Origin of the sequence: Pseudomonas sp. MWU12-2029, from assembly GCF_023242425.1 — a bacterium.
Taxonomy (GTDB): domain Bacteria; phylum Pseudomonadota; class Gammaproteobacteria; order Pseudomonadales; family Pseudomonadaceae; genus Aquipseudomonas; species Aquipseudomonas kribbensis.
Genome location: NZ_JALJDY010000013.1, coordinates 1 through 57,671 on the forward strand (window position 1 = coordinate 1; position 57,671 = coordinate 57,671).

The window sequence follows — 57,671 nt, forward strand, 5'->3', positions numbered from 1 at the left end:
TACGCGGGTTGGTAGACCGGCTGCAATAGGAACCCGGCGCTCACGAATGAGCCCCACGCATGACCACCATAAAACAGAGCCCCCAAAAGGACCTGCATACGGTGTTGCCATACAGCTATTACAGACGGGCTACCAAACCCGATCACTGTTTTTCAGTGACAGGGAAACGATATAGCCCACCCCATAGCCGCGTAAGCCGGCGGATTCTGGCGTACGCGTAGGCAACGACGCAAGGTGTTGTAGCCCTTATGGCGTAACGGTTCGTGTATTTTAAACGCCCGTGCGCCGTCGTGTTTACACACAGCGAAAGCCGTGAATCCTTAGTGATTTAGATGGGGTTGCCAGCATGTGAGTGGCTGGAAGTCGAGGCGCGTGAAACCATGCAGAGTGAGCGCTTATAGGAAAATCGAGATGGGGGGAGGAGATCCGTCGCGGACAATTTCAGAACGCCAGACAGCACAAAGGGGAGCCGAAGCTCCCCTTTAATTTTGTCGTCGCGTGCTCTTTTTTATTATTGAGGGTCGGTCTGTTGTTGTTTTTGGCAACCGTGGCCCTTTACCGCTGTTTTTGGCGACCCCCATCCGGGGTCAAGAGCAAACGTATTTTTTTGAGCGCTGATCTGCTTTCTCGCTAGGCGATCCAACCGATTCGGGAGCTACCTGAAGGTAGTTTTATTGTTCTCTGCCCGGTTGCGGGTCATTCCGAGGAATACCCTGAAAAGCACACCTTCTCCAAAAAAATCTGTTAGCTGCGTCTCTGCCGTGTTGTTTTTGTTATGTCAGAGTCGGTACGTCTTATTTTTATTGGTTTGCTGCTTTTTATTCTTGTTATGCCATAGAGATAGCAGAAGCCGTGCCAACTTTTAAAACCTCTTGTAAATCAATGGTTTGAGATTTTTTAAGGATTTTTCCTTCAGACAAAACCAGACAATTTGTTTCCGTGTTACTCGTCTATGCCCACGTTTCGGACACAGCGGTAACACCTTCGCCCTCACTGTGCGCTACGGGCCTTGGCCACGCGCGATCCAGTTGGGCGACCCAGCACGGCACTGATCTGCTGGCCGGCGGCAATCAAGGCGTCGAGGTCGATACCGGTCTCGATGCCCAGGCCGTTGAGGAGGTACACCACGTCTTCGGTGGCGACGTTACCGCTGGCGCCCTTGGCGTACGGGCAACCGCCGAGGCCGGCGATCGAGCTGTCGAACACCGCGATGCCTTCCAGCAGACTGGCGTAGATGTTGGCCATGGCCTGGCCGTAGGTGTCGTGGAAGTGGCCGGCGAGTTTTTCTCGCGGCACCTGTTTCGAGACCACTTCGAACAGCCGGCGGGTCGCGCCAGCGGTGCCGGTGCCGATGGTGTCGCCCAGCGACACTTCATAGCAGCCCATCGCGTACAGCTCGCGGGCGACCATGGCCACTTGCTCCGGGGCGACCTCGCCTTCATAAGGGCAACCCAACACGCAGGACACGTAACCGCGCACGGTAACGCCGTGCTGTTTCGCGGATTCCATGATCGGCGCGAACCGCGCCAGGCTTTCGCTGATCGAGCAATTGATGTTGCGTTGCGAAAACGCTTCGGATGCAGCCGCAAACACCGCGACTTCCTTGACCCCGGCGGCCAGCGCGTCTTCAAAGCCGCGCAGGTTCGGCGCCAGCGCGCCGTAGGTCACGCCGGGTTTGCGCTGGATCTGCGCAAACACGTCGGCGGAGCCGGCCATCTGCGGCACCCACTTGGGCGAAACGAAACTGCCGACTTCTATATAGCCGAGGCCGGCGGCGCTCAGCGCGTCGACCAGTTGCACCTTGTCGGCAACGCTGATGGGCTGGGCTTCGTTCTGCAGGCCGTCACGGGGGCCGACTTCGATCAGGCGTACTTGGGAGGGGAGGGACATGGCGTTGACCTGTTGTAATTGTCGGGAGGCTACTGCGCGACTTGCTGACTCTTGAGCGTCTGCTCCAGCGCCTGCACGCAGCGTTCTTCGGCGGTGTCGAGTTCGAGCTTCATCTGTTCGATGTCCAGCAGTTGCTGTTCAAGCTGTTCGCGACGCTCGCTGATTTTCGCCAGCATGCTGTTGAGTTGTTTGGTGTTACCGCTGGAAGGGTCATAAAGCTCGATCAGCTCGCGGCACTCGGCCAGCGAAAAACCGATGCGCTTGCCCCGCAGGATCAGCTTCAGGCTGACCTTGTCGCGCGGCGAATAGATGCGTTCCTGGCCTCGGCGCTCGGGGCTGAGCAGGCCTTGTTCTTCATAGAAGCGGATCGCCCGGGTGGTGATGTCCAGCTCGCGGGCGAGGTCGGAAATGCTGTAGGTCTGGCTGCTCATGAAAGCGCTCGAAATAAGGTCTTGGCGCTAAGCTAATGGCAGGTTGACGTTTACGTCAAGTGGCGGGCGCCTGCAGCTTGTCGAGCTTCTTCTCGTGCGCCGTCACTTGCTGGCACAGCTCGATCATCTGCTCGCGCATCCAGCGGTTGGCCGGGTCCTGATCGGTGCTTTCGTGCCAGTACAAATGGGTTTCCACCGGCGGCACATCGTTGACCGGCAGATTGAAGGCGTGCAGGTCATGGCGCCGGGCGAAACGCTCCGGCACGGTCATCACCATGTCGGTCTGCTGCAACACCTGGGACGCCATCAGATAGTGCTGCGAGCGCAGGGCGATCTTGCGCTGAATGCCCATTTTGCCCAGCGCCAGATCGACATGGCCCAAGCCACTGCGGCGGCTGGAAATATGAATGTGGGTCAGCGACAGGTAATCGTCGAGGGTGAATTTTTCCTTGGTCGCCAGCGGATGGCCCTTGCGCATCGCGCAGACGTAACGGTCTTCCATCAGCTTGACGTGGCGCACCTGCGGGTCGGTGTTGAGCGGTGCATCCACCGCAAAGTCGAGGCGCCCGGCGGCCAGTTCCTTGGTGGTTTCCCGGCGTTTGGACAGGAAGCTTTCGATGATCACCGTCGGCGCCAGGCGACGCAGACGCTGGAACAGTGGCGGCAGAATCACTGCTTCGGTCAGGTCGGTCATGCTGATGCGGTAGGTCTTGACCGCTTGCGAAGGGTTGAAAATGCGACTTTCCTGAACCGAAACCCGCAGCAGCGACAGCGCGTTGCGCACCGGGCCGATGATGTTCTGCGCCATGGGCGTCGGCACCATGCCCTGGGCCGTGCGTACGAAGAGCGGGTCGTTGAAGGTCTCGCGCAACCGCGCCAATGCGTTGGACACCGCCGGCTGGGTAATGCCGACAATCTGCCCGGCACGGGTCAGGTTGGCTTCGGTGTAGATCGCGTCGAAGACGATGAAAAGGTTGAGGTCGACCTTGCTCAGATTCATTACGCGGCTCTCTTTTTATAGGTGGATGGCGCGGGTCAGGGCGGCCAGGAAAATCAACCAATCATATATCGGTGATGAATGTTTATACACGCCGAGAATAGGCTAGGTAAATTATCAGCGCTGTTCTAGCATCGATTGCATGACCTAAACAACCTCTGCCACAGAAGGTAATCGCTCATGGATTTCGCTTATTCGCCCAAGGTTCAGGAACTGCGTGAGCGCGTGACCGCGTTCATGGACACTTACGTTTACCCGGCCGAAGCTGTGTTCGAACGGCAGGTTGCCGAGGGCGACCGCTGGCAGCCGACCGCAATCATGGAAGAGCTCAAGGCCAAGGCCAAGGCCGAAGGGCTGTGGAATTTGTTTCTGCCTGAGTCGGAACTGGGCGCCGGCCTGACCAACCTCGAATACGCGCCACTGGCGGAAATCATGGGCCGTTCGCTGCTCGGTCCCGAACCGTTCAACTGTTCGGCACCGGACACCGGCAACATGGAAGTGCTGGTGCGTTACGCCAACGAAGAACAGAAACAACGCTGGCTCGAACCGCTGCTGCGCGGCGAGATCCGCTCCGCGTTCGCCATGACCGAGCCGGACGTCGCGTCCTCCGACGCCACCAATATGGCCGCCCGTGCCGTGCGCGATGGTGACGAGTGGGTGATCAACGGCAAGAAATGGTGGACCTCCGGCGCCTGTGATCCGCGCTGCAAGATCCTGATCTTCATGGGCCTGAGCAACCCCGACGCCCCGCGCCACGCCCAGCACTCGATGATTTTGGTGCCGGTCGACACCCCCGGCGTGAAGATCGTCCGTCCGCTGCCGGTGTTCGGTTACGACGACGCACCCCACGGTCACGCCGAAGTGCTGTTCGACAACGTGCGGGTGCCGTACGAAAACGTCCTGCTCGGTGAAGGACGCGGCTTCGAAATCGCTCAAGGTCGCCTTGGCCCAGGCCGGATTCACCACTGCATGCGTTCGATCGGCATGGCCGAACGTGCGCTGGAACTGATGTGCAAACGTTCGGTGAGCCGCACCGCGTTCGGCAAACCGCTGGCGCGTCTGGGCGGTAACGTCGACAAGATCGCCGACTCGCGGATGGAAATCGACATGGCTCGCCTGCTGACGCTGAAAGCGGCGTACATGATGGACACCGTGGGCAACAAGGTCGCCAAGAGCGAAATCGCGCAGATCAAGGTCGTCGCACCGAACGTCGCGTTGCGGGTGATCGACCGGGCGATCCAGATCCATGGCGGGGCAGGGGTATCGAACGATTTTCCGCTGGCCTACATGTACGCCATGCAACGCACCCTGCGCCTGGCCGACGGCCCGGACGAAGTGCACCGTGCGGCGATCGGCAAGTTCGAGATCGGCAAGTATGTGCCGAAGGAAATGCTGCGTAGCGAGCGCTGAAGGCAGGGCGCGCCAGTAATCATTGATTGCTGGCGCATTACCGTCGAATGGGCGATTAAGTCAGTTCTGAATACCGGCCACTACCGAAAAATAGCCTTGAATACGGCTGCCGGCGACGATGATTCTGCTTTGGCTTTGAATTGTTGCGGAGTAGGGGGTTCCTGGAATATCACGGATTTCACCCCATCCTTCGTTAGCGAAAGAGGGATCCCAAGTGCCGTCTGGATTTAATCTGCCGCAGAACATTTTCTGATAGAGGCTGGCGTTCCAGCCTGCCGCAACAATTTTCCCGTCGGCCTGGATGACCAGCGCTCTCCATACTCCGCCCTGTGGCTCCCCCAAATTGGCCAATACTTCACGACCACCATTGAAGGTGGTGTCAACCCGGCCGTTGGCAGTGAATCTCATCAATAGCGCCGCTGAGTCTCCGGTGCCAGCGCAGAGCAGTTTTCCATCCGCCTGTTGGCTCAAATGCGCCAAACTATGGTTGTGCCCGTATAAAATACGGCCGTTGTCGCCGAAGGTTTTATCGAGCGTTCCATTTGGATCAAATTGCATCAACGCTATTTGATTGCCGTCGCCGCCGCTGTAGTTACCGCCTACCACAATCTTGCCATCAGGCTGAACGATAACGTTGACCATTGAGCTTTGCTGATCTCCAAAGGTGACTTCGGTCTGGCCGTCAACCCCAAATTCAGAATCATTCTCGCCGTTGCTCAGCAAGCGAGTCAGCACCCCTTTGATAGTGGTACCTGAATCTTGGATCCGTGCGCTCAGAACAAGCAGTTTTCCATCCGCCTGCAGGCAACCGTCCGACGGAAATCTGTTTGATGAAGTGGCAGGAGCAGAAAGCAACTTAGTGCCGAAAATCAGGTCAGGGCTTCCATCTGCGTTGCGACGGGTAATTGCCGGCACTCCTCCATCGCCTGAAGTCAGATCGCCAATCAGCCAGATTTTTTCATCTCGCTGAATCAATCGGCTGGCCATGGAGGTCCCGTCATTTCCGAACTGCGCTGTGACGACACCGTCGTTGCCGAAATCCGGGTCCTTCCTCCCCTCGCTTAGCAATCGGTGAATTTCAAAGGCATTCTGGTTCGAGATCTGAACTGCTAGGGTCAGTTTATCGTCTGCAGCCGCCACGATAGATTTCACTATTCCATCTGCGGGGCCGACGATGGAGCCGAAGAGGCCGAAGCTTTCGTCCAGATCTCCAGGTTTGCGGGGGGCAGTTGAAGTATTCATGCGAGTGTTCCTCTGAGTGCTGCCCCAAGGGAATGGGGTAGGAGCATTTCGCTGCATTTCTTGAAAGAAATCACCTGTCAGAAGTGACAGTGAGACTGGCTTTAAAGGTCAAGTAAGTGACTTTTAGAGACATGTGTTCGCAGTTGATTGATTACTTCAATAAACCCAAACCTCAACCCGCCGATTCTTGATCCTGCCTTCATCCCCGCTGTTGGTCGCCACCGGCATCAGCGCACCAAACCCGCGCACCTCGCGCAGCACCACGCCGTTCTTCACCAGCTCCCGCCGTACCGCCATCGCCCGCAGCTTCGACAGCAGATCCGCCCGCGCCGGATCATCCTTGGCATCGCCGAATCCCACCAGTGTTACCGCGCGGTCGGTCTTGTCGTGGTGCTTTATATAGTCGAACACCCGGGCCAGATCCTGGCGGGCCTTGTTGTCGAGGCTGGCGCTGCCTTCTTCGAAGCGGAAATTCACGGTCAGACGCTGGGCGTGCCGGCTGAGGGATTGATAACCCTCGGGCATCAGCGCATTCGGCGTGACCGAGATGGCGTGCACGGTCTGGGCGATAAAGCCGTTGGCCGCGACAATCGCCTGGCCCTGGCGGCTTTGCGCAAAATCCACCAGGGCGGCGGCCCACGGATTTTGATTGTCAGGCGGCAGATAGAAGAACAGCCGGCGGGACAGCGGATAGTCTTCGGTGGCGATCAGGCTGGCCAGTGGCAGCATGGCCTGGGACTGCCCGTCGACGATGGCCACGGCCTTGGCCTGGCGCACATAGGGCAGGCCGATAAAACCGATGCCCTGCGGATCGGCGCTCACGGCATCGGACAATTGCTCGCTCGACTCGAAACGTTTCGCCGAACTGTTCAGAGTTTTCCCACGACGGCTGAGGACAAGTTCCTTGAACGTGTCGTAGGTGCCGGACTGATCATCCCGCGCATACAGATGAATTGTCCCACTCTTGCCGCCGAGTTCTTCCCACGTCTTGGCCTCGCCGCTGAAGATCCGCGCCAGTTGCTCGGTGTTCAGTTGATTCAGCGGATTGTCGGGGTGAAGGATGATCGCCAGGCCATCAATGGCGATGACCTGCTCGGCGCCGGGGCTTTTCAGATCGCCAAGCGAAACAAGGCTGGCGAGTTCGCTGTCCTTGATCGGGCGCGAAGACGCAGCGAGATCGGCGCTGTTGTTTTTGAGCGCGGAGAAACCGGTGCTGGAACCATGGGCGGCGATTTCCACCACGACCCGTTTACCTTGAGCCGTGAGACCGACGACCCGTTGTTCGTTAGCGGTGTCCGGCGTTTCGCTGTGGACTTTCAAAAGTCCCTGCTCTTCGAGCAGGCCTTCAACCAGCGCCGGGCCTAGGGCTGCGCCAATGGTGTTGGAACCCTGGATGCGCAGGACCGGGCCGTTCTCGGAAATGGGCAATGCAGCGGCCGAAACCTGCAGCCAGGCACTCAGGAGAAAGACAAACAGAACGCGCAGGGTCATGCCGGCACCGAATGCAGCCAAGGGGATTGCCGGGGAGATTAAGTCAGGGAAGTTTCTGAAAGATGACAGTGTTCAGGCTGTGGGAGCGAACTCCCACAGCGATGTGCGGCGATTTTGCTATCAGCTCAATTCCAGCCAGATCGGCGCATGATCCGAAGGCTTTTCCATTCCGCGCAGTTCATAGTCGACACCGGCGGCTTTCACCCGTGGCAGCAAGCCATGGGAAGCCAGGATCACGTCGATCCGCAGACCACGTTTCGGCTCGTCTTCAAAGCCACGGCTGCGGTAGTCGAACCAGCTGAAGACGTCGGCCACGTCCGGGTTCAGGTGACGGAAGCTGTCGGTCAGGCCCCAGTTTTTCAGGCGGGCCATCCACTCGCGCTCTTCCGGCAGGAAGCTGCATTTGCCGGTTTTCAGCCAACGCTTCATGTTCTCCGGGCCGATGCCGATGTCGCAGTCTTCCGGAGAAATGTTCACGTCGCCCATCACCACCAGCGGCTGTTCATTGTTGAACTGGCTTTCCAGCAGCGTTTGCAGATCGCTGTAGAAGCGCTGTTTGGCCGGGAACTTGGTCGGATGGTCGCGGCTTTCGCCCTGTGGGAAATAGCCGTTCATGATCGTCACCGGCACGCCGTTGGCGTCGGCGAAAGTGCCCCAGATAAAGCGTCGCTGAGCGTCTTCTTCATCGGTGGCGAAGCCTTTGTGCACGGCAATTGGTTCTTTGCGCGAGAGCAGGGCGACGCCGTAATGGCCTTTCTGGCCGTGGAAATACACGTGATAACCCAGGGCCCGCACTTCTTCCAGCGGGAACTGGTCGTCGTGGACCTTGGTTTCCTGCAGGCCGATGACGTCCGGCTGATGCTTTTCGATCAGCGCCGCCAGCTGATGCGGGCGGGCCCGCAGTCCGTTGATGTTGAAGGAAACGATCTTCATGGTCGGCAGTCCTGGCAAAAGGGCGATGCTAGCTGACATGTAGGATCTGGGCCAGCGTGGCGGTAGTCCATATGCGCTGCTAATGTCTTTCGGGTGTGGGAACGATCCCTTCAGCCCAAGGCTCGTATAACAAGAACGGGGCCTGTTGAGTCCCGTCCAGGGAGAATCACCGTCATGCCTGAAACCTCGACCGCCATTGCCGACATCCACATGCTCGACCGCGGCTATTCCCGTGAAGCGCGATCCCTGCTGTATCAGGCTTATCGTCACGAGCCGACCTTCGCTTACCTTTTCGAGGCCGAGCGTCCGGGTTACGAGCAACGGGTGCGTGCCACGGTGCGGGAACTGGTCAAACAGCATTTCCTGCAGGATTTGCCGGCCATCGGCCTGCTGGTCAATGATCGGTTGATCGGTATTGCCCTGATCGCGCCGCCGCAACGCCGTCTGGGCGTTACCGAGAGCTGGGCCTGGCGTTTGCGCATGGTGTTGAGTACCGGTTTCCGCTGCACCCGGCGTTATCTGGAATATCACGCCGCCGTTGAAGCCTGTGTGCCGACCGATTCGGTGCACATGCTGCCGCTGCTGGGCGTGCATCCACAATTTCAGGGCAAACACTTCGGCGAACAGTTGTTGCAAGCGGTGCACAACTGGTGCGCGGTGGACGAAAGCTCCCAGGGCGTGATCCTCGACACCGGCAACCCGCGTTACCTGGAATTTTACAAACGTCAGGGGTATGAGGAGATCGGCGAAGTCGCCGTCGGCCCGGTACGTGAGCATGTGTTTTTCCACGCCAATCCGCAGGTGTTACAAACTGCAACGGCATAACCATCGAACTTTTTCAGAAAAGTCTGGTTCTATCACGCTCCCAAGCACGTGATAGCATCCGCCCCTATGAAGTTTCCAGGAAGATTTACCAGTGGCGTGCTCATGCTGTTAACCAGCTGCGCGGCGCTGGCGCAAAGTGAATTGGATGTGCGGGTCAAACCGTCCAACGATGAACTCAAGGCCAATATAGAAGGCTATATCGGCAGCCTCGGCGATCGTGACGAAGAAGCCTTGCAGCGCTTCAGTCGCGGTGCCGAAGAGCAGGCGCGCAAGGCCGCCCAGGCCTTGGGTTACTACCAGCCGCAGATCGACAGCGAAGTGAAGGGCGGTGAAAAGCCGCGCCTGGTGCTGAAGATCGATCCCGGTGAGCCGATTCGCCTGCGCAATGTCACCGTGCGGGTCGACGGACCCGCTGCCGCCCTCAAATCCTTTCGTGTACCGAAAAGCGACGTGCTCAAGCCCGGCGCGGTGCTTAACCATGGCCGCTACGAAGACGCCAAGCGCCTGATCCAGAATCAGGCCTCACGCTTCGGTTTCTTCAGTGGTCATTTCACCAGCCAGAAACTGATGGTCGATCCCCGCGCCGGGGTGGCCGATGTCGAATTGATTTATGAGAGCGGTCCACGTTATGCGCTGGGCAAAGTCAGTTTCGAAGGCGACACCCCGTTCGACGAAGACCTGCTCCAGCGAATGGTGCCGTTCAAACCGGGCGAGCCTTACGACTCCGAGCTGATCGCCGAACTCAATCGCGATCTGCAATCGAGCGGCTACTTCGAAGGCGTGCGGGTCGACGCCGCGCCGACCGCCGCAAAAAACGACGTGATCCCGGTGGACGTCAAACTCGACACCCGCAAGCCGCGCACCATGGGCCTCGGTCTCGGTTACTCCACCGACGTCGGCCCGCGGATCAAGGCCAACTGGACCCGTCACTGGGTCAATCCGCAGGGCGACAGCTACGGCTGGGAGGCCGAACTCTCGGCGCCACGGCAGAACGTCGGCCTGTTCTACGACATTCCGCTGGATCCGCCGCTGACCGACAAACTGCGCTGGGCCGGCGGTTATCAGTACGAAGACATCGACGGTTCCGACACCCTGAGCAAGCTGCTGACCTTCGGCCCGGAATGGCACAGCAAGTTGCCCAGCGGCTGGCAGCGGGTGATCTCGCTGAAATGGCAGCGTGAGGAATACCAGCTCGGTGACGATTCGGGCCTGAGTACCTTGCTGATGCCCGGCATCAGTTACTCGTACCTGAAAAGTGACAATCGCATCGACCCGCACAACGGTTATCGCCTGACCTTCGAAAGCAAGGTGGCGAAAGAAGGCCTCGGCTCGGACAACAACTTGCTGTACGGCACGGCGCTGATCAAAGGCCTGACCACGGTGTTCGACAACCACCGATTCCTCGGACGTGTCCAGGTCGGTGGGAGTGCCACTAACGGTTACAGTTCGGTGCCGCCATCGCTGCGGTTCTTCGCCGGTGGCGACCAGAGTGTGCGCGGTTACGACTATCAGAGTCTGTCCCCGGAAAACTCCAAAGGCGACCGCATCGGCGGGCGCTACATGGTGGCCGGCAGCGTCGAGTACCAATACTCGATCGCCGAAAAATGGCGGGTCGCGACCTTCGTCGACCAGGGCAACTCCTTCAACAAACTCGAACTGCCGAACCTCAAGACCGGGGTCGGTATCGGTGTGCGCTGGGTCTCGCCGGTGGGGCCGATCCGCCTCGACCTGGCCCATGCGCTGGACGACGATGGCGGCATCCGGCTGCACTTTTCCATGGGGCCTGAGCTGTGAAGCGTGGTTTGAAAATTTCGGCGCTGGCGTTGTTGTCGCTGGTGCTGTTGATTGTATTGAGCATTGCCGCTGTGCTCGGCACCCAGGCTGGCAGCCGTTGGGTGCTGGGGCTGGTTCCGGGTTTGAGTGTCGATAATTTCCAGGGTCGCCTCGGTGGACAGTGGAGCGCCGATCATTTGCTCTGGCAGCAGGACGGCAGTCGCGTCGAACTCAATAAACCGATCTTCGAATGGTCGCCGCTGTGCCTGACACGCATGACGCTGTGTATCGAGCAGCTCAAGGCCGATCAGGTCATTCTGCAATTCCCGCCCGGCGAAGAAACCACCGACAGCGGCCCGATCAAACTGCCGGACCTGCAATTGCCGGTGGCCATCGAACTGGGTGACGTGCAAGTCGGCAGCCTGTTGTTCAACGGCAGCGAGCAGCTTAAAGGCCTGCAACTGGCGGCACACTGGACCGCCAAGGGCATGCAGATCGACAGCGTGAAACTGCAGCGCGACGACCTGAGCCTGAACCTTTCCGGCCTGTTGCAACCGACCGGCAACTGGCCGTTGAGCATTGCCGGTGATCTGACCTTACCGTCTCCAGGCACCGGCCCATGGGCGCTGGCACTCAAAGTCGACGGCGATCTGCTCAAGACTCTCAATCTGCACGCCGACAGCCGTGGCTACCTCGACGGCCAGTTGAGCGGCGAACTGCAACCGCTGGCGGAAAACCTGCCGGCCAAGGTGCGCATCACTTCGGAGGCGTTCAAGCCGAGCGCCGATCTGCCGGACACCCTGCTACTCAATCAACTGGTATTGACCGGCGAAGGTGACCTGAAAAACGGCTACCAATTGCTCGGCAATGCGACGTTGCCAGCCGATAAAGGCCCGGTGGCGCTGCTGCTCAAGGGCAAGGTTGACGCCAAGGGCGCACAGATTGCCGGCCTCGACCTGACCGCCAACGACAAACAAAGCCTCAAGCTCACCGGCAATGTCGACTGGAGCAAAGGCCTCAGCGCCCAGGCCAACATCAACTGGCAGGATTTCCCGTGGCATCGGCTCTATTCCGAGATCGACGAGCCGCAAGTCGCCTTGCGCACGTTCACCGGAGAAGTCTCCTACACCGACGGCCAATACCTCGGCAATTTCGCCGCCGCACTGGATGGCCCGGCGGGGGCGTTCAGCCTGAGCAGCCCGTTCAGTGGCAACCTCAAGCAGATCTTCCTGCCGCAATTCAAACTCGAAGCGGGGCAGGGCAAGGCCGAAGGGCATGTGAACGTGCAGTTCGCCGACGGCATTGCCTGGGACACGGCGCTGGAATTGTCCGCGCTCAACCCGGCGTACTGGATGGCGGAGCTGCCGGGCACACTGGCCGGGCCGCTGAAAAGCACGGGCGAAATGAAAAACGAGCGCCTGAGCCTCAACGCCGACCTCGATCTAAAAGGCAAACTGCGCGGGCAACCGGCGGTGCTGCAAGCCAAGGCTGACGGCGCCGGCGAACAGTGGAATCTGAATGCCCTGCAAATCCGCCTCGGCGACAACAGCATCAACGGCAAGGGCAGCCTGCAACAGAAGCTCGCCGGGCAGATCGATATCAAGCTTCCGCGTCTGGCCCAGCTCTGGCCGCAGTTGCGCGGACAGGTCAACGGTCGGGTCGATGTCGCCGGTACGCTGAAAGCCCCGCAAGGCAAGCTCGACCTTCAGGGCTCGCAACTGGTGTTCCAGGACAATCGCCTGCAGAGCCTCAACCTCGATGCCACCCTCGACAGCGCCCAGCGGGCGAAAATCGATCTGAAGGGCAGCGGCATCCAGGCGGGCGACACGAACCTGGGTGTGCTGACCGTCAGCGCGCAGGGCGACATCAAAAGCCAGAAACTCAACCTCGACCTGCTCGGTCCGAAGCTGAAACTCGCGCTGGGCCTGGACGGCAATCTGGACAAAGGCAACTGGCGCGGGCGTCTGGCCAGCGGTGACATTCAGGCCGGCGGTCAGGACTGGAAGCTGCAAAACCCGGCGAAACTCGAGCGTCTGGCTGACGGCAAGATCAACTTCGGCGCCCATTGCTGGATGTCCGGCAATGCCAGCCTGTGCGGCGAAGACCAGCGGTTGATGCCGGAGCCGAAGCTGCGCTACCACCTCAAGCGATTCCCGATCGAAAGCCTGGCGCAATGGCTGCCCAAGGATTTCGCCTGGCAGGGCAAGCTCAATGCCGACCTGCAACTGGACCTGCCGGCCAGCGGCCCGAACGGTCAGATCAGCGTCAATGCCAGCGGCGGCACCTTGCGCATGAAGGAAAAGGACCAGTGGCTGGACTTCCCGTACCAGACCCTCAAGCTGACCAGCAAACTCACGCCGAAACGCATCGACACTGACCTCAATTTCGTCGGTGGCAAACTTGGTGAGCTGATGGTGCAGGCACAGCTCAATCCGCTGCCGAAGAACAAGCCGCTGAATGGCTCGTTCCGTCTCAGCGGGCTGGATCTGTCGGTGGCGCGGCCGTTCGTGCCGATGGTCGAGAAACTCACCGGACGCCTGAACGGCAGCGGCACGATTTCCGGTGGGCTGCTCGCGCCGCTGGTCAACGGCACCGTGCAACTCAGTGACGGTGAAGTGTCCGGCCCGGAACTGCCGTTGCAGTTGCAGGATCTGCGACTGCAAGCGGTGATCGCCGGCGAATCGGTGCGCCTGGACGGCGGCTGGAAAAGCGGCAAGACCGGGCAGGGCAGCATCAGCGGCAACGTTGCCTGGGGTCAGGCGCTGATGGTGGATCTGGCGCTAAAGGGCACGCAACTGCCGGTCACCGTCGAACCCTACGCCAAGCTTGAAGTGGCGCCGGACCTGAAGATTTCCATGGCCGGCGACGAGCTGGCGATTGCCGGCAAAGTGCTGGTGCCCCGAGGCGAAATCACCGTGCGCGAACTGCCGCCATCGACGGTGAAAGTCTCCGATGACACGATCATCGTCGGTGCGCAGACCGAAGATGGCAAACCACCGATGGCCATGAAGATGGACATCGACGTGGTGGTCGGCGAGGACAAACTGAGCTTCGCCGGGTTCGGCCTGACTGCCAACCTGCAAGGTCACGTGCACATCGGCGACAACATGGACACCCGTGGCGAACTCTGGCTCAACGATGGTCGCTACCGTGCCTACGGCCAGCGCCTGACGGTGCGCCGTGCGCGTCTGTTGTTTGCCGGGCCGATCGATCAGCCGTATCTGGATATCGAAGCGATTCGCCAGACCGACGACGTGATCGCCGGCATCCGCCTGAGCGGCAGCGCCGAGCAACCGACCACGCAGATCTTCTCCGAGCCGGCGATGAGCCAGGAGCAGGCCTTGTCCTATCTGGTGCTGGGGCGTCCGCTGAGCAGCAACGGCGAAGACAACAACATGCTCGCGCAAGCGGCGCTGGGTCTGGGGCTGATGGGCAGCTCCGGGGTGACCAGCAACCTGGCCAAGGATCTGGGCATCCAGGATTTCCAGCTCGACACCCAGGGCAGCGGCAATACCACCAGCGTGGTGGCCAGCGGCAATATCTCGGAGAAGCTCAGCCTGCGTTACGGCGTCGGCGTGTTCGAGCCGGCCAACACCATTGCCTTGCGCTACAAGTTGAGCAAAAAGGTCTACCTCGAAGCCGCCAGCGGCGTGGCCAGTTCGCTGGACATCTTCTACAAGCGGGACTTCTAGGCCTCGCTCTCACAGAGCCGGATCGTGTTCCCACGATCCGGCTTTTTTTTGATGTATTAGACTGACCTCAGCTTCAAGGCTGCAGATTGCGACTGCCCGAAACGTCCCGGGGGCGCCCATGGTTCGTTTGAGTATGGTTTTGCTCGGCAAGGATTTTGTCCGCCGGCGCTGGTCAGCACTGGCGTTGACCGGTGTTGTCTGGGGCGCGGCCGGGGTGGCGATCTTCATCGATGCGCTGGACGGTGTCCTGTATTTCCCGCTGCATGTGTTCGGCTATCTGTTGTTGCTCGAAGCCTTGATCATCTTGCTGGTGCCGGCCCCGCAAACCGGCACGGCGGCGGCTTTGCGCAAGGCGCGGGGGCTGGCTTTTCTGCTGTTGGGGCTGCTGATTGTCGACCGGCAACATGCTGCCGGCCTGATTCTCGCGGTGCTGTTCGGTGCGGCTTTTCTGCTCGACGGCGGTTTTCGACTGGCGGCTGCAGTAGTCGTGCGCTTCGTCGGTTGGCAAATGTCACTGCTGGCGGGGTTGTTCGAGATCGGTTTTGCGCTGTTCATCCTCGAACCGTACCCGACGCTTTACAAGGGGACGGTGCCGTTCTGCATCGGCATGAGTATCTTTCTCTCGGGCTGCGCCCTGTTGCAGCAGGCCTTGCGGTTCAGGAACGGGCATTCGCCGGTGGCACCTTCCCCGGTGTACGCACCGGCAAACGGTGGCGCGTTGGTGATCCATGTCTGGACACCCAGTGGTACGGTTGATGACACCCTGGTGCGCAATCGGTTGCTCAACCGATATATCGCGGCGGTCGATATCAACGGCGTTATCTCCGCCGGCCACGCGGCACTGGAATGTGGGCGGGACCTCTACATCAGTCATTATCCGCTGGACGATATCGATCGTTCGGCAGGGGATTTTGTGCGGTTGCTGCGGGCCACGCCGAACAACGATGTTCCCGGCAGGTTTCTGCAGGACTATGCGAGCGAAGTTGACGACTGGTGCCCGTCGTCGGTTCAGGTCAGTTTCGTGCATTACGACGCCGCACGGCTGCAGGCGTTCTGGGCGGACTATCGGCAGAACACCACCTACAACCTCACCAGCCGCAATTGCTCGAGTGCCGTTGCGCACAGCCTGGAAGCGGCACTGGAAGGTGCCATGAATCGCGGCCATTCGAGCATGCTGGATTTTGCCCGGGTCATCACCAGCCCCGAATTCTGGGTCGCGGCCCAGGTGCGCAAACGCGCCGAGGCCATGGCCTGGACGCCGGGGTTGCTGCTTGATTACGTGTGGGCGCTGCATGCTGCCATCGAGCCGACGCCGCCGGGCTGGCACAGCATTTATGCGGTAGCCAAACGCGCCTGTGGTTATGCGGCAACGGCTTTGCGTGGGCGGGAAGTCCATCCCCTTCAGCCGCCCTCGATGAATCATCCCTCCGACAAATCCTGAGCGGCTTCATGCCGAGTCGCTGCCCGGCAGAAAAACCCAGTCCGCTGGTCAACTAATTACAAAGCAACCTAACTATTACGTTGACATTCGCTGCCTAGGCAGTAACATCTCGACATACATTCACTGCCTAGGCAGTTATTAGGTGCGCACATGAAGCATTTCACCCCGGACGAATTCAAGCATTGCCATCTCGGCCTGTTGCTCGGCCGTGCAGCCTTGCTCAAGGACAGGATCATCGACACCCACATGGAACCCCACGGCATCACCGCCGCGCAGTTCAAGGTGTTGATCATCATGGCCCAGTACGGCGTCGACACCCCGGCCGAGTTGTGCCGGCACCTGTCGCTGGACAGCGGTTCGATGACCCGCATGCTCGACCGTCTGGAGCAGAAAGACTTCCTGGTGCGCCAGCGCAGCGAAGGCGATCGCCGTCAGGTGCAGTTGAAGCTCACCGGGCAAGGTCAGGCGCTGGCCGATCGTCTGCCGCACATCGGTGCCGACGCTATGAACGAGTTGGCCGGCGGCATTACTCCGGACGAGTTGAAAACCCTGGAATACATCCTCAAGAAAATTTTGCTGGCGGCCGGTGACCCCATCACCATCCAGCGGTTAGGTGAACACAATGAGCGGTAAAACCTTGCGCAGCAGCCTGACACTGGTGCTGTCGGCGATGATTCTCACCGGTTGCGCCAACTACAGTGGCCTCGATACCCATGGCAAAAACCTTGATGCGAAAGACCTCAAGGTCGGCCAGTCCCTCAATGGCGTGACGCTGTCGCCGGCCGCGTGGCCAAAGAGCGACTGGTGGACCAGCCTCGGCGATCCGCAGCTCGACGGCCTGATCCGCGAAGCCCTGCACGACAGCCCGGACATGCAGATCGCCGACGCCCGCGCCCATCAGGCCAGCGCCGCTGCGTATGCCGCCGATGCCGAACGTTATCCGACCCTCGACGCCAGCGCCGGCATTACCCGTTCGCGCCTGGCCAAGGATCAGGACCCGCGAGGGCAGGGCGATGCCTACGCCACCGTGCGCAACATCAGCGCCGGCTTCAATTACAACTTCGACCTCTGGGGCGGCCAGCGTGACGCCTGGGAAGCCGCACTCGGCCAAGCCCGCGCGGCTGAAGTCGACCGTCAGGCGGCGCAGCTGACACTCGCCGCCGACGTGGCCCGGGCTTACAGCGATCTGGGTCAGGCGCATATCGTTTATGACCTGGCCAACGAAGATTTGAAGCGCACCAAGCAGATGCTCGACTTGAGCCAGCGTCGTTTGAGCTCGGGAATCGACAGCCAGTACCAGTTCCAGCAGACCCAAAGCCTGGAAGCCAGCTCCGAAGCCAGCCTGATCGACGCCGAAAAGCGCCTGAACAGCGCGAAAATCGCTCTGGCGGTATTGCTTGGCAAAGGCCCGGATCGCGGCAACGAAATCGCCCGGCCGAAAGTCCTGCAGGCCAGTGCCGTCGCTGTGCCCTCGGTACTGCCGGCGGAATTGCTGGGTCGTCGCCCGGATCTGGTCGCCGCGCGCTGGCGCGTCGAGGCGGCGAGCAAGGACATCGACTCGGCCAAGACCCGGTTCTATCCGAACTTGAACCTGTCGGCCTCCGCCGGTGCCGAATCGTTATTGGGTGATGCGATGTTCGGGTCCGCCAGCCGCTTCTTCAACATCGCCCCGACCCTTTCGCTGCCGATCTTCGATGGCGGACGCTTGCGCGCCAACCTCGACGCTCGCGATGCCGATTACGACCTGGCCGTGGCGCAGTACAACAAAAGCCTGGTGAAAGCCCTGGGTGATGTCGGCGACACCATCAACCAGTTGCGTGACATCGGCCGGCAGATCGGCGCCCAGCAGCACGCGACCGAGATTGCCCAGGATTCTTACAACACCGTGGTCCAGCGTTACGGTTCCGGAATCGGCAACTACCTGGACGTGCTCAGCATCGAGCAGCAATTGCTGCAGGCCCAGCGTCAGCTGGCAACCCTGAATGCCGAGCAGATCGACCTGTCGATTCAACTGATGCAAGCGCTGGGTGGCGGCTTCCAGGGGCAGACCCTGACTGCCAGCAACGCCAGCCCAGCCACCACGCACAACTAATTCAAGGTATTTGTCATGGCCACTGCCGAAAACACTCAAGCTCAAGACAACACCCCCGACACCGGCAATCCGCGCAAACGCAAAGTGATGCTGCTGGTGCTGGCCGTCGTGGTTGCCCTCGCCGGTGCCGGCGTCTGGGCGTATCACGAATTCATCGGTCGCTGGAACGAAAGCACCGACGATGCCTACGTCAACGGCAACGTCGTGGAAATCACCCCGCTGGTCACCGGCACCGTGGTCAGCATCGGCGCCGACGATGGCGATCTGGTTCACGAAGGTCAGGTACTGGTCAACTTCGACCCGAACGACGCCGAAGTCGGCCTGCAAAGTGCCCAGGCCAAACTGGCGCGCACCGTGCGCCAGGTTCGCGGTTTGTACAGCAACGTCGATGGCATGAAGGCCCAGGTCAACGCGCAACAGGCGAACGTGCAGAAAGCCCAGGACAACTACAACCGCCGGAAAAACCTCGCCGCCGGCGGCGCGATTTCCCAGGAAGAACTGTCCCACGCTCGCGATGACCTGACCTCGGCGCAAAACGCCCTGGCCAACGCCCAGCAACAACTGAAAACCACCAGCGCGCTGGTCGATGACACCGTGGTTTCGTCGCACCCGGACGTGATGTCGGCCGCTGCGGATCTGCGTCAGGCTTACCTGACCAACGCTCGCAGCACGCTGATCGCGCCGGTTACCGGTTACGTCGCCAAGCGCACCGTGCAACTCGGCCAGCGCGTGCAGCCGGGCACCGCGCTGATGGCGGTGATTCCGCTGGATCAGCTGTGGATCGACGCCAACTTCAAGGAAACCCAGCTGCGCGACATGCGCATCGGCCAGCCGGTGGACATCGAATCCGATATCTACGGCAGCGACGTGAAATTCAGCGGCACCGTCGACAGCCTCGGTGCGGGCACCGGCAGTGCGTTCGCCCTGTTGCCGGCGCAGAACGCCACCGGTAACTGGATCAAGATCGTGCAGCGTGTACCGGTGCGGATTCACATCAACGCCGAAGAACTGGCCAAGCATCCGCTGCGCGTCGGTCTGTCGACCAATGTCGAGGTCAATCTGCACGACCAGAGCGGTCCGGTGCTGGCGCAGCAACCGCCGCAACAGGCCTCGTTCAGCACCAGCGTCTACGACCGCCAGTTGGGCGAAGCCGACGCGATGATCGCGCAACTGATCCACGACAACAGCGCTGCAGTCAGCAAGACCGCGCAACGCTGATCCCTTCCCCTGTGGGAGCGAGCTTGCTCGCGAAAGCGGTGTGTCATTCAGCATTAATTTATCTGACAGACCGCCATCGCGAGCAAGCTCGCTCCCACAAGGGCGGCTGCGTCTGCAAGTACGCAGTGCCAACCCGGTTTCATAGGATTCGCGATGAGCAATAACGCCTCTTTTTCGCCGCCCAGCCTGTTGCTCAGCACCATCGGCCTGTCGCTGGCGACCTTCATGCAAGTGCTCGACACCACCATCGCCAACGTGGCGCTGCCGACTATCTCCGGCAACCTCGGTGTGAGTTCGGAGCAGGGCACCTGGGTCATCACCTCATTCGCCGTGAGCAACGCCATCGCGCTGCCGCTCACCGGCTGGTTGAGCCGGCGTTTCGGCGAGGTGAAGCTGTTTCTCTGGGCCACCATGCTGTTCGTGCTGGCCTCGTTCCTCTGCGGTATTTCTACCTCGATGCCCGAGCTGATCGGCTTCCGGGTCCTGCAAGGGCTGGTGGCCGGGCCGCTGTACCCGATGACCCAGACGCTGTTGATCGCGGTGTATCCACCCGCCAGGCGAGGGATGGCCCTGGCATTACTGGCGATGGTCACGGTGGTGGCGCCGATTGCCGGCCCGATTCTCGGCGGCTGGATCACCGACAGTTACAGCTGGCCGTGGATCTTTTTCATCAACGTGCCGATCGGTGTGTTCGCGGTGATGGTGGTGCGTTCGCAACTGGCGAAACGTCCGGTGGTCACCAGCCGTCAGCCGATGGACTACGTCGGGTTGATCACGCTGATCATCGGCGTGGGCGCGTTGCAGGTCATCCTCGACAAGGGCAATGACCTGGACTGGTTCGAATCGAACTTCATCATCATCGGCGCGGCGATTTCGGTGATTGCCCTGGCGGTGTTCGTGATCTGGGAAATGACCGACCAGCATCCGGTGGTCAATCTGCGCCTGTTCGCCCACCGCAACTTCCGCATCGGCACGCTGGTGCTGGTGTTGGGTTACGCCGGGTTCTTCGGCATCAACCTGATCCTGCCGCAATGGCTGCAGACCCAGATGGGCTACACCGCGACCTGGGCCGGGCTGGCGGTGGCGCCGATCGGCATTCTGCCGGTGGTGCTGTCACCGTTTGTCGGCAAGTACGCGCACAAGTTCGACCTGCGCCTGCTGGCCGGACTGGCGTTCCTGGCGATCGGCCTGAGCTGCTTCATGCGCGCCGAGTTCACCAACGAAGTGGACTTCCAGCACATCGCGCTGGTGCAACTGTTCATGGGCATCGGTGTGGCGCTGTTCTTCATGCCGACCCTGAGCATCCTGATGTCGGACCTGCCACCGAGCCAGATCGCCGACGGCGCCGGTCTGGCGACGTTCCTTCGGACCTTGGGCGGTAGCTTTGCGGCGTCGCTGACCACCTGGATCTGGATTCGCCGGGCGGACCAGCATCATGCCTACATGAGTGAAAGCATCAGCACCTATGAGCCGGCGACCCGGGAAGCGCTGAACAACCTGGGCGGGGCGGGTAATCCGGCGTATGCGCAGCTTGATCATGTGCTGACCAGTCAGGCGTATATGCTTTCGACCGTGGATTACTTCACGCTGTTGGGGTGGGGGTTCATGGGGTTGATCTTGATTGTTTGGCTGGCGAAGCCGCCGTTTGCTGCCAAGGCAGGCCCGGCGGCCAGCGGCCATTAAGTTTGCAAGATCGTTCCCACGCTCTGCGTGGGAATGCAGACCGGGACGCTCCGCGTCCCATGCCGAAGCGGACGCGGAGCGTCCATTGAGGCATTCCCACGCAGAGCGTGGGAACGATCATCAGACGGTGGCAGGGGCGGGCAGTGAAGGCGGCGGTGCAAAATCAAACGGCGCCAACACAAACCCGTTCTCATCCACCTGCAACGCCCAGCCCTGACGATCCCAGTCCCCCAGCACAATCCGCTTCGCCGCCTGATCGCCGATCTGCAACTTGTGGATGGCCGGGCGGTGGGTGTGCCCGTGGACCAGGGTTTTCACCCCGTATTCCTGCATGATCCGCGGAATTTCCTCCGGCGTGACATCAACGATGTCATTGGCTTTCATCCGCGTCTGCGCCCGGCTCTCACTGCGCAGCTTGCGCGCCAGTTTGTGGCGGGTGCTCAACGGCAGGTGCCGCAGGATGAACAGGGTGACCGGATTACGCAGGTAACGACGCAGCTTCATATAGGCTTCGTCGCGGGTGCAGAGGCTGTCGCCGTGCATCAGCAGCACTGGCTCGCCGTAAAACTGCACGACACTCGGATCCTTCAACAGCGTGCAGCCGGCTTCCTTGCAGAAAGCCTTGCCGAGCAGAAAGTCGCGATTGCCGTGCATCAGAAATATGGCCGTGCCGCTGTCGCTCAATTCGCGCAGGGCCTGGCAGATGGAGCGCTGGAAAGGGGTCATGGCATCGTCGCCGATCCACGCCTCGAAAAAGTCGCCCAGGATGTACAGAGCACTCGCCGAGCGGGCGCGTCCGGCGAGCAAATCCAGAAACGCCCGGGTAATGTCCGGGCGCTCCTCTTCCAGATGCAAGTCTGAAATCAGCAATATCACGCTTCGATGATCTCGGCTTTCTCGATGATCACGTCGTCGCTAGGTACGTCCTGGTGGCCAGCCTTGGAGCCGGTCGAGACTTTCTTGATGCTGTCGACCACTTCAGTACCGGCGGTCACTTTACCGAATACCGCGTAGCCCCAGCCTTGAACGTTCTTGCCGCTATGGTTCAGGAAGCTGTTGTCGGCCACGTTGATGAAGAACTGCGCGGAAGCCGAATGCGGCTCCATGGTGCGGGCCATGGCGATGGTGTACTTGTCGTTGGAAAGACCGTTGTCGGCTTCGTTCTGGATGCTTGGACGCTTGTCTTTCTTTTCCTTCATGCCTGGCTCGAAACCGCCGCCCTGGATCATGAAGTTACCGATGACACGGTGGAAAACGGTGTTTTCGTAGTGACCGGCTTTGACGTACTCGATGAAGTTGGCCACGGTGATCGGGGCTTTTTCAGCGTTCAGTTCGATGACGATGTCACCGTGGTTGGTGGTCAGTTTGACTTGAGTCATGGTCAGTACTCTTTATAAGGAATTCGTGGTTTTGGAGCCTCACGCCCCGCAACCGGTTCAGCCTGCTTAGGCCAAGGTGCGCAGTTTAGCGTGACAGGCGCGAATTTCGAGGCAGTTTTTCAATTGCCGGCGATTAAATGCGCGCCTTTATAAGAGTGTGCTCTGTCAGGCCCTTGACAGCATCGGCTATGATAGCGGCTTTGTTTTGTCTGGCCCCCTTTGCGGCCGCGCACATGTAAGTCAAGGATCCTATGAGCAAGCCCACTGTCGACCCTACCTCGAATGCCAAGTCCGGCCCTGCCGTGCCGGTCAATTTCCTGCGGCCGATCATCCAGGCAGACCTGGACTCGGGCAAGCACACCCAGATCGTCACCCGTTTTCCGCCTGAGCCCAACGGCTACCTGCACATCGGCCACGCCAAGTCGATCTGCGTGAACTTCGGCCTGGCCCAGGAGTTCGGCGGCGTCACGCACCTGCGTTTCGACGACACCAACCCGGCCAAGGAAGACCAGGAATACATCGACGCGATCGAAAGCGACGTCAAATGGCTGGGCTTCGAATGGTCCGGTGAAGTGCGCTACGCCTCGCAATACTTCGACCAGTTGCACGACTGGGCCGTCGAGCTGATCAAGGCCGGCAAGGCCTACGTCGACGACCTGACGCCTGAGCAGGCCAAGGAATACCGCGGCAGCCTGACCGAGCCGGGCAAGAACAGCCCGTTCCGCGACCGTTCGGTGGAAGAGAACCTGGACTGGTTCGCCCGCATGCGCGCCGGTGAGTTCCCGGACGGTGCCCGCGTGCTGCGCGCCAAGATCGACATGGCCTCGCCGAACATGAACCTGCGCGACCCGATCATGTACCGCATCCGCCACGCCCATCACCATCAGACCGGTGACAAGTGGTGCATCTACCCGAACTATGACTTCACCCACGGTCAGTCGGACGCCATCGAAGGCATCACCCACTCGATCTGCACCCTGGAGTTCGAAAGCCATCGTCCGCTGTACGAGTGGTTCCTCGACGCACTGCCAGTGCCGGCGCACCCGCGTCAGTACGAGTTCAGCCGTCTGAACCTCAACTACACCATCACCAGCAAGCGCAAGCTCAAGCAACTGGTCGATGAAAAGCACGTCAATGGCTGGGACGATCCGCGCATGTCGACGCTGTCGGGTTTCCGCCGCCGTGGCTACACCCCGGCGTCGATCCGCAGCTTCTGCGACATGATCGGCACCAACCGTTCCGACGGTGTAGTCGACTTCGGCATGCTCGAGTTCAGCATCCGTCAGGACCTGGACGCCAACGCTCCGCGCGCCATGTGCGTGCTGCGTCCGTTGAAAGTCGTGATCACCAACTACCCGGAAGACCAGGTCGAGAACCTCGAACTGCCGCGTCATCCGCAGAAAGAAGACCTCGGCGTGCGCAAGCTGCCGTTCGCCCGTGAAATCTACATCGACCGCGATGACTTCATGGAAGAGCCGCCAAAAGGCTACAAGCGCCTGGAGCCGAACGGCGAAGTGCGTCTGCGCGGCAGCTACGTGATCCGTGCCGACGAAGCGATCAAGGACGCCGACGGCAACATCGTCGAGCTGCGTTGCTCCTACGATCCGGACACCCTGGGCAAGAACCCTGAAGGCCGCAAGGTCAAAGGCGTGATCCACTGGGTGCCGGCCGCTGCCAGCGTCGAGTGCGAAGTGCGTCTGTACGATCGCCTGTTCCGTTCTCCGAACCCGGAGAAGGCCGAAGACAGCGCGAGTTTCCTGGACAACATCAACCCTGACTCACTGCAAGTGCTGACCGGTTGTCGTGCTGAACCCTCGCTGGGCAATGCACAGCCGGAAGACCGTTTCCAGTTCGAGCGCGAAGGCTACTTCGTCGCGGATATCAAGGACTCGAAACCAGGCCAGCCGGTATTCAACCGTACCGTGACCCTGCGTGATTCGTGGGGCCAGTGATCAAGTCTTAAGGAACCATCGTGCTTTCGATCTACAACACGCTCACCAAGAGCAAAGAAGTCTTCAAGCCGCTGGATGGCAACAAGGTGCGCATGTACGTCTGCGGGATGACCGTGTACGACTACTGCCACCTGGGCCACGGCCGCAGCATGGTCGCGTTCGACCTGGTGACCCGCTGGTTGCGGTTCAGCGGTTATGACCTGACCTACGTGCGCAACATCACCGACATCGACGACAAGATCATCAATCGGGCCAACGAGAACGGCGAGTCGTTCGAAGCGTTGACCGAACGCATGATCGCCGCGATGCACGAAGACGAAGCGCGTCTGAACATCAAGAAGCCGGACATGGAACCGCGCGCCACGGATCACATCCCTGGCATGCACGCGATGATCCAGACCCTGATCGACAAGGGTTTCGCCTACGCCCCGGGCAATGGCGACGTGTACTACCGCGTCGGCAAGTTCATGGGCTACGGCAAGCTCTCGCGCAAGAAGATCGAAGATCTGCGCATCGGTGCGCGGATCGAGGTCGACGAAGCCAAGGAAGATCCGCTGGACTTCGTGCTGTGGAAAGGCGTCAAGCCGGGCGAGCCGAGCTGGGAATCGCCGTGGGGCGCCGGGCGTCCGGGCTGGCACATCGAGTGCTCGGTGATGTCCACCTGCTGCCTCGGTGAGACCTTCGATATTCATGGCGGCGGCAGCGACCTCGAGTTCCCGCACCACGAAAACGAAATCGCCCAGAGCGAAGCGGCCACCGGCAAGACCTACGCCAACGCGTGGATGCATTGCGGCATGATCCGCATCAATGGCGAGAAGATGTCCAAGTCCTTGAACAACTTCTTCACCATTCGCGACGTGCTCGACAAGTACCACCCGGAAGTCGTGCGTTACCTGCTGGTGTCGAGCCACTACCGCAGCGCGATTAACTACTCGGAAGACAACCTCAAGGACGCCAAGGGCGCCCTGGAGCGTTTCTACCACGCGTTGAAAGGCCTGCCGAACGTGGCACCGGCTGGCGGCGAAGCCTTCGTCGAGCGTTTCACCACGGTGATGAACGACGACTTCGGCACGCCGGAAGCCTGTGCGGTGCTGTTCGAGATGGTGCGTGAGATCAACCGTCTGCGCGAGAGCGATCTCGATGCAGCGGCCGGTCTGGCGGCGCGCCTGAAAGAACTGGCCAGCGTGCTGGGTGTGTTGCAGCTCGAAGCCGATGACTTCCTGCAGGCCGGCGCCGAAGGGCGTGTCGATGCAGCTGAAGTCGACGCGCTGATCGCTGCACGTCTGGCGGCACGTGCCGGCAAGGACTGGGCCGAATCCGACCGCATCCGCGACCAGCTCACCGCCATGGGCGTGGTGCTGGAAGACGGCAAAGGCGGCACGACCTGGCGTCTGGCTGACTGATTGCTGTGATTGGCTTCAAAACAAAACCCGCCTTGTGCGGGTTTTTGTTTTTCTGCTGTTCAGGCGGTGGTTGCTTTTGCTCTGCGCGTAGGTCTTGATGTCTGACGCGGCCAACATGGGCTGCAGCCCTTGCAGCGGGATGCTGGTCGGCGACGTTTATGGAATGGAGACATCATGGCAAACCACTATCGCGAACTCCTGACAACCCCTGGTGCAACGGGGTTGGTGCTCGCGAGCTCTATTGCGCGATTGCCGCAGGCGATGATCGGCATTGGCATCATTACCATGCTGGTGGAGCAAACCGGGGTCTACTGGCTGGCCGGTGCAGTCGCCGGTACGTTCACCCTCGCCAATGCGCTGATCGGCCCGTACATCTCGAGACTCGTCGATCAGCGTGGCCAGAGCCGTGTGTTGCCCGTCGTGACGACTTTCAGCATCGGCATGTTGCTGGCGCTGATCTTTGCCGTTTATATGAGGGCGCCGGCGGCATTGCTTTTTGTGCTGGCTGCATTGGCGGGCACCATGCCGAGCATGCCGTCGATGATCCGTGCCCGCTGGACGCAACTGTTCCGGGGCAAGCCGCAGCTGCACACGGCGTTCTCTCTGGATACGGTGCTGACCGAACTCGCTTACATCATCGGCCCACCCTTGGCGATCGGTTTGAGCGTGAGCCTTTTTGCCGAAGCCGGGCCGCTAGTCGCGGTCGGGCTGCTGGCCGTCGGGGTGACGGCGTTTGTCCTGCAGCGTCAGACCGAACCCAAGGTTGTTGTGGGTCAAACGAGGCATACGGGTTCAACCCTGCTGATTCCCGGTGTTCCCACCATCGTGCTGGCGCTGTTGGCGATGGGGGCAATCGGAGGCTCGATCGATGTCGCCGTTGTCGCCTTCGCCAATGCGCAAGGCTGGCCTGCCTCTGCGACCTTCATCCTCGCCGCCTATGCATTCGGTTCGCTGGTGGCGGGCTTGACGTTCGGTGCCTTGAGGGTTTCCCTGCCGATAGAAAAGCAGTTCTTTATCGGGATATTGGTCACGGCCATCACAGGCGTATTGCCGCTGTTCTCACCTGACGTTTATGTCCTCTCGGCGATGCTGTTTATCGCCGGCATATCCTTTGCGCCAACGATGGTCGTGGTCATGAAGCTGGGGACGATCATCATCCCGCCGTCGAGGATCACCGAAGGGCTGACATGGATGACCACCGGCATCAGCATCGGCGTCGCCCTGGGTGGATTGCTCTCGGGTCTGATCATTGATGCCTATGGCGCTCGGGCAGGATTCGGCGTCGCCATTTTCGCCGGGCTGGGGATACTGATAGTGGTGCTGGCCGGGCTGCGTACATTGGGTGCCGTATCAACAACGAGTGTTGAACCGACCTGCCAGTAACCTGCGTTGTATGAAGCCACAAAAAACAAAACCCGCACCAGGCGGGTTTTGTTTATTGCGGCGGACCTTAACTCAAGAGCCCGGTGCTGACCGCGACGATCAGGAAAATCCCCAGCAATGCGCGGTAAATCACGAATGGCCACGTGGAGAATTTCTCCAGAAAGCGCATCAGGCCCCAGATCGCGAAAAACGCCGAGATACTGGCAATCACCAGTCCGAAAATCAGGTGCGCCCAGGCCTGCGCCGGCAGTTGCGCATGGAACAACACCCACAACTCCTTCAAACCCGCCAGCGCGATGGCCGGCAGCCCGAGCAGGAAGGAGAAGCGTGCCGCTTCTTCACGTTTGAAGTTGAGGAACAGCGCCGCCGTCAGCGTCGAGCCGGAGCGCGAAACGCCGGGAATCAGCGCCCCGATCTGAGCGATACCCACGATCAACGCATCACGCAGACGCATTTCGCCGACGGTGCGGCGATGGCGACAGGTGAGTTCGGCGATGGCCAGCAGCACAGCCATTACCACGCAGGAAATCCCGATCACCATCAAACCGCGCAACGGCGAGTTGCAGGCATTGAGCGTCGACGACAGGGCGATGCCGGCAATACCGATGGGGATGGTCGCCAGCACGATGGCCACCGCGAGGATGAACCATTGATTGTTGAAATCCCGTTGTCGCACCGCCTCCAGACTGCCGGTCGCGACCTGTCTCACGTCACGCCAGAAATAACTGACCACCGCCGCCAGTGCGGCCAGTTGCATCGCGGCGGAAAACGCCGAGCCGGGATCCGGCCAGCCGAGCAGGGCCGGAACGATGCGCATGTGGGCGGTGGAGGAAACGGGCAGCAATTCGGTGATGCCTTGAATGACGCCGAGGATGCCGATCTGCAGGTAATCCAGCGAGGCGAAGCCGATATCAAGGCCGGTAGAACAGATGTTGGTCAAAGAACTTACCCTGTGAGGATCAGGAAGAGGGGGGCGAAAACCTGAAACATTTCGTCACAGTCTAGCTGGTACGGTCAATGGGTGCAGTGAAGGGTTTTTTAGGGGGATCGGGCGCCTTCGCGAGCGGCAGTCAGCCTTCAGCCTGGCGCAAGCGCTTATAAAGGGTATTGCGGCTCACCCCCAACCGCCGCGCCAGATGAGAAATATTGCCCCCGGCCGCCTGCAATTCCCGATTCAACGCCTCGCTGTCGTTCAGATCGATCCCCAAGGGCTCCGGCGTTTCCAGCGGCTCCATCTCCAGATCGGCAAAAAAATCATCCGGCAGATGCTCTGGCCTTACCGGTTGTTCTTCGGCCATGGCCAGCGCCACCTGCATCACGCTGCTGACCTGGCGCAGATTGCCCGGCCATGGATGCCGGTCGAACAATTCCAATACTTCGCGACTCAATCCCGCCCATTGCGTCGGTTCGCGATGTTGTTCCCACAAGCGCTTGAACAACGCTTGTTTGTCACTGCGCTCGCGCAGCGGTGGCAGTTCCAAAGTCAGGCCGCCGATGCGGTAGTACAAATCTTCACGAAACCGCCCCAGTTGCACCTGTTCGCGCAACGAGCGGTTGGTGGCGGAGATGATCCGCAGATCCACCGGGAACAATTCGCTGCTGCCCACCGGTTGCACGCAACGCTCCTGCAACACCCGCAGCAGGCGGGCCTGGGTCGGCAGCGGCATGTCGCCGATTTCGTCGAGGAACAACGTGCCTTTGTCAGCCTTGCGGATCAGGCCGATGCTGCCTTTCTGGTTGGCGCCGGTGAAGGCGCCTTTCTCGTAGCCGAACAGCTCGGATTCCACCAGTTCGGCGGGGATCGCTGCGCAGTTCACGGCGATGAACGCCTGTTTGCTGCGGGAGCTGGCCTGATGCAAGGCTTTGACGAACACTTCCTTGCCGACCCCGGTTTCACCGTGAATCAACAGTGGAATGTCTTTCTCCAGCAGGCGTTCAGCCTGACGCACGGCTTTTTCCACGCGGCTGTCGCCGAAGTGCAGGGTGTTGAGGCTGATCGCTGCAGGTGGGACAGGTTTGGGTTCCTCGGTAAACACCCGCGCCTGAATCGGTGCCTGTTTAGGCCGCTTCAACAGGCACTGGAATCGATTGCGCCCCGACGTCTGCAAGGAAAACGGCAAACCGTCCGGCTGATTGAGCAGCTCCAGCAACGACACCTTGAACAGACTCTCGACACTCACCCGCGAAAGTCGCACACCCAGCAGATTGTCGGCCCGGCGGTTGGCCGACAGAACCTGACCGCTCTCATCGAAAATCAGCAAACCCGCCCATTGGCTGTCGAGGTTGTTCAACCCGGTGTTAAAGGTCAGTTGAAAATGCTGGCCGTGGAACAGGTTGAGGATCAGCCGGTTCTCAACGGTCTGACTCATCATCTTGACCATGCCGAGGGTGTGCGAGGGCGGCAGGTAGCTGTCACTGGACACATCAAGCACCGCGATGACCTTGCGTTCGGCGTTGAAAATCGGCGCGGCGGAACCGGTCATGAAGCGGTTGGCCTTGAGGAAATGCTCGTCGTGCTCGATGTGCACCGCCTGCTCGCAAGCCAGCGCCGTGCCGATGGCATTGGTGCCGCTGGCGTGTTCCATCCAGCTTGCCCCGGCCTGAAAACCCCGCGCCAGATTTGGCTCGATGAAGCGCTGGGTGCCCCAGGACGTCAGCACCTGGCCCTGATTGTCGGCCAGCATGATCAGGCAGTTGGAATTGCTCAGGATGTTCTCGTAGTACGGCAGCACTTCCTGATGGGTGGTCTGCACCAGCGAGTGGTGACTGTCGAGCAACTGCGCGATACCGGAGGCGGGCAACTGATCGAACGCCGGAGCACTTTGATGCTTGAGACCGAAGGCGCGGCAACGGGACCAGGAGTCCTGGACGATGGCTTCGTGGGAAAGCGGCGGGGCAGGTGCGGACATGGCAGTCAGCCTCTGAAAGTAGCGTTTTTATTATTGTTATGAGGCCCGTCGGGACCTGAAAAGCATCGATAGAGTGTTGTTCACCATTGTTCATTGTCAATCGTTGAACTGTTCAAATGTGTTCAGCAATGAAGGTGGTTTGCCCGCGCTTTCGGCGATTTTCGCGGTGAATCAACGGCTTGGGATTTCTGGCACGAATGTCGCTCTAGTGCACACGTCGCTTGACTCCAATAATAAAAAGGCCGAGCCATGTCACTCACCCTGGAGCACGTCAGCCGCACCGTCGAGGGCCAGACCTGGATCGACGATGCGAACCTGAAATTCGAAGCCGGATCCTTCAACGTCCTGCTCGGGCGCACGCTGTCCGGCAAGACCAGCCTGATGCGCCTGATGGCCGGTCTGGACAAGCCCGACAGCGGCCGCATCCTGATGAACGGCGTCGATGTCACCCAACGCCCGGTGCGTCTGCGCAACGTGTCGATGGTCTATCAGCAGTTCATCAATTACCCGACCATGACGGTGTTCGAAAACATCGCCTCGCCTTTGCGCCAGGCCGGGATCTCCAACGAACAGATCCAGAGCAAGGTGCAGGAAACCGCGAAGATGCTGCGCATCGAGAAGTTCTTGAAGCGCTATCCGCTGGAGCTGTCCGGCGGTCAGCAACAGCGCACGGCCATGGCTCGGGCGCTGGTCAAGGATGCCGAGCTGATCCTGTTCGATGAACCGCTGGTCAACCTCGACTACAAACTGCGCGAAGAACTGCGCCAGGAAATGCGCGAGCTGTTCAAGGCGCGCCATACCATCGCCATCTACGCCACCACCGAGCCCAACGAAGCGCTGGCGCTGGGCGGCACCACCACCATTCTTCACGAAGGCCGGGTGATCCAGAGCGGCCCGTCGACCGAGGTCTATCACCAGCCACAAACGGTGCTCGCGGCTGAGCTGTTCTCCGAGCCGCCGATCAACCTGATGCCGGGGCGCATCGCCGGTAACGAAGTGAGTTTCGCCAACTTCGTGCACTTCCCGTTAAACGTCGATCTGCGCCCGGTGGGCGAGGGCGAGTTCCGTTTTGGCGTGCGTCCGAGCCATATCTCGCTGGTGCCGAGCAACGATGACGACCTCGAATTGGCCGTGACCGTCGAGGTGGCGGAGATTAGTGGTTCGGAAACCTTCCTGCACGTGCGCAACGAGCATTTCCTGCTGGTGCTGCATCTGCCGGGTGTTCACGAATACGACGTCGATGCGCCGATCCGCATCTATATCCCGACCCATAAACTGTTTGTGTTCGATGCGCAGGGCCGTCTGGTGCAGGCGCCGGGCCGGCGTGTCGCGAGGGTTGCCTGATGGCCGAAATTCGTTTGCAACACCTTGCCCACAGCTACAGCAAAACCCCGGGCGGGCCGGAAGACTACGCCATCCGCGAAATGGACCACATCTGGGAGCAGGGCGGCGCCTATGCCTTGCTCGGGCCGTCGGGTTGCGGCAAGTCGACCTTGCTCAACATCATTTCCGGCCTGCTCAGCCCGTCTCAGGGGCATGTGCTGTTCGACGGCAAAGCGGTCAACGACCTGACCCCGGAGAAGCGCAATATCGCCCAGGTTTTCCAGTTTCCGGTGGTGTACGACACCATGACCGTGTTCGACAACCTGGCCTTTCCGTTGCGTAATCAGGGCATGGCCGAGGCCAAAGTCCACAGCAAAGTCCAGGAAATCGCCGAAGTCCTCGACCTGCAAAACCTGTTGAGCAAAAAGGCGCGCAACCTCACCGCTGACGAAAAACAGAAAGTCTCCATGGGGCGCGGGCTGGTGCGCGACGACGTCTCGGCGATCCTCTTCGACGAGCCGCTGACGGTGATCGACCCGCATCTGAAGTGGAAACTTCGGCGCAAGCTCAAGCAGATCCACGAGCAGTTCAACATCACCATGGTCTACGTCACCCACGATCAACTGGAGGCCTCGACCTTCGCCGACAAGATCGCAGTGATGTACGGCGGCCAGATCGTCCAGTTCGGCACACCCCGGGAATTGTTCGAGCGGCCGAGCCACACCTTTGTCGGCTACTTCATCGGCAGCCCCGGAATGAACCTGATCGAGGTGCAGCCGCAACCGGGCGGGGTGGGTTTCAACTCGACTCATCTGCCACTGTCCGACGCGCTGCTGCGGCATATCGAACACGGCCAGTGGAAAAATCTGAAGGTCGGCATCCGCCCCGAGTTCATTCATGTGTGGGACGAGCCGTTTGACGACGCGATGCAGGCGCGGGTCGTACACGTCGAAGACCTCGGTACCTACAAGATCATGACCCTGGATCTGGACGGCGCACCGCTGAAAGTGCGTCTGGCCGAAGACAAACCGGTGCCCCAGGGCACGGCGTACATCAGCTTTCCGGCGCAGTGGCTGATGGTCTACGCCGATGAATTCCTGCTCGAAGCCAGCGAAGAGGTGCAGCCATGAACAAGGTGCAGAACAACAAGGCCTGGTGGCTGGTGTTGCCGGTGTTCCTGCTGGTGGCCTTCAGTGCGGTGATCCCGATGATGACCGTGGTCAATTACTCGGTGCAGGACATTTTCGATCAGTCCAGCCGCTACTTCGTCGGTGCCGACTGGTACAAGCAGGTGCTGCTTGATCCGCGTCTGCATGACTCGTTGTTGCGCCAGTTCATCTATTCGGCGTGCGTGCTGCTGATCGAAATTCCGCTGGGAATTGCCATCGCCCTGACCATGCCGACCAAGGGCCGCTGGTCATCGGTGGTGCTGATCGTGCTGGCGATTCCGCTGCTGATTCCATGGAACGTGGTCGGCACCATCTGGCAGATCTTCGGTCGCGCCGACATTGGCCTGATGGGATCGAGCCTCAATGCCATGGGCATCAGCTACAACTACGCGGCCAACACCATGGACGCCTGGGTCACGGTGCTGGTGATGGACGTGTGGCACTGGACCTCGCTGGTGGCGCTGTTGTGTTTCTCCGGGCTGCGGGCGATTCCCGATGTGTATTACCAGGCGGCGCGGATCGACCGGGCTTCGGCCTGGGCGGTGTTCCGCCACATTCAACTGCCCAAGCTGAAGAGCGTGCTGCTGATCGCGGTGATGTTGCGCTTCATGGACAGCTTCATGATCTACACCGAGCCGTTCGTGCTCACTGGCGGCGGGCCGGGCAATGCCACGACCTTTCTGAGTCAGACGCTGACCCAGATGGCCGTAGGCCAATTCGACCTGGGGCCGGCGGCGGCGTTTTCGCTGGTGTACTTCCTGATCATCCTGCTGGTGTCCTGGCTGTTCTATACCGCCATGACCCACAGCGATGCCAACCGTTGAGGCCCGGCCATGAGCAAGAGAAAACTGATCCCGTTGCTGCTCTACATCCTGTTCCTGCTGGTGCCGATCTACTGGCTGCTGAACATGTCGTTCAAGAGCAACACCGAAATCCTCGGCGGCCTGACGCTGTTTCCCCAGGATTTCACGCTGCACAACTACAAGGTGATCTTCACCGATCCGAGCTGGTACACCGGTTATCTCAACTCGCTGTACTACGTGAGCCTGAACACGGTGATTTCCTTGAGCGTGGCGTTGCCGGCGGCTTATGCGTTTTCCCGTTATCGCTTTCTCGGTGACAAACACCTGTTCTTCTGGCTGCTGACCAACCGCATGGCGCCGCCGGCGGTGTTCCTGCTGCCGTTCTTTCAGCTGTATTCGTCAATTGGTCTGTTCGACACCCACATCGCGGTGGCGCTGGCGCATTGCCTGTTCAACGTGCCGCTGGCGGTGTGGATTCTCGAAGGATTCATGTCCGGCGTGCCCAAGGAAATCGACGAAACCGCCTACATCGACGGCTACAGCTTTCCCAAGTTCTTCGTGAAGATTTTCATCCCGCTGATCGGTTCCGGCATCGGGGTGACGGCGTTTTTCTGCTTCATGTTTTCCTGGGTCGAACTGCTGCTTGCACGCACGCTGACTTCGGTGAATGCCAAGCCGATCGCGGCGGTGATGACGCGCACGGTGTCGGCGTCCGGCATCGACTGGGGCGTGCTGGCAGCGGCGGGGGTGCTGACCATCCTGCCGGGCATGCTGGTGATCTGGTTTGTTCGCAACCACGTGGCCAAGGGCTTTGCCCTGGGCCGGGTCTGAGGAACTGATGATGGAATGGATGAGCTGGACCGTCCCGACGGCGGCGTTTTTCATCGTGATTGGCTTGATCCTGGTGGGCATGACCACCTGGGAGCTGCGCTCGCCGAGCATCCTGCGGCGCGGGTTTCTGCCGATTGCCACCACCCGTGGCGATCGCTTGTTCATCGGTCTTCTCGGCAGCGCCTACCTGCATCTGCTGGTGATCGGCGTAACCGACTGGAGCATCTGGGTGGCGTCCGCGTTGTCCCTGGTGTGGCTGTTGGCTGTGATGCGTTGGGGCTAGTCGAATCGCTCGGCAATGTTGCTCCAGAACTTAAACAGGAGGTCTCTATGTTCGACAAAAACAATAAGCTGCGACATAGCATTTCATTGGCAGCCATGCTGGCACTCAGCGGTTTGAGCGCATCCGCCTGGGCCGATGCCTACGAGGACGCGGCAAAAAAATGGATCGGCAGCGAGTTCAAGCCGTCGACCCTGACACCGGAGCAGCAACTCGAAGAACTGAAGTGGTTCATCAAGGCCGCCGAGCCGTTTCGCGGGATGGACATCAAGGTCGTCTCGGAAACCCTGACCACCCACGAATATGAATCCAAGGTGCTGGCCAAGGCCTTCAGCGAAATCACCGGGATCAAGCTGACCCACGACCTGCTGCAGGAAGGCGACGTCGTGGAAAAAATGCAGACGGTGATGCAGTCGGACAAGAACATCTACGACGGCTGGGTCAACGACTCGGACCTGATCGGTACGCACTTTCGCTACGGCAAGACCGAGTCGATTACCGACCTGATGGCCAACGAAGGCAAGAACTTCACCTCGCCGACCCTCGACATCAAGGACTTCATCGGCATTTCCTTTACCACCGCGCCGGACGGCAAGATCTATCAATTGCCCGACCAGCAATTCGCCAACCTGTACTGGTTCCGCGCTGACTGGTTCGAACGCGCCGACCTGAAGGCCAAGTTCAAGGAAAAATACGGTTATGACCTCGGCGTGCCGGTGAACTGGTCCGCTTATGAAGACATCGCCAAATTCTTCAGCGAAGACGTCAAGGAAATCGACGGCAAGCGCATCTATGGGCACATGGACTACGGCAAGAAAGACCCGTCGCTGGGCTGGCGCTTCACCGATGCCTGGTTCTCCATGGCCGGGGGCGGCGACAAGGGTCTGCCCAACGGCTTGCCGGTGGACGAATGGGGCATCCGCGTCGAGGACTGCCATCCGGTGGGTTCCAGCGTGACCCGCGGCGGCGACACCAACGGCCCGGCGGCGGTGTTCGCCACGACCAAGTATGTGGACTGGCTCAAGGCCTACGCGCCACCGGAAGCGGCGGGCATGACCTTCTCCGAGTCCGGCCCGGTACCGTCCCAGGGCAACATTGCCCAGCAGATCTTCTGGTACACCGCATTCACCGCCGACATGACCAAACCGGGCCTGCCGGTGGTCAACGCCGACGGCACGCCGAAATGGCGGATGGCGCCGTCGCCACGCGGACCGTACTGGGAAGAGGGGATGAAGCTGGGGTATCAGGACGTGGGTTCCTGGACCTTCATGAAATCCACGCCTGAGAAGCAGAAACTCGCGGCCTGGCTGTACGCGCAGTTCGTGACCTCGAAAACCGTGTCGCTGAAGAAAACCATCGTCGGCCTGACGCCGATCCGCGAGTCGGACATCAACTCGCAAGCCATGACCGACCTGGCACCGAAACTCGGCGGTCTGGTCGAGTTCTACCGCAGCCCGGCCCGGGTGCAATGGACGCCGACCGGCACCAACGTGCCGGACTACCCACGTCTGGCACAACTGTGGTGGAGCCATATCGCCGAAGCCGCCAGCGGCGACAAGACCCCGCAACAGGCGCTCGACGGTCTGGCCAAGGATCAGGACGCGATCATGACCCGTCTGGAACGTTCCAAGGCCCAAGCCACTTGCGCCCCGAAAATGAACCCCGAGCGCGACGCGCAATACTGGTTCGACCAACCCGGCGCACCAAAACCAAAACTGGCCAACGAGAAACCGAAAGGCGAAACCGTGAGCTACAACGAACTGCTCAAGTCGTGGGAGGCAGCACGCAAGTAAGCGTTTTGGGGGACCAGAACGGCACCTTCGGGTGCCGTTTTTTTCAGCTCTCGATTTCACGTTTCACCGCCCGGCGCACGGTTTTGAGGATGGCGCTTTCGAAGGCGTTGTGCCCGGCATGCAGCAAACGGCAGTGAATGTTCATACGTTGCCTGAGCCAGCGCACACTGGCCATGCCGAAGGTATCGCGAATGCCCTGGATCAGCAGGGTGTTGTCGTCGAGGGTCAGCTTCTGGTCCCTTGGCTGGAAGAAATAGCCTTGAAGGTGATAATGCAATTCCAGACGGATGGCGAGTACCGCTTCCTGATCGACGAAGCTCTCCAGTGTGCCGGGACAAACCGTCTGGCCCGTGCGACGCAGAACAGCATTCAGCCATTCGATGGCGGCGACGCGCTGTTGCAGCGGGCAGCCTTCGCCGAGTATCCGGAAGATGTCTCTGGCGCGATGGCTTGAGGTCGCTGGTGGCGACTGCGCCAGCCCTTCATTGAGTGCCCGGTCGTACGCCCGGACATTGGTCGCGAAAGGTACGAACACTGATACCAGCGTGGTTTTCAGCAGGTGCTGCGGATAGCGCTGCTGGTACTGGATTGCCAGCCAACTGCCCCACGAAACACCGAGCACACTGATCTTTTCGAAGCCGAAATGCTGGCGCAGAGCGTCGATATCTTCGACACACAGGCCTGTGGTGTTGTCGCGCAATTCGCCGTAAGGCGTCGAGCGCCCGCAACCGCGCTGGTCAAACAGGATGATGTCGAAACGGCGCAGGTCGAAGAATTCCAGGTGATGGCGGCTGATTCGCCCGCCGGGGCCTCCATGCAGGAAAAACACCGGTTCACCTCCAGTGATCCCATGCCGTTCCCAATAGAGTTGATGACCGTCGTCGGTTGGGTAAAAGCCTCTGCCGTGCAGGGAAAACGTCATGCGGTTGCGACCTTCAGGCGATAGAACTGGAACAGTTCCGTTTGTCCCGGACGTGCCGCGACGCTGGATTCCAGTTGCAGGTTGTGAGCGGCGGCGAGCCAGACGACAGGGATCAGCACCGGGGTGTGACCGAAGACGAGGATTCTGCCGCCAGGCTTGACGCAACGAATGAGCGATTCGAATGCGGTCCGGGCTTCAGAGCGGGTCAAGACTTCGACATTGAGGAAACGCAGGATCAGTACATCGCAGCGAATTCCGGCATTGAAGGCCTCGGTCGCATCCAGCAAATGGAAATCAACGGACGTCCCGCCATGACATTGCCTGGCGTGTTCAATCATCGAGGCTGAGCGATCACTCCCCAGGCACAGGCAGTCGGGCAGGGCGCGAGCGAGGTGAGCGATGAATTCGCCCGTCGAACAGGCGGGGTCGTAGATCAACGCGCCGGTTTCGGTGATTGCCTGGAGCAGCCCCGCGCACTGTTCGCGCAGATGTTGCTCATCGTTGTTCAATTGTTCGGCCAGTGATTCGCTGCATTGCCAGAAGTCAGCCGGACAAACCACTTCCCGTCCTGCCGCGTCAACTATCGGAAACGGGAACAGGATCTCGCTGTCAGGCAGACGTAAAGCTCGTTCAAAGGTCTGCGCCCTCTGTTCGACAGAGGCAGTCCGATAGCCGATCGACAAACCCTCATCCCCCCATAGTGAGTGGAGATGCGGACCCAGCAACATGCAGGGCTTGAGTGCGCTGCTGGACTGCCATCGAAAATGCCGGTCACGTTGCAGGCGCTTGCGGCCGACCCAGACCTCGCCATTCACCCGCAGGAAAAAAACGTGATGCAGTCCGCTGCCTGGCGGTTCGAGGTAATGGCCGACGCCACCGTTCTCGTTCAGGTGTCGGGCCATGGAGCTGGCCAATGCCAGTTCCCGGGAGCGATCGAGTCGGTTCATGGGGCGGCTCTCTCCAGAGTACGACCCCGGGCCTGCGGAATGACAACGTTACCGCTGGAGACCACGAAGAACCTCTCCAGTCCGGGAATCACCACGTTGAGCAGGGTTGTGCCGAGCCCGGTTTGCTGAAGGATCGAAGCACCCAGTGTACGGCCGTGGCTTTGCAGGTCTTGAGTCAGCAAGTGAAGTTGTTCGTGCACGGATATGTCCTCTCTGACGCCGGGTAGAGCCACCTCGTGTTGCGGGCAGCGATGCAACAGCGTCTGCGGATCGAATTGCGCGCAGCGCAGCAGGCGCGGGAAGGGCTGCAGGTTGCGCAGTGCATTGGTCAGGGACTGGTGGTATTCGGGCTCGGCGGCACTCAATTGCAACTGCACCAGTTCACTGAGCGCACGCCATGCGGCGTGACGTGGGTCGAGTGAACAGCCACTGCCGTAAACCTGTGGATGAGGCCCCGGCTTCGTCGTGAAGGCCAGAAAGGTTCGTGCCTTGAATTCGCTGCTGATATCCGCCAGCACGATTTCGCCGTCGATTTCCTGTTCGGCATCGGCCCACAGACGACCGAGGTCATCGCCGTCACTGAGGCGGGCCACCCGTCGCAGGGGCGGGTGGTTTTCGTAATAGAAATGGTTGAGCAGAAACAGCGACACGGCATCGCGTTCGATGCATTCGTTGGCAGCGTGCAGCATCGCTTCGCTGTAAGTGGCGCCAATGGCGGTGCCGCTGTTGCTGGCGTAGCGTCGCACGGCACGGCAGTCGGCCGTGCCCGGTGATGAAGGCTGACGTGAATTGTTTGGCGAAGTCAGCGCAACCGGATAGGAAAAACGGTCATGCCACGGCGGACAGACATAGGTCCTGCAGGGGATGCGCACGTTTTGCTGACAGGTGAGCCTGTGCAGAAGCGAGTCATCGGCAAAGATCGGCGAGTCTTTGAAATAGTGCTCCGTCTCGTGGTGAACATCGGTCGCAAAGCGTTCATCCGTCCAATAATGTTCGAGGGCTTCATACAGCGCCCCCAGGTGTGCCTGATCCGTATAACCCTTGCCACCGCCACGGGCATGACGATTGTCGCTGCCGTGAAGACTCGCCTGAACGGCGACCACCTTGCTGCCGAGTGTGCGGGTTACCGGCGTGAGGCCGAGGCGTGAAAGCTCGATCTGAATACGTCGCTCTGCCTGATCGGCCGTCAGCTCACGCTCGGCCATCCTTGTCTTGTCCATGAGTACCTTCCTGGAAAGCCCGCGAGGGCGCGCGGCCCTCGCGGGTCTTGTCACTCGGCGTTCAGTTCCGCCTGTTCTTCTTCGGTCAGTTGCAGTGCTTCGATCTGCTCGGCCGAAGGGGTTTCCTGTTCGTCGAGTTCATCGATCTGGTTGGCGTTCCAGCTGCCCATGTAGCCCATGAGTTTTCTCCTTGGTTGTTGTTTGAGTGTGCTGTTGCAAGCACGAGCCGAATCTAAGAGGGCAGTGACGAGGGGGTCAAAAATGTCCAGACGTTTCCGTTCGCGGTATTTTCCCGCGCCGAAATACGTACTGATAAATCTTGAATAGACGCATCAGGATCAACGCAAAGGCATGTTTTGGAGGGGCGGGTGCGGCGTACAAGAAGGCGAACGAAACGATAAGGAACCAATCGTCTGCGAAGTTTTTCCCTGTCCATGTCAGACGATTCATCGTGAGACTGACGCAAAATCGCACTGAAAGATTTGCGTGGAGGTATGGCGCACTTGTGCGGTGATTTTTCTGACGAAGATTGAGAAAACACCGCACAAATTTGTTGGAAGGGTTTAGTGCCTTTCCGCAAAAACAGGGAACACCAGACTGAAAACCGTCATCGTCCCCGGACGGCTCTGCACCTGCGCGGTGCCTGAATGCAGGCTCATGATCGAGCGCACGATGGCCAGCCCCAGACCGGTGCTGCCCTGTGAGCGGGCGCGGCTGCTGTCGACCCGGTAAAAACGGTCGAACAGATACGGCAGGTGCTGCGCTTCGATACCCGCGCCGGGATTGCTTACCCGCAGAACCACTTGTGTTGGCGCCTGCTCGATGAACAGCGAAACGGTTTTGCCGGCCGGGCAATGGCGCAGGGCATTGGACAGCAGGTTCGATATCGCCCGCTGGATCATCAAACGGTCGCCCGACACCCGGGCGCTGCCGACCACCTTCAGATGGATCTGCTTGTCCTGCGCCGACAGGGAAAACAGGTCGGCCACCCTGAACGCCTCATCTTCCAGTGCAATCGGTTCGAACGACGCGTGCGCCATCGGCTGACTGGCCTGGGCCAGAAACAGCATGTCCGAGACAATCCGCGCGATGCGCTCCAGTTCCTCAGTGCACGACACCAACACGTCCTTGTAGTCCTCGACCGTACGCTTGCGCGAGAGCGTGACCTGCGCCTTGCCCATCAGGTTGTTGATCGGCGTACGCAGTTCGTGGGCCAGATCATCGGAGAACTGCGACAACTGCTGCACGCCGCTGTCCAGGCGATCGAGCATGACGTTGATGCCTTGTGCCAGTTCGCTCAGTTCCTGAGGCATGTTCAGCACCGACAACCGGTGGTCGAGGTCCTGGGTGGTCACCCGGGCCGCCACCTTGCGAAACTCGCGCAGCGGCGCCAGTCCGCGCTGCACCGCGCCCCAGGCGGTCAGGCCGATGAACACCAGCAGCAACGGCAAGGCCATCAGCGTCGAGCGCAAATAGGCGCTGAGCAGGGCCTGATCGTGAGCATTGTCCATCGACAACAACACCGGCACGTTGCTGCCGTCCTTCAGACGAATCAGCTTCGAGGCGGTGAGAAATTTCGCACCTTCGGCATCGATGCTGTCGGTGTACGACAACTGATCGGTCGTTGCCCGCACCGCTTTCAATTCAATCCGTGGGTCCGTCAATCCTGTTCCGGACTTGAGCAATGGCGAGCGCAAATTGCCCCGGTCATAAATCGTCAGCGTCAGGTTGTCATGCCCCATGACCTGATCGAGCAGAATGTGCGGCTTGCCGCTGACTTCATTGGCATCGACGTACAGCGACAGGCTGTGTTCCACCTGCGCCATCTTCTTTTCCAGGCTGTCACGGGACAACGCGTTCAGTTCATGGGTCAGGGCGAAATACGCGAGGATCGCCAGAAACACCACCAGCAGCGCGCCAAGAATGCTGACGGTCAGCCCCAGTCGCAGCGACAGGCTGGCCGGCTTCATTCCCGTGCCTCCAGCACATAGCCGACACCGCGCAGGGTGTGGATCAGCTTGCTGTCGAACGGGTCATCGATCTTCGCTCGCAAGCGACGGATCGAGACTTCGACCACGTTGGTGTCGCAGTCGAAGTTCATGTCCCACACCAGCGAGATGATCTGGGTGCGGGTCAGCACTTCACCGGACTGGCGCATCAGCAGGTGCAGCAGGGCGAATTCCTTGGTGGTCAGGTCGATACGCTGCGTGCCGCGAAACGCCCGGTGACGGCCCGGATCGAGTTCCAGATCAGCCACTTTGAGCACCTGCGGTACCGGGATGTTTTCGCTGCGACGCATCAGGGTGCGCACCCGGGCCAGCAGTTCGGGGAACTCGAACGGCTTGACCAGATAGTCGTCGGCGCCCAGATCCAGGCCCCGGATCTTGTCCGCCAGCCGCCCGCGTGCGGTAAGCATCATCACCCGGGTGGAATGGGTGCGGCGCAGTTGTTCAAGCACGCTCCAGCCGTCGAGTTCCGGCAGATTCACATCCAGAATGATCAGGTCATAAACTTGTTGTTGCGCCAGATGCAATCCATCGGCGCCATTCACGGCGTGGTCAACGATATAACCACTTTCGGTCAGTCCCTGATGCAAGTATTCGGCAGCTTTAAGCTCGTCCTCGACGACAAGGATTCGCATGATTTTTCACCACTTATATTTAATGGGTATTTAATTAAGGTGGTCTGGAAACTTGTTGTTTTTGTAGGGGCTTCCGGACGGTTTCTGTTGCTGGATAGCGAGCAAGGTAAAGGCTGTAGTGGCTACAGAGTCAACGTTCAAGGCCTTTAAAACAGCTGTCCGCGACAGCCTGTCGCAGCAGCAGAGCGGTTTTTTCACGACTTCGAATTCGGCAAGTGCTGTTCGGCAGATAACTAACCAGTATTTGTTTCCATGTGTTGCTACAGCGCCATTCGAATCCGGAATCCTAGAGCAAAACAACTTCGATGAACTGTTGATAACGGATTTGTAATTTTCCAGTCACCTTGTCGATAAGTTCAAAACCCTACCGTGGCGCAATCAAAGATTCTTGATTAAAGGAAGTCTTCCATTGCCCGGTTTAATAGAACGGACGGCGCGCTCACGCCTGAAAAAAACCGCCAGCGGCCTCTTGTTGCTGGCCTGTACAAGCCTTGCCAGTGCATCGACCCTGACCCTGGATCAGGCCCTGCAAACCGCTTTCGCGGGTAACCCGGACCTGGCGGCCGCGCAGTGGGAAATCGGCATTGCCGAAGGTGACCGCAAACAGGCGGGTCTGATCCCCAATCCCGAGGTTTCGTGGGAGGCCGAAGACACCCGGCGCCAGTCGCGTACCACCACGGTGATGCTCAGCCAGCCGATCGAGCTGGGCGGCAAGCGTGGCGCGCGGATCGATGTGGCGAGCCGTGCGCAGGATGCCGCCGGTATCGAGCTGGAGCGCAAGCGCAACGCCTTGCGCGCCGATGTCATTCAAGCGTTCAACGGTGCGCAAACGGCGCAGCAACGTTTGCAACTGAGCCGTCAGTCGCTGCAACTGGCCGAAGACGGCTTGCGTGTGGCCCAAGGGCGGATCGAGGCGGGCAAGTCATCGCCGGTGGAAGGCACGCGGGCGCAAGTGCAGCTCTCGGAGGTTCGCCTGGAACTGAGCCGCGCCGAGCGTGATCAGGCCAATGCGTACCAGCAACTGGCCCAGGTCATGGGCGCACCGTTACCGACTTCGACCACGGTGCAAAGCGCCGCTCAAAGCCTGCCAAGCGTCCCACCGCCGACCCGTTTGCTTGAGCGCCTCAACGAAACCGCTGAACTGCGTCTGGCGAAATTGCAGATCGATCAGCGCGAGGCATCGCTGGGACTGGAGAAGTCCCAGCGGATTCCCGATCTCACCGTCAGCATCGGCAGTCAGTACAGCGAAACCGAGCGCGAGCGGGTCAACGTGGTCGGGTTGTCGATGCCGATTCCGCTGTTCAACCGCAATCAGGGCAACGTGCTGGCGGCGGCGCGGCGTGCCGATCAGGCACGGGACCTGCGCAACGCCACCGAGCTGCGTCTGCGCACGGAAATCCAGACCACCCTTGAGAAGTGGCAGACCGCCAACGGTGAAATCCAGGCGTTCGACCGGACCATCCTGCCCGCCGCGCAAAGTGCGGTCGACAGCGCCACTCGCGGTTTCGAAATGGGCAAGTTCGGCTTCCTCGACGTGCTCGACGCTCAGCGCACATTGATCGCCGCTCGCAGCCAATACATCCAGGCGGTGAGCGAGGCGACCGACGCCCGGGTCCGCATCGAACGCATTTTTGGCGACCTCGGCGTCAACCGTTGAATTTCAATTTTCTGATCACTGCGCGACGGCACGGCGCAGAGGAGTTTCCATGGATAAAAAACTGATCGTGGTCGCTGCGGCGACCTTGGCGTTGGGCATTGGTATCGGCTCGATGTGGGCGGGCAACTCAGGCATCGACGCGCATGCCGATGAGGCCTCCGAACATGCGGATCACGCGGAAGAAGGCGCCGCCGCCGAAGGCGAGCATGGCGAAGAAGGGCACATCGAATTGACGGCCGAGCAGATCACGGCGGCGGGCATTCATCTGGCCGAAGCGAAGGCGCAAAGCATCAGTCTTGGCTTGCCGTTCCCCGGCGAAGTGCGCTTCGACGAGGACCGCACCGCCCATGTGGTGCCGCGTGTACCGGGGGTGGTCGAGTCGGTGTCGGTCAAACTCGGGCAGTCGGTGAAGAAGGGTCAGTTGCTGGCCGTGATCGCCAGTCAGCAGATTTCCAATCAGCGCAGCGAGCAGGCAGCCGCGCAGCGCCGTCTGGCCCTGGCGCGCACGACGTTCGAACGTGAGAAGAAACTGTGGCAGGACAAGATCTCCGCCGAGCAGGATTTCCTCCAGGCGCGTCAGGCTCTGGAAGAAGCCGAGATCGCCGTGAGCAACGCCCGGCAAAAGATCAGCGTCCTCAGCGGCAGCGTGGTCGCCACTGGCGGCAATCGTTATGAACTGCGGGCGCCGTTCGACGGTGTGGTGGTGGAAAAACACCTGACGCCGGGGGAGGTGGTCGATGAAACCACGGCGGCCTTCACGCTTTCGGACTTGTCGCGGGTGTGGGTCACCTTCGGCGTTTCGCCTAAGGATCTGAACAAGGTGCAAGTGGGCAAACCCGTCACCGTCAGCGCGGCGGAATTGAACGCCGAAGTCAGCGGCACCGTGGCTTATGTCGGCAGCCTGCTCGGCGAACAGACCCGCACCGCGACCGTGCGCGTCACCCTGGAAAACCCGCAAGGCTCATGGCGCCCGGGCCTGTTTGTCACCGCGCTGGTCGCCACCGACAGCCGTCAGGCCAAGGTCGCCGTACCGGAAACCGCGATCCAGACCGTCGAGGACAAACCCACGGTATTCGTGCGCACCGACGACGGCTTCAAGGCGCAAGCGGTGGAGCTGGGCAGTCGCGCGGCGGGGCAGGTGGAAGTCACCGCCGGACTGGAGCCGGGCGTGCAAGTCGCCAGCGCCGGCAGCTTCGTCCTCAAATCGGAGCTGGGCAAAGCCTCGGCCGAGCACAGTCATTAATCGCGGAAGACTCCCATGTTCGAACGCCTGATCCAGTTTGCCATCGAGCAGCGCATCATCGTGCTGCTCGCCGTTCTGCTCATGGCCGGCCTCGGCATCGCCAGTTATCAGAAACTGCCGATCGACGCCGTGCCCGATATCACCAACGTCCAGGTGCAGATCAACACCGGCGCGGCCGGGTTCTCGCCGCTGGAAACCGAACAGCGCATTACGTTCCCGATTGAAACCGCGATGGCCGGTCTGCCGGCGCTGGAGCAGACCCGCTCGCTGTCGCGCTCGGGGTTGTCCCAGGTCACGGTGATCTTCAAGGACGGCACCGACCTGTTCTTTGCCCGGCAATTGGTCAACGAGCGGTTGCAGTCCGCCAAGGAGCAGTTGCCCGAGGGCGTGGAAGCGGTGATGGGGCCGATCTCCACCGGGCTCGGCGAGATCTTTTTGTGGACGGTCGAGACCAGGGAAGGCGCGCTGAAAGATGACGGCACGCCCTACACGCCGACCGATCTGCGGGTGATCCAGGACTGGATCATCAAGCCGCAACTGCGCAACGTCCCCGGCGTGGCCGAGATCAACACCATCGGCGGCTTTGCCAAGGAGTACCAGATTGCCCCCGATCCAAAAAAACTCGCGGCCTACAAGCTGACCCTCACCGATCTGGTGACGGCGCTGGAACGCAACAATGCCAACGTCGGTGCCGGGTACATCGAGCGCAGCGGCGAGCAATTGCTGATTCGCGCACCGGGGCAAGTGGCGAGCACCGAAGACATCGCCAACATCGTCATGGCCAATGTCGACGGCACGCCGATCCGGATCAAGAACGTTGCCACCGTGGATATCGGCCGCGAGCTGCGCAGCGGCGCCGCCACGGAAAATGGCCGTGAAGTGGTGCTGGGTACGGTGTTCATGCTGATCGGCGAAAACAGCCGTACGGTCTCCCAGGCCGTCGCCGCCAAGCTCGAACAAATCAACAAATCCTTGCCCGCTGGCGTGATCGCGGTGCCGGTGTACGACCGCACGCATCTGGTCGACAAGGCCATCGCCACGGTGAAGAAGAACCTCGTCGAAGGCGCGATTCTGGTCATCGCGATTCTGTTTCTATTCCTCGGCAACATCCGCGCTGCGCTGATCACCGCGATGGTGATTCCGCTGTCGATGCTGTTCACCTTCACCGGGATGTTCAGCAACAAGGTCAGCGCCAACCTGATGAGCCTTGGTGCGCTGGACTTCGGCATCATCGTCGACGGCGCGGTGGTGATCGTCGAAAACACCCTGCGGCGACTGGCACATGCGCAGCAGCACCATGGACGGTTGCTGACGCGGTCCGAGCGTTTCCATGAAGTGTTTGCGGCGGCGAAAGAGGCGCGGCGCCCGCTGATTTTCGGCCAGTTGATCATCATGGTCGTGTACCTGCCGATCTTCGCCCTGAGCGGCGTCGAAGGGAAAATGTTCCACCCGATGGCGTTCACCGTGGTTATCGCGTTGCTTGGCGCCATGCTCTTGTCCGTCACGTTTGTGCCGGCAGCGATTGCGCTGTTCGTGACCGGCAAGGTCAAGGAAGAAGAGGGCGTGGTGATGCGCAGCGCACGTCGCGTTTATGCACCGGCGCTGGCCTGGGTGATGTCGCACCGTGCTGTTGCCGTGGGTGCGGCGCTGGGTGTGATCGTGCTCAGTGGCGCGGTCACCAGCCGTATGGGCAGCGAGTTTGTACCGAGTCTCAGCGAAGGCGATTTTGCCTTGCAGGCGTTGCGCGTGCCGGGCACCAGCCTGACGCAATCGGTGGACATGCAGCAGCGGCTGGAAACGTTGATCCTTAATAAAGTGCCGGAAGTCGAGCGCGTGTTTGCCCGCACTGGCACGGCGGAAATCGCCTCCGACCCGATGCCGCCGAATATCTCCGACAGCTATGTGATGCTCAAACCGAAAGACCAATGGCCGGATCCGGGCAAGTCCCGCGAAACCCTGATGGCCGAGCTGCAACAGGCCGCCGCGACGCTGCCGGGCAGCAACTATGAACTGTCGCAGCCGATCCAGTTGCGCTTTAACGAGCTGATCTCCGGCGTGCGCAGCGATGTGGCGGTGAAGGTGTTCGGCGATGACATGGACGTGCTCAACGCCACGGCGACGAAGATTGCTGCCGCGATGCAGAAGGTCAACGGCGCGTCCGAGGTCAAGGTCGAGCAAACCACCGGGCTGCCGGTGCTGACCATCAACATCGACCGCGATAAAGCGGCGCGTTACGGGCTCAACGTCGGCGATGTGCAGGACACTATAGCGGTGGCTGTCGGCGGGCAGAAGGCCGGGACGATGTATGAGGGCGACCGGCGCTTCGACATGGTCGTGCGACTGTCCGACGCGATGCGTAAGGATATCGAAGGGCTGTCGGCGTTGCTGATTCCGGTGCCCGCGGCGGGTGGTGATGCCGCCAGTCAGATCGGTTTCATTGCGCTCAAGGATGTCGCCAGCCTCGATCTGGTGCTGGGGCCGAATCAGGTCAGCCGCGAGAACGGCAAGCGCCTGGTGATCGTCAGCGCCAACGTACGCGGGCGTGATATCGGATCGTTCGTCGCCGAAGCGGGCGAAGTGATCGAGCGCGATGTGCAGGTGCCGGCGGGTTACTGGACCACTTGGGGCGGGCAGTTCGAGCAGCTGCAATCGGCGGCCAAGCGCTTGCAGATCGTGGTGCCGGTGGCGTTGCTGCTGGTGTTCGGGTTGCTGTTCATAATGTTCAACAACCTCAAGGACGGTTTGCTAGTGTTTACCGGGATTCCGTTTGCGTTGACCGGTGGGGTCATGGCGTTGTGGCTGCGGGACATTCCGCTGTCGATTTCCGCGGGTGTCGGGTTTATCGCATTGTCCGGTGTGGCGGTGCTCAATGGCCTGGTGATGATTGCGTTCATCCGCAATCTGCGGGAGGAAGGGCGTTCGCTGTCCGAGGCGATCAATGTCGGCGCGCTGACACGGTTGCGACCGGTGTTGATGACCGCGCTGGTGGCGTCCCTGGGCTTCATTCCGATGGCCCTGGCGACCGGTACCGGGGCCGAGGTGCAACGACCGCTGGCCACAGTGGTGATCGGCGGGATCCTGTCCTCGACCATTCTCACGCTGCTGATTCTGCCGGCGCTTTATCAGATTGCGCATCGCCGGGACGAGGAGTCACCCACGGCAGCCTAGTCACTTTTTGCTTAACAAAAGGCCCGCAACTGCGGGCCTTTCTACATAACGGATATGTAATTTCGGCGCCACCGTCACGAAAGGTTCGGATTGTTACCTTGATCCCGTCAGTTACTTAAATGAGGAATCAACCATGAAACCTGTACAGATCGGTGCGTTTTTGTTGGCGTTGGCGGTGTCTTCCCTGGCGATGGCCGAAGGTGGCGGCGACCGCACTTTCGACCGGATGATGACCAGCAACGACCGCTCCATGGAGCTGTTCGTTGCCAAGGAAAAGGCCCGTGATCCCGTTGTCGTGAACGACAAGAAGGCCGAACAGACCCAAGACCTGTAAGCGTGCCGTCAGTGAATGAGCCCGTCATCGCGCATCGATGGTGGGCTTTTTTATGAGTCGTGTTTTGAAGGAGCTGGATATGAAACTACTAAAGTTGTTGGCATTCACCGGTGTCATGGCGATGTCCTTGAATGCGTTGGCAGAAGGTGGTGGCGACAGAACGTTTGACCGGGCACTCAGCGCCAATGCCCAGGCCATGGAGCAGTACGCGGCCGAACAGGGCAAAGCGGCGCCGGTGGTCAAGGAATATACGTACGGAATGAAGCTGGACGTGAAGAAAGTGGTGAGCGTTGTCCGGCCGAAAAATGAATGCGCGGTGGTGCCGGCTGCGATGACTTATGAAGATTCCAAAGGGCAACTCAACACCGTCACGTACAGCGTCATGGGAACCTGCCGTCAGCAGGGTGGATAGCGCCTGTAGCGGCACAAACGCCCGGTTCATGTTCAGTGAGTCGGGCTTTTTTTTTTGGCATAAAAAAGGCGCCCCGAAGGACGCCAAAAAATTCACCTCTTACCAAAGGAGCAAGGAGCTTCTAAAGGTGAATGTGTGTTGCTCGTGAAACTCAGAGAATCGCCAGTGGGTATTCGACGATCACCCGTACTTCATCCAGATCCGACTCGAACGCCGTGGCACGGGTGGTGGCCTGGCGCAGGCGCAGTGACAGGTCTTTCATCGAACCGCTCTGCACCACGTATTTGACTTCGATGTCACGCTCCCAGCGTTTCTGGTCGGTCAGCGGATTGCCTTCGGCATCGCGGCGCATGTACACGGCGTTGGCGTTGGAGTAATCGGCATCGGTGCCACGGGCATAACGGGTCATGAACGACAGGCCCGGCACGCCGTAAGTGGTCATGTCGAGGTCGTAGCGCACCATCCACGAACGCTCTTTCGGCGAGTTGAAGTCGCTGTACTGGATCGAGTTGTCGAGGAAGATCGAGTCGGACTGGCGCAGGTAATCGAAATCATCGTTACCGTTGTTGCGCTGATGGGAAAGGGCGACGGAATGCGCGCCGAGTTTCACGCCGACCCGGCCGCTCCAGATGTTGTTGTTGAATTTACCGAGCAGTTGTTTGCCTTCATCGACCGCCTTGTAATAGTTCAGGCCACCGAACAGCGACAGGTCATCCGACAGCGGATACGTCCAGGCGGTGCCGGCGTAATACTGGTTCCAGGCATCTTTCAGGCGACTGGAGTACAGGCTGAAACTGAGGTTTTTGTTCAGCGCATAATCGCCACCGCCGTAGGCGATCCAGGGCGAGTTGACCGGACCAGCATAGAAGGTTGCAAAGTTCTCGCGCATGTCGCTGGACACCGGCTGGCTCATCGCATGCAACCGGCCACCCTGGATCGACAGCCCCTCGATGCTGGTGTTGGTCGCCGTCACACCGCGAAAGCTTTCCGGCAGCAGTCGTGAATCACCCGCTGCAACTACCGGGTTGGCCGGGAACACATCGCCGATTTTCACCACCGTATCGAAGGCCCGCACTTTGGCCGCACCACCGACCTTGGTGTATTCGTCCCGCGCTTTACCGTCGCTGTCGACCGGCAACACATCGAACGAACTGCGGCCACCGTTGCGGCCGTCACCGGTGTCGAGTTTCAGGCCGATCATCGCGAAAGCATCCACCCCGACCCCGACGGTGCCCTGGGTGAAACCGGATTCGAACTTGCTGATGACCGCATGGGCCCAGGCTTCGGAATAACCATTGCCGGTAGGGCTGGACTGGCCGTTGCGGTGATCACGATTGAAATAGAAGTTGCGGTTGAGCACCGTCAGGCTGCTGCCTTCGATAAACCCTTCGGGTTTGTCTTCTGCAAACACCATGGACGGCCCGGCGCCGACAACCACTGCTAAAGCGGCCATCGATATTTTTGTGTTGTTAACCATCAATCACTCCTGAGTTCGGCAGAACGGGAACGTGCTTCGGCGTGGGTTTTATTGTTCGACGGGCAAGGGCCCGCCGGGAGAGTCGCCGGGTGACATCGTTGCAGGCTGCGGATAACGCGGAGGTGATTGGGGGATTACAATTTCGTTAGGTGGATGCGGGCAAAACTCACCACAGGGTGGGTCTGATCGTTCCATGTATGCAGATGTGTGTTTCTACCTTTCGAAGGTATCCAGCCAATCCTCTGGCAGAGAGGTGTCGATGTCATTGGGTAGTGTGAGTTTGCCCTTCATGGTTCCGATCCGTTGTGCGCGCGTTTTTTTCAAGGTGACTTTGCCTTTGCGTTCTTCGGCTAATGCTTCGAGGCCGTCCATCAACTCTGAAAAAATATCTCGCTTCATGGTTCGCGATCTCCTCTTGAAAATTGATCTTCGAATTTACTGGAAAAAGGTTCCTTTCGAATGTCATACATTGCCCAGTGAATTGCAGGAAAACTCCTAAGGAGAGTGTGGCGTTTACGATTAAGGGATCGCTACCTTCGTCAACTCCTACAAAAACTCAGCCGCCCAGATGCAGGATTCAGCCGATGCCAGAGACTTTTGAAGTGAAACCGCAGAAAAAAACAACGGCATCCGAAGATGCCGTTGTTTTGAGTGATAAATATTGGTCGAATGGCTTCGATTGATGGTCACCTGTTATCTAACGCTATTTCCTTTCTATTGATAACTCTCTCGTTGACAACACGGCGTACCACTGGTGCAGAAGGCTTTTTTGGTGGTGTCGGTCTAGTCGGATTTTCTGGTTTGGACGGGCCGTTGGTCGCTTTCATTTCTGATTCCTATTGGGACCACCGTTAACATCGTCGTACGTCTTTCTGGATGGTGGAGCAGACGGTTTTACAGGTGCTTGGGGCAGGGTTTTGTGTTCGCTCAATGCTGGTTTATTAGGTTCGCTCAATTTTTCCGCCCCTCTTTCAAGAACTATATTTTCGAGGATTATAGTCCTTTTTTTCAGGTCTGCTACCGCGTCAGATTTAGAGTCATTTAACAGCTGAGTTTTTAATGCGGCTATTTGATCTCCCACGTATGTATCTTTTATTGCAAAATTTTTCCTGGGAGAGGAGGTGTCCATGTCAAAGAGAACGAATAGCAAACTGCCTATAGCGAGGGGAATGCAGGCCATCAGAAAAGTTGAAAGCGCTTTAAATACCCAGCGGGATCGCTCTTCGTTGACTAGGGCGTTATGTGTAGAGCAGCTAATGTAAGTGTTTGATATAAAGCTAGCGGTTTCTTTGGCAGGGTTGATCAACGGTATTTGTTCGTGTTGAGCGACTTGGGCATTATATTTGGCAAGCTCATTGTTGTACTCTATTTGGCTTTCGTAGTATTCCTTGATTTTTTCTGCGTATGGCATTCGGTTGAATTCAGAGCCGCTAAAAGCTTTGCAGTTGAAATATGTGGATATTGCTGAAATTATTAAGGTTGTTGCTACGAAAAAGGAAATAAGAAATGCAATTTTAGGGTTGAAGGTGAAGTCTAGAAAGCGCGCGAGATAGATTGTTGCTGAAGCAAGGGCGAATATCGCTGTAAATATTATTTGGGTTTTTATTGAAATGCTGTTTTTTATCTCTTCTTCATATGCATACATTTTTTCGTAAGTGGTATGTATGTTGTGAATGTTCAATATGATTTCCCTGTGTCCTGTCGATCGGCCAGTGCATTCAATGTGCCTGCGAAGCTGCTTTATCCCGCTCACATACGATAGCTCCAAGAGCCGAATACGGGCTGTAGGACGAAACCGACAATTCAGCGGGAGCTTTCTGGGGTTTAAGCAGGAAGGGGCAGGGCACTCGTAATGAATTCCCCAAACGCAAAAACGGCACCCGAAGGTGCCGTTTCTGTTTGCAGCCATTCCAGCAGAGCAATCAGCCCGCCAGACCCGCCTGCTGAACCAGGGTCAGCAATGGTTGCGGGTACACACCGAGGAAGAACGCGACCACGGCGATGGCCAGCAGCATCACGCCGCCTGCTTTCTGTTCCCAGTGCAGCTGGGCGTCGTGGCGGCGCAGGTTCGGTTCGATCAGGTACAGGGTGACCATCACGCGCAGGTAGTAGAACACGCCAATGGCGCTGCCCAGTACCAGCGAACCTACCAGCCACCATTGGTGCGACTCGACACCGGTGGCGATGATGTAGAACTTGCCGATGAAGCCAGCAGTCAGCGGGATACCGGCCAGGGACAGCATCATCACGGTCAGTACGGCGGTCAGGTACGGACGGCGCCAGAACAGGCCGCGGTACTCGTACAGCGCATCTGCGTCACGGCCGTTGTACGGCGAGGACATCAGGGTGATCACGCCGAAGGCGCCGAGGCTGGTGATCACGTAGGTGACCAGATACACGCCGATGGCTTCCACCGCCAGACCCTTGCTCGCCACCAGCGCGATCAGCAGGTAGCCGAAGTGCGCGATGGAGGAGTAACCGAGCAGACGCTTGAGGTTGCTCTGGGTCAGGGCCAGCAGGTTACCGAACAGGATCGAGGCGATGGCGATGATGGTCAGGACGTTGCTCAGAACACCACTGCTTGCGGCAGGGGAGATCTGGAACAGACGAACCATGACCGCGAACACAGCCACTTTCGAAGCGGTGGCGAGGAACGCGGCCACCGGTGCCGGAGCACCTTCGTACACGTCCGGCGTCCACAGGTGGAACGGTACCAGCGACAGCTTGAACGCCAGACCGATCAGCATCATGCCCAGGCCCAGTTGCGCCAGCGAGCTTGGCAGGTTGGTGGTGGCCAGTGCCTGACCGATACCCACGAAGCTCAGCGAACCAGAGTCTGCGTACAGCAGCGCCATACCGAACAGCAGGAACGCGGAACCGGCGGCCGACAGCACCATGTACTTGATGCCGGCTTCCAGCGAACGCTTGTTGAAGAAGGCGTAGGCCACCAGACCGTAGACCGGCACCGACAGCAGTTCCAGACCGATGAACAATCCGGCCAGGTGCTGCGCGCTGACCAGAACCAGGCCACCGGCGGCGGCCATCAGGATCAGCAGGTACAGTTCTTCACGGTTGCCCGGGTAACCCGAACCGCCATCGCCGAGGTAGGCGTGGGCAAGGGTGACACAGGCGAGGGTGGCGACCAGGATCAGCGCCATGTACAGGCAGGCAAAGGTGTCGATCTGCAGCAATGGAGTCACGGCCAGAGGCGCGACTTTCAGGGCCGGCAGGATCGACAGCAAGGCCAGGTTCAGACCCGCCACCGAAATCAGGAAGGTCTGCGAGTGGTTGCGGCGCCAGGCGATTGCCAGCATCACCACGATAATGGTGAGGCTGGTGATCAACAGTGGCGCTAGCGCAATAAAGTGTTGAATCGTGAATTCCATAGCGCTCTTACCGGGCCGAAGCGAGTTGAGTGAAGGCGGTGCCGAGCCACTGCTGCACGCCATGCATCGTGGCGGCAGAAGTGTCGAGGAACGGTTGCGGGTAGACGCCGAGGTAAATCAGCAGTACCGCAAGGCCCAGCACCATGATCAGTTCGCGACCGTCCATGCCGTGCAGGATCGAATCCGATTTGGACGGACCGAAGTAGGCACGGTGGATCATGATCAGCGAGTAGACCGAACCGAACACCAGACCGGAGGTGGCAATCGCGGTGATCCATGGCGCACTGGCGAAGGTGCCGATCAGGATCAGGAACTCGCCGACGAAGTTACCGGTGCCCGGCAGACCCAGGGAGGCGGCTGCGAAGAACAGGCTGATCGCCGGCAGGTAAGCGATACGCGACCACAGACCGCCCATCTCACGCATGTCACGAGTGTGCAGGCGCTCGTACAACTGACCGCTCAGGATAAACAGTGCCGCGGCCGACAGTCCGTGGGCCAGCATCTGGATCACGGCACCTTGCAGCGCCAGTTGGCTGCCGGAGTAGATGCCGATCAGTACGAAACCCATGTGGGAAACGGACGAGAAGGCGATCAGACGCTTGATGTCGGTTTGCGCGAACGCCAGGAACGCACCGTAGAAGATCCCGATCAGACCGAGGGTCATGGCGATCGGCGCGAATTCGGCCGAGGCGTTCGGGAACAGCGGCAGGGCGAAACGCAGCAGACCGTAGGCCGCGGTTTTCAGCAAGATACCGGCGAGGTCGACGGAACCTGCAGTCGGCGCCTGGGCGTGAGCGTCAGGCAGCCAGGAGTGGAATGGAACCACGGGCAGCTTGACCGCGAAGGCGATGAAGAAGCCGAGCATCAGGATGTACTCGGTGGTCATCGACATCTTGGTCTTCAACAGATCGGCGTAGTTGAAGGTGATCACGCCGGTGCTGTTGTAGTTGACCAGTACCAGACCCAGGATCGCCACCAGCATGATCAGGCCGGAAGCCTGAGTGAAGATGAAGAACTTGGTCGCCGCGTAGATACGGGTTTTCTTGCCGTCCGAAGAACTGTGACCCCAGAGCGCGATGAGGAAGTACATCGGCACCAGCATCATTTCCCAGAAGAAGAAGAACATGAACAGGTCGAGGGCGAGGAACACGCCGACAACACCGCCCAGGATCCACATCAGGTTCAGGTGGAAGAAGCCGACGTGACGCTGGATCTCTTTCCACGAGCAGAGTACCGACAGGATACCCAGCAGACCGGTCAGCAGGATCATCAGCAGCGACAGGCCGTCGAGGGCCAGGTGCACGTTGATGCCGAAGCGCTGGATCCAGACGTGCTTGAACTCAAGCGCCCAGGTCGGATCGGCGCCAGGCGCCGGAGCAAATGAATAGTCACCGTGGGCCCACAGCCAGAGGCCGAGGGCGAGTTCCAGGGTCATGGTCAACAGCGCAATCCAGCGGGGGAGGGTAGCGCCGAAGCGCTCACCCATCCAGCACAGCAGGCCGCCGATGAAGGGGATCAGGATTAGCCAAGGCAGAATCATGACGGGCTCGTTTCCTTTCGCAAATTCGCAAGGTTCATATCAGACCGCTACCAGCACGACAGCGCCGATGACCAACACGGCACCAGCAGCCATCGAAGCAGCGTACCAACGCAGTTGACCGGTTTCGGTACGGCTCAGGGCAGTGTGACCACCCTTGGCCATGCGCGGGATCAGACCGATGGTCTGGTCGAGCGGGTCTTTGCGCAGCATGTGGCTGATCGCAAGGTACGGCTTCACGAACAGTTTGTCGTAGATCCAGTCGAAGCCCCAGGCAGCGAACCACCAGGCCGAAAGGAGACGGCCGATGCCGCTGTTGGCGATCGCGGTCACGAAGCGACGCTTGCCGAGGAACAGCAGGGCCGCCAGCAGGATACCGGCCAGGGCGATGGCGCCCGAGGCGATTTCCAGGCTGTGCTTGGCTTCGCCACCGGCATGGCCAACGCTCTCAGGCAGTACGCCGTGCAGCGGTGGAACGATCATGGCGCCGACGAAAGTCGACAGCACGATCAGCACCGACAGTGGCAACCAGTGAGCGATGCCGTGACCGGCGTGAGCTTCGGTCTTGGCTTCACCATGGAACGCGATGAAGATCAGGCGGAAGGTGTACAGAGAGGTCATGAACGCACCGACCAGACCGGCGTACAACAGACCGTTGTGGCCGCTGGCGAACGCTTCCCAGAGGATTTCGTCCTTGGAGTAGAAACCTGCGGTCACCAGCGGCAGGGCGGCCAGGGCGGCACCACCGACGATGAAGCTGGCGTAGGCCAGCGGCAGTTTCTTCCACAGGCCGCCCATCTTGAAGATGTTCTGTTCGTGGTGGCAGGCAACGATCACCGCACCGGACGCAAGGAACAGCAGGGCCTTGAAGAAGGCGTGGGTCATCAGGTGGAAGATCGCGCCTTCCCAGGCACCAACGCCCAGCGCCAGGAACATGTAGCCGATCTGGCTCATGGTCGAGTAGGCGAGGATACGTTTGATGTCGGTTTGAACCAGTGCGGCAAAACCTGCCAGAACCAGGGTCACACCGCCAACGATGCCGACCAGGTGCAGGATGTCCGGCGCCAGGGCGAACAGACCGTGGGTACGGGCGATCAGGTAGACACCCGCAGTAACCATCGTTGCAGCGTGGATCAGTGCCGAAACCGGAGTAGGGCCGGCCATCGCGTCCGCAAGCCAGGTCTGCAGCGGCAGTTGCGCCGATTTACCGACCGCACCACCCAGCAGCATCAGGGTTGCCAGCACGATCCAGAAATCGCCGACCTTGAAGTGCTCAGGCGCCTTCACCAGCAGTTCCTGGACATTCAGCGTGCCCAGTTGCTGGAACAGGATGAACAGGCCGATCGCCATGAACACGTCGCCGATACGGGTGACGATGAAGGCTTTCAGTGCGGCGTTACCGTTATTGCGGTTGCTGTAGTAGAAACCGATCAACAGGTACGAGCACAGGCCCACGCCTTCCCAACCGAAGTAGATGAACAGCAGGTTATCGCCCAGCACCAGGAACAGCATGCTGGCGATAAACAGGTTGGTGTAGGCGAAGAAACGCGAGTAACCGGCTTCACCGCGCATGTACCAGGAGGCGAACAGGTGGATCAGGAAACCCACGCCAACCACCACACCCAGCATGGTCACGGACAGACCATCCAGGTACAGGGCGAAGTTAGGCTGGAAGCCTTCCACCGAGATCCACTTCCACAGTACGTGGACGTACACGCCACCTTCCGGTGGAGCGACGTTGAACTGCCAGATCACGTAAGCCGCGACGATGGCAGACAGGCCGATGGAGCCGACACCGATCAGCGCCGACAGGTTTTCCGAGAGGCGGCCGCGCGAGAACGACAGCAACAGGAACCCGATCAGAGGGAATACGAAAGTCAGAAAGAGTAGGTTCATCCGCGCATCTCACTGGCAGCGTCGATATCGAGCGTGTGGAAGCGGCGATACAGTTGCAGCAGGATCGCCAGGCCAATACTGGCTTCGGCGGCTGCCAGGCTGATCACCAGGATGAACATGATCTGTCCATCCGGTTGCGCCCAACGGGCGCCTGCAACGATGAAGGCCAGTGCAGAGGCGTTCATCATCACTTCCAGACTCATCAACACGAACAAAATGTTGCGGCGGACCATCAGGCCGACCAGACCAAGGCAGAACAGGATGCCGGCAACGGCCAATCCATGCTCGAGAGGGATAGCAGGCATGTCTTACTCCTTCGCCTCGTTACGGCCCAAATGGAACGCCGTGACGGCTGCAGCGAGCAGCAGCATCGAGGCGAGTTCGACCACCAGCAGGTACGGACCGAACAGGCTGATGCCCACGGCTTTCGCGTCCACGGTGGTTTGACCGATGGCCTGACCGCTCTGGTGAGCGAACAGCACATACAG

General features: G+C 59.8%; 47 protein-coding genes (1 of these 47 running past the window's edge). 23 read left to right on the plus strand and 24 right to left on the minus strand.

The window, feature by feature from the left end; genetic code table 11:
* Nucleotides 1-990: 990 nt before the first annotated feature.
* From M5B44_RS25960 to M5B44_RS25970, 3 genes are read right to left on the minus strand one after another with little or no spacing between them, the layout of a single operon-like run.
* Nucleotides 991-1,890: a hydroxymethylglutaryl-CoA lyase gene (locus M5B44_RS25960; RefSeq protein WP_007951509.1), complete on the minus strand. Its 900-nt coding sequence runs from the start codon at nt 1,888-1,890 to the stop codon at nt 991-993.
* A gap of 29 nt (nt 1,891-1,919) precedes the next feature.
* Entirely contained in the window at nt 1,920-2,321 is a 402-nt protein-coding gene (locus tag M5B44_RS25965) for a MerR family transcriptional regulator (protein ID WP_007951507.1), read from the minus strand.
* A 55-nt stretch (nt 2,322-2,376) separates the two neighbouring features.
* Entirely contained in the window at nt 2,377-3,321 is a 945-nt protein-coding gene (locus M5B44_RS25970; RefSeq protein ID WP_011334997.1) for a LysR family transcriptional regulator, read from the minus strand.
* Nucleotides 3,322-3,498: 177 nt separating this feature from the next.
* Here M5B44_RS25970 and M5B44_RS25975 point away from each other — a divergent pair, with 177 nt between their 5' ends.
* Entirely contained in the window at nt 3,499-4,728 is a 1,230-nt protein-coding gene (locus M5B44_RS25975) for an acyl-CoA dehydrogenase (RefSeq protein ID WP_041075051.1), read from the plus strand.
* Nucleotides 4,729-4,788: 60 nt separating this feature from the next.
* On the opposite strand, the gene M5B44_RS25980 is transcribed toward M5B44_RS25975, so the two are convergent.
* The 3 genes from M5B44_RS25980 to xthA all read right to left on the minus strand — a co-directional run bounded on the left by M5B44_RS25980 (nt 4,789) and on the right by xthA (nt 8,394).
* The gene (locus M5B44_RS25980) at nt 4,789-5,970 is read right to left on the minus strand and encodes a delta-60 repeat domain-containing protein (protein ID WP_248740992.1); all 1,182 of its coding nucleotides are present in this window, start codon (nt 5,968-5,970) and stop codon (nt 4,789-4,791) included.
* Nucleotides 5,971-6,126: 156 nt separating this feature from the next.
* Nucleotides 6,127-7,461, minus strand: a complete 1,335-nt coding sequence (locus M5B44_RS25985; RefSeq protein ID WP_248741030.1) for a substrate-binding domain-containing protein — start codon at nt 7,459-7,461, stop codon at nt 6,127-6,129.
* A 120-nt stretch (nt 7,462-7,581) separates the two neighbouring features.
* Nucleotides 7,582-8,394 (minus strand): exodeoxyribonuclease III, encoded by an 813-nt coding sequence (xthA, locus tag M5B44_RS25990; protein ID WP_248740993.1) that lies wholly within the window; start codon nt 8,392-8,394, stop codon nt 7,582-7,584.
* 174 nt (nt 8,395-8,568) lie between these two features.
* On the opposite strand from xthA, the gene M5B44_RS25995 reads away from it, so the two are divergent.
* The 8 genes from M5B44_RS25995 to M5B44_RS26030 all read left to right on the plus strand — a co-directional run bounded on the left by M5B44_RS25995 (nt 8,569) and on the right by M5B44_RS26030 (nt 21,118).
* Nucleotides 8,569-9,219, plus strand: a complete 651-nt coding sequence (locus M5B44_RS25995; protein WP_085712429.1) for a GNAT family N-acetyltransferase — start codon at nt 8,569-8,571, stop codon at nt 9,217-9,219.
* Between the two features lie 66 nt (nt 9,220-9,285).
* A complete protein-coding gene (locus M5B44_RS26000; protein ID WP_248740994.1) occupies nt 9,286-11,013 on the plus strand; it encodes an autotransporter assembly complex protein TamA in 1,728 nt (575 codons plus the stop codon).
* Nucleotides 11,010-14,684 (plus strand): translocation/assembly module TamB domain-containing protein, encoded by a 3,675-nt coding sequence (locus tag M5B44_RS26005; protein ID WP_248740995.1) that lies wholly within the window; start codon nt 11,010-11,012, stop codon nt 14,682-14,684. The genes M5B44_RS26000 and M5B44_RS26005 overlap by 4 nt, the downstream gene beginning before the upstream one ends.
* Nucleotides 14,685-14,802: 118 nt before the next feature.
* Nucleotides 14,803-16,125 (plus strand): hypothetical protein, encoded by a 1,323-nt coding sequence (locus tag M5B44_RS26010; RefSeq protein WP_248740996.1) that lies wholly within the window; start codon nt 14,803-14,805, stop codon nt 16,123-16,125.
* Between the two features lie 150 nt (nt 16,126-16,275).
* A complete protein-coding gene (locus M5B44_RS26015) occupies nt 16,276-16,758 on the plus strand; it encodes a MarR family winged helix-turn-helix transcriptional regulator (RefSeq protein ID WP_085712425.1) in 483 nt (160 codons plus the stop codon).
* Nucleotides 16,748-18,217, plus strand: a complete 1,470-nt coding sequence (locus M5B44_RS26020) for an efflux transporter outer membrane subunit (RefSeq protein WP_248740997.1) — start codon at nt 16,748-16,750, stop codon at nt 18,215-18,217. The genes M5B44_RS26015 and M5B44_RS26020 overlap by 11 nt, the downstream gene beginning before the upstream one ends.
* Nucleotides 18,218-18,232: 15 nt before the next feature.
* Nucleotides 18,233-19,435: an efflux RND transporter periplasmic adaptor subunit gene (locus tag M5B44_RS26025; RefSeq protein ID WP_085712423.1), complete on the plus strand. Its 1,203-nt coding sequence runs from the start codon at nt 18,233-18,235 to the stop codon at nt 19,433-19,435.
* A gap of 153 nt (nt 19,436-19,588) precedes the next feature.
* Nucleotides 19,589-21,118 carry a DHA2 family efflux MFS transporter permease subunit gene (locus M5B44_RS26030; protein WP_096822287.1) on the plus strand — a complete coding sequence of 510 codons (1,530 nt, stop codon included), beginning with the start codon at nt 19,589-19,591 and terminating at the stop codon, nt 21,116-21,118.
* A 120-nt stretch (nt 21,119-21,238) separates the two neighbouring features.
* Here the strand turns inward: M5B44_RS26030 and lpxH are convergent, their stop codons facing one another.
* Nucleotides 21,239-21,994 (minus strand): UDP-2,3-diacylglucosamine diphosphatase, encoded by a 756-nt coding sequence (lpxH, locus tag M5B44_RS26035; RefSeq protein WP_248740998.1) that lies wholly within the window; start codon nt 21,992-21,994, stop codon nt 21,239-21,241.
* Nucleotides 21,991-22,497 carry a peptidylprolyl isomerase gene (locus M5B44_RS26040; RefSeq protein WP_085712420.1) on the minus strand — a complete coding sequence of 169 codons (507 nt, stop codon included), beginning with the start codon at nt 22,495-22,497 and terminating at the stop codon, nt 21,991-21,993. Before M5B44_RS26040 ends, lpxH begins: the two co-directional genes overlap by 4 nt.
* Before the next feature lie 251 nt (nt 22,498-22,748).
* Between M5B44_RS26040 and M5B44_RS26045 the strand changes: the two genes are divergently transcribed.
* The 3 genes from M5B44_RS26045 to M5B44_RS26055 all read left to right on the plus strand — a co-directional run bounded on the left by M5B44_RS26045 (nt 22,749) and on the right by M5B44_RS26055 (nt 27,235).
* On the plus strand, nt 22,749-24,449 hold the full coding sequence (locus M5B44_RS26045; protein ID WP_248740999.1) for a glutamine--tRNA ligase/YqeY domain fusion protein: 1,701 nt from the start codon (nt 22,749-22,751) through the stop codon (nt 24,447-24,449).
* Between the two features lie 20 nt (nt 24,450-24,469).
* Nucleotides 24,470-25,852 carry a cysteine--tRNA ligase gene (gene cysS / locus M5B44_RS26050; protein ID WP_085712418.1) on the plus strand — a complete coding sequence of 461 codons (1,383 nt, stop codon included), beginning with the start codon at nt 24,470-24,472 and terminating at the stop codon, nt 25,850-25,852.
* 174 nt (nt 25,853-26,026) lie between these two features.
* Entirely contained in the window at nt 26,027-27,235 is a 1,209-nt protein-coding gene (locus M5B44_RS26055) for an MFS transporter (RefSeq protein WP_248741000.1), read from the plus strand.
* Nucleotides 27,236-27,302: 67 nt separating this feature from the next.
* Here M5B44_RS26055 and M5B44_RS26060 read toward each other — a convergent pair whose 3' ends face one another.
* Both M5B44_RS26060 and M5B44_RS26065 read right to left on the minus strand, forming a co-directional pair.
* On the minus strand, nt 27,303-28,175 hold the full coding sequence (locus M5B44_RS26060; protein WP_248741001.1) for an undecaprenyl-diphosphate phosphatase: 873 nt from the start codon (nt 28,173-28,175) through the stop codon (nt 27,303-27,305).
* A gap of 130 nt (nt 28,176-28,305) precedes the next feature.
* Complete coding sequence (locus M5B44_RS26065) at nt 28,306-30,144, minus strand: sigma-54-dependent Fis family transcriptional regulator (RefSeq protein WP_248741002.1); 1,839 nt, start codon at nt 30,142-30,144, stop codon at nt 28,306-28,308.
* A 249-nt stretch (nt 30,145-30,393) separates the two neighbouring features.
* On the opposite strand from M5B44_RS26065, the gene M5B44_RS26070 reads away from it, so the two are divergent.
* Genes M5B44_RS26070 through M5B44_RS26095 form a run of 6 tightly spaced genes read left to right on the plus strand, consistent with a single transcriptional unit; the run spans nt 30,394 to nt 36,343 of the window.
* Nucleotides 30,394-31,488 carry an ABC transporter ATP-binding protein gene (locus M5B44_RS26070; protein WP_192552013.1) on the plus strand — a complete coding sequence of 365 codons (1,095 nt, stop codon included), beginning with the start codon at nt 30,394-30,396 and terminating at the stop codon, nt 31,486-31,488.
* A complete protein-coding gene (locus tag M5B44_RS26075) occupies nt 31,488-32,597 on the plus strand; it encodes an ABC transporter ATP-binding protein (protein ID WP_248741003.1) in 1,110 nt (369 codons plus the stop codon). Before M5B44_RS26070 ends, M5B44_RS26075 begins: the two co-directional genes overlap by 1 nt.
* Complete coding sequence (locus M5B44_RS26080) at nt 32,594-33,460, plus strand: carbohydrate ABC transporter permease (RefSeq protein ID WP_085712412.1); 867 nt, start codon at nt 32,594-32,596, stop codon at nt 33,458-33,460. The genes M5B44_RS26075 and M5B44_RS26080 overlap by 4 nt, the downstream gene beginning before the upstream one ends.
* A 9-nt stretch (nt 33,461-33,469) precedes the next feature.
* Entirely contained in the window at nt 33,470-34,270 is an 801-nt protein-coding gene (locus M5B44_RS26085; RefSeq protein ID WP_114884047.1) for a carbohydrate ABC transporter permease, read from the plus strand.
* A 10-nt stretch (nt 34,271-34,280) separates the two neighbouring features.
* Nucleotides 34,281-34,553: a DUF2160 domain-containing protein gene (locus M5B44_RS26090; RefSeq protein WP_039767461.1), complete on the plus strand. Its 273-nt coding sequence runs from the start codon at nt 34,281-34,283 to the stop codon at nt 34,551-34,553.
* Between the two features lie 47 nt (nt 34,554-34,600).
* Entirely contained in the window at nt 34,601-36,343 is a 1,743-nt protein-coding gene (locus tag M5B44_RS26095; RefSeq protein WP_085712410.1) for an ABC transporter substrate-binding protein, read from the plus strand.
* Nucleotides 36,344-36,386: 43 nt separating this feature from the next.
* On the opposite strand, the gene M5B44_RS26100 is transcribed toward M5B44_RS26095, so the two are convergent.
* From M5B44_RS26100 to M5B44_RS26120, 6 genes are all read right to left on the minus strand, one after another.
* Nucleotides 36,387-37,265, minus strand: a complete 879-nt coding sequence (locus M5B44_RS26100) for an alpha/beta fold hydrolase (RefSeq protein ID WP_248741004.1) — start codon at nt 37,263-37,265, stop codon at nt 36,387-36,389.
* Nucleotides 37,262-38,212, minus strand: coding sequence for a class I SAM-dependent methyltransferase (locus tag M5B44_RS26105; RefSeq protein WP_248741005.1), 951 nt, complete (start codon nt 38,210-38,212; stop codon nt 37,262-37,264). Before M5B44_RS26105 ends, M5B44_RS26100 begins: the two co-directional genes overlap by 4 nt.
* Complete coding sequence (locus M5B44_RS26110; RefSeq protein WP_248741006.1) at nt 38,209-39,432, minus strand: YcaO-like family protein; 1,224 nt, start codon at nt 39,430-39,432, stop codon at nt 38,209-38,211. The genes M5B44_RS26105 and M5B44_RS26110 overlap by 4 nt, the downstream gene beginning before the upstream one ends.
* A gap of 50 nt (nt 39,433-39,482) precedes the next feature.
* Nucleotides 39,483-39,611 carry a hypothetical protein gene (locus tag M5B44_RS28865; protein ID WP_256576931.1) on the minus strand — a complete coding sequence of 43 codons (129 nt, stop codon included), beginning with the start codon at nt 39,609-39,611 and terminating at the stop codon, nt 39,483-39,485.
* 384 nt (nt 39,612-39,995) lie between these two features.
* Nucleotides 39,996-41,402 (minus strand): heavy metal sensor histidine kinase, encoded by a 1,407-nt coding sequence (locus M5B44_RS26115; protein ID WP_248741007.1) that lies wholly within the window; start codon nt 41,400-41,402, stop codon nt 39,996-39,998.
* Nucleotides 41,399-42,073, minus strand: coding sequence for a heavy metal response regulator transcription factor (locus M5B44_RS26120; protein ID WP_007951475.1), 675 nt, complete (start codon nt 42,071-42,073; stop codon nt 41,399-41,401). The genes M5B44_RS26115 and M5B44_RS26120 overlap by 4 nt, the downstream gene beginning before the upstream one ends.
* Nucleotides 42,074-42,482: 409 nt before the next feature.
* On the opposite strand from M5B44_RS26120, the gene M5B44_RS26125 reads away from it, so the two are divergent.
* From M5B44_RS26125 to M5B44_RS26145, 5 genes are all read left to right on the plus strand, one after another.
* A complete protein-coding gene (locus M5B44_RS26125) occupies nt 42,483-43,730 on the plus strand; it encodes a TolC family protein (RefSeq protein WP_248741008.1) in 1,248 nt (415 codons plus the stop codon).
* A 49-nt stretch (nt 43,731-43,779) separates the two neighbouring features.
* Nucleotides 43,780-44,973 (plus strand): efflux RND transporter periplasmic adaptor subunit, encoded by a 1,194-nt coding sequence (locus tag M5B44_RS26130; RefSeq protein ID WP_248741009.1) that lies wholly within the window; start codon nt 43,780-43,782, stop codon nt 44,971-44,973.
* 15 nt (nt 44,974-44,988) lie between these two features.
* On the plus strand, nt 44,989-48,141 hold the full coding sequence (locus M5B44_RS26135; RefSeq protein ID WP_248741010.1) for an efflux RND transporter permease subunit: 3,153 nt from the start codon (nt 44,989-44,991) through the stop codon (nt 48,139-48,141).
* A gap of 133 nt (nt 48,142-48,274) precedes the next feature.
* Nucleotides 48,275-48,475 (plus strand): co-regulatory protein PtrA N-terminal domain-containing protein, encoded by a 201-nt coding sequence (locus tag M5B44_RS26140; protein ID WP_134827371.1) that lies wholly within the window; start codon nt 48,275-48,277, stop codon nt 48,473-48,475.
* Between the two features lie 79 nt (nt 48,476-48,554).
* The gene (locus tag M5B44_RS26145; protein ID WP_248741011.1) at nt 48,555-48,887 is read left to right on the plus strand and encodes a DUF2790 domain-containing protein; all 333 of its coding nucleotides are present in this window, start codon (nt 48,555-48,557) and stop codon (nt 48,885-48,887) included.
* 151 nt (nt 48,888-49,038) lie between these two features.
* On the opposite strand, the gene M5B44_RS26150 is transcribed toward M5B44_RS26145, so the two are convergent.
* From M5B44_RS26150 to nuoJ, 8 genes are all read right to left on the minus strand, one after another.
* Nucleotides 49,039-50,364 carry an OprD family porin gene (locus M5B44_RS26150; RefSeq protein WP_248741012.1) on the minus strand — a complete coding sequence of 442 codons (1,326 nt, stop codon included), beginning with the start codon at nt 50,362-50,364 and terminating at the stop codon, nt 49,039-49,041.
* Between the two features lie 213 nt (nt 50,365-50,577).
* A complete protein-coding gene (locus M5B44_RS29135) occupies nt 50,578-50,763 on the minus strand; it encodes a DUF2281 domain-containing protein (RefSeq protein WP_248741013.1) in 186 nt (61 codons plus the stop codon).
* A gap of 424 nt (nt 50,764-51,187) precedes the next feature.
* Nucleotides 51,188-52,045: a hypothetical protein gene (locus M5B44_RS26160; RefSeq protein WP_248741014.1), complete on the minus strand. Its 858-nt coding sequence runs from the start codon at nt 52,043-52,045 to the stop codon at nt 51,188-51,190.
* A 241-nt stretch (nt 52,046-52,286) separates the two neighbouring features.
* Entirely contained in the window at nt 52,287-53,750 is a 1,464-nt protein-coding gene (nuoN, locus tag M5B44_RS26165) for an NADH-quinone oxidoreductase subunit NuoN (RefSeq protein ID WP_085712396.1), read from the minus strand.
* A 7-nt stretch (nt 53,751-53,757) separates the two neighbouring features.
* Entirely contained in the window at nt 53,758-55,290 is a 1,533-nt protein-coding gene (gene nuoM, locus M5B44_RS26170; protein ID WP_007951464.1) for an NADH-quinone oxidoreductase subunit M, read from the minus strand.
* A gap of 39 nt (nt 55,291-55,329) precedes the next feature.
* On the minus strand, nt 55,330-57,183 hold the full coding sequence (nuoL, locus tag M5B44_RS26175) for an NADH-quinone oxidoreductase subunit L (protein ID WP_085712395.1): 1,854 nt from the start codon (nt 57,181-57,183) through the stop codon (nt 55,330-55,332).
* A complete protein-coding gene (gene nuoK, locus M5B44_RS26180; protein ID WP_003180046.1) occupies nt 57,180-57,488 on the minus strand; it encodes an NADH-quinone oxidoreductase subunit NuoK in 309 nt (102 codons plus the stop codon). The genes nuoL and nuoK overlap by 4 nt, the downstream gene beginning before the upstream one ends.
* 3 nt (nt 57,489-57,491) lie before the next feature.
* A protein-coding gene (gene nuoJ / locus M5B44_RS26185) for an NADH-quinone oxidoreductase subunit J (RefSeq protein WP_085690004.1) crosses the window boundary here: on the minus strand, nt 57,492-57,671 show its 3' end. The gene runs 321 nt beyond the window's last position; 180 of the gene's 501 nt are visible here — the last part of the coding sequence; the start codon falls outside the window, past its right edge; it ends in the stop codon at nt 57,492-57,494.

Bases quoted from the DNA above. Each gene is read 5' to 3' on its own strand.
- M5B44_RS26070 (WP_192552013.1), top strand. From the start codon at position 30,394: ATGTCACTCACCCTGGAGCACGTCAGCCGCACCGTCGAGGGCCAGACC.
- M5B44_RS26090 (WP_039767461.1), top strand. From the start codon at position 34,281: ATGGAATGGATGAGCTGGACCGTCCCGACGGCGGCGTTTTTCATCGTG.
- M5B44_RS25995 (WP_085712429.1), top strand. From the start codon at position 8,569: ATGCCTGAAACCTCGACCGCCATTGCCGACATCCACATGCTCGACCGC.
- M5B44_RS29135 (WP_248741013.1), bottom strand. From the start codon at position 50,763: ATGAAGCGAGATATTTTTTCAGAGTTGATGGACGGCCTCGAAGCATTA.
- M5B44_RS26020 (WP_248740997.1), top strand. From the start codon at position 16,748: ATGAGCGGTAAAACCTTGCGCAGCAGCCTGACACTGGTGCTGTCGGCG.
- M5B44_RS26065 (WP_248741002.1), bottom strand. From the start codon at position 30,144: ATGTCCGCACCTGCCCCGCCGCTTTCCCACGAAGCCATCGTCCAGGAC.
- M5B44_RS26055 (WP_248741000.1), top strand. From the start codon at position 26,027: ATGGCAAACCACTATCGCGAACTCCTGACAACCCCTGGTGCAACGGGG.
- M5B44_RS26150 (WP_248741012.1), bottom strand. From the start codon at position 50,364: ATGGTTAACAACACAAAAATATCGATGGCCGCTTTAGCAGTGGTTGTC.
- nuoL (WP_085712395.1), bottom strand. From the start codon at position 57,183: ATGAACCTACTCTTTCTGACTTTCGTATTCCCTCTGATCGGGTTCCTG.
- M5B44_RS28865 (WP_256576931.1), bottom strand. From the start codon at position 39,611: ATGGGCTACATGGGCAGCTGGAACGCCAACCAGATCGATGAACTCGAC.
- M5B44_RS26120 (WP_007951475.1), bottom strand. From the start codon at position 42,073: ATGCGAATCCTTGTCGTCGAGGACGAGCTTAAAGCTGCCGAATACTTG.
- M5B44_RS25980 (WP_248740992.1), bottom strand. From the start codon at position 5,970: ATGAATACTTCAACTGCCCCCCGCAAACCTGGAGATCTGGACGAAAGC.
- M5B44_RS26000 (WP_248740994.1), top strand. From the start codon at position 9,286: ATGAAGTTTCCAGGAAGATTTACCAGTGGCGTGCTCATGCTGTTAACC.
- M5B44_RS26135 (WP_248741010.1), top strand. From the start codon at position 44,989: ATGTTCGAACGCCTGATCCAGTTTGCCATCGAGCAGCGCATCATCGTG.
- M5B44_RS26110 (WP_248741006.1), bottom strand. From the start codon at position 39,432: ATGGACAAGACAAGGATGGCCGAGCGTGAGCTGACGGCCGATCAGGCA.
- M5B44_RS25985 (WP_248741030.1), bottom strand. From the start codon at position 7,461: ATGACCCTGCGCGTTCTGTTTGTCTTTCTCCTGAGTGCCTGGCTGCAG.
- nuoM (WP_007951464.1), bottom strand. From the start codon at position 55,290: ATGATTCTGCCTTGGCTAATCCTGATCCCCTTCATCGGCGGCCTGCTG.
- M5B44_RS26040 (WP_085712420.1), bottom strand. From the start codon at position 22,497: ATGACTCAAGTCAAACTGACCACCAACCACGGTGACATCGTCATCGAA.
- nuoN (WP_085712396.1), bottom strand. From the start codon at position 53,750: ATGGAATTCACGATTCAACACTTTATTGCGCTAGCGCCACTGTTGATC.
- M5B44_RS26140 (WP_134827371.1), top strand. From the start codon at position 48,275: ATGAAACCTGTACAGATCGGTGCGTTTTTGTTGGCGTTGGCGGTGTCT.
- M5B44_RS26130 (WP_248741009.1), top strand. From the start codon at position 43,780: ATGGATAAAAAACTGATCGTGGTCGCTGCGGCGACCTTGGCGTTGGGC.
- M5B44_RS26105 (WP_248741005.1), bottom strand. From the start codon at position 38,212: ATGAACCGACTCGATCGCTCCCGGGAACTGGCATTGGCCAGCTCCATG.
- M5B44_RS26015 (WP_085712425.1), top strand. From the start codon at position 16,276: ATGAAGCATTTCACCCCGGACGAATTCAAGCATTGCCATCTCGGCCTG.
- M5B44_RS26025 (WP_085712423.1), top strand. From the start codon at position 18,233: ATGGCCACTGCCGAAAACACTCAAGCTCAAGACAACACCCCCGACACC.
- M5B44_RS26115 (WP_248741007.1), bottom strand. From the start codon at position 41,402: ATGAAGCCGGCCAGCCTGTCGCTGCGACTGGGGCTGACCGTCAGCATT.
- M5B44_RS25960 (WP_007951509.1), bottom strand. From the start codon at position 1,890: ATGTCCCTCCCCTCCCAAGTACGCCTGATCGAAGTCGGCCCCCGTGAC.
- M5B44_RS26145 (WP_248741011.1), top strand. From the start codon at position 48,555: ATGAAACTACTAAAGTTGTTGGCATTCACCGGTGTCATGGCGATGTCC.
- xthA (WP_248740993.1), bottom strand. From the start codon at position 8,394: ATGAAGATCGTTTCCTTCAACATCAACGGACTGCGGGCCCGCCCGCAT.
- M5B44_RS26085 (WP_114884047.1), top strand. From the start codon at position 33,470: ATGAGCAAGAGAAAACTGATCCCGTTGCTGCTCTACATCCTGTTCCTG.
- M5B44_RS26075 (WP_248741003.1), top strand. From the start codon at position 31,488: ATGGCCGAAATTCGTTTGCAACACCTTGCCCACAGCTACAGCAAAACC.
- M5B44_RS26030 (WP_096822287.1), top strand. From the start codon at position 19,589: ATGAGCAATAACGCCTCTTTTTCGCCGCCCAGCCTGTTGCTCAGCACC.
- M5B44_RS26100 (WP_248741004.1), bottom strand. From the start codon at position 37,265: ATGACGTTTTCCCTGCACGGCAGAGGCTTTTACCCAACCGACGACGGT.
- M5B44_RS26095 (WP_085712410.1), top strand. From the start codon at position 34,601: ATGTTCGACAAAAACAATAAGCTGCGACATAGCATTTCATTGGCAGCC.
- M5B44_RS25970 (WP_011334997.1), bottom strand. From the start codon at position 3,321: ATGAATCTGAGCAAGGTCGACCTCAACCTTTTCATCGTCTTCGACGCG.
- M5B44_RS26080 (WP_085712412.1), top strand. From the start codon at position 32,594: ATGAACAAGGTGCAGAACAACAAGGCCTGGTGGCTGGTGTTGCCGGTG.
- M5B44_RS26010 (WP_248740996.1), top strand. From the start codon at position 14,803: ATGGTTCGTTTGAGTATGGTTTTGCTCGGCAAGGATTTTGTCCGCCGG.
- M5B44_RS25965 (WP_007951507.1), bottom strand. From the start codon at position 2,321: ATGAGCAGCCAGACCTACAGCATTTCCGACCTCGCCCGCGAGCTGGAC.
- nuoK (WP_003180046.1), bottom strand. From the start codon at position 57,488: ATGCCTGCTATCCCTCTCGAGCATGGATTGGCCGTTGCCGGCATCCTG.
- M5B44_RS25975 (WP_041075051.1), top strand. From the start codon at position 3,499: ATGGATTTCGCTTATTCGCCCAAGGTTCAGGAACTGCGTGAGCGCGTG.
- M5B44_RS26045 (WP_248740999.1), top strand. From the start codon at position 22,749: ATGAGCAAGCCCACTGTCGACCCTACCTCGAATGCCAAGTCCGGCCCT.